The 55449-nt window shown below is 71.4% G+C and carries 58 protein-coding genes (2 of these 58 cut by a window edge); 25 read left to right on the plus strand and 33 right to left on the minus strand.

The window, feature by feature from the left end:
* Positions 1-531, minus strand: partial view of a pyruvate, phosphate dikinase gene (gene ppdK, locus HJC40_RS25155; RefSeq protein WP_250004096.1) — the beginning only. The gene continues 2151 nt to the left of window position 1, outside the view; 531 of the gene's 2682 nt are visible here — the first part of the coding sequence; it begins with the start codon at positions 529-531; its stop codon lies off the left edge, out of view.
* Positions 532-722: 191 nt separating this feature from the next.
* Here ppdK and HJC40_RS25160 point away from each other — a divergent pair, with 191 nt between their 5' ends.
* Together HJC40_RS25160 and HJC40_RS25165 are read left to right on the plus strand one after the other, a co-directional pair.
* Positions 723-1190, plus strand: coding sequence for a hypothetical protein (locus HJC40_RS25160; protein ID WP_250004098.1), 468 nt, complete (start codon positions 723-725; stop codon positions 1188-1190).
* A complete protein-coding gene (locus HJC40_RS25165; RefSeq protein WP_250004100.1) occupies positions 1187-2260 on the plus strand; it encodes an MAB_1171c family putative transporter in 1074 nt (357 codons plus the stop codon). The genes HJC40_RS25160 and HJC40_RS25165 overlap by 4 nt, the downstream gene beginning before the upstream one ends.
* Here the strand turns inward: HJC40_RS25165 and HJC40_RS25170 are convergent.
* Entirely contained in the window at positions 2202-2603 is a 402-nt protein-coding gene (locus HJC40_RS25170) for a helix-turn-helix domain-containing protein (RefSeq protein ID WP_250004102.1), read from the minus strand. The genes HJC40_RS25165 and HJC40_RS25170 overlap by 59 nt on opposite strands.
* Before the next feature lie 205 nt (positions 2604-2808).
* On the opposite strand from HJC40_RS25170, the gene HJC40_RS25175 reads away from it, so the two are divergent.
* Positions 2809-4020 (plus strand): cytochrome P450, encoded by a 1212-nt coding sequence (locus tag HJC40_RS25175; protein WP_250004104.1) that lies wholly within the window; start codon positions 2809-2811, stop codon positions 4018-4020.
* Positions 4021-4176: 156 nt separating this feature from the next.
* Here the strand turns inward: HJC40_RS25175 and HJC40_RS25180 are convergent, their stop codons facing one another.
* The gene (locus HJC40_RS25180; RefSeq protein WP_250004106.1) at positions 4177-4872 is read right to left on the minus strand and encodes a hypothetical protein; all 696 of its coding nucleotides are present in this window, start codon (positions 4870-4872) and stop codon (positions 4177-4179) included.
* Between the two features lie 142 nt (positions 4873-5014).
* Here HJC40_RS25180 and HJC40_RS25185 point away from each other — a divergent pair, with 142 nt between their 5' ends.
* From HJC40_RS25185 to HJC40_RS25195, 3 genes are read left to right on the plus strand one after another with little or no spacing between them, the layout of a single operon-like run.
* Positions 5015-6463, plus strand: a complete 1449-nt coding sequence (locus HJC40_RS25185) for an FAD-linked oxidase C-terminal domain-containing protein (RefSeq protein WP_250004108.1) — start codon at positions 5015-5017, stop codon at positions 6461-6463.
* Positions 6463-7581 carry an FAD-binding oxidoreductase gene (locus HJC40_RS25190; RefSeq protein WP_250004110.1) on the plus strand — a complete coding sequence of 373 codons (1119 nt, stop codon included), beginning with the start codon at positions 6463-6465 and terminating at the stop codon, positions 7579-7581. The genes HJC40_RS25185 and HJC40_RS25190 overlap by 1 nt, the downstream gene beginning before the upstream one ends.
* Positions 7581-8942, plus strand: a complete 1362-nt coding sequence (locus HJC40_RS25195; RefSeq protein ID WP_250004112.1) for a (Fe-S)-binding protein — start codon at positions 7581-7583, stop codon at positions 8940-8942. Before HJC40_RS25190 ends, HJC40_RS25195 begins: the two co-directional genes overlap by 1 nt.
* Here HJC40_RS25195 and HJC40_RS25200 read toward each other — a convergent pair.
* Both HJC40_RS25200 and HJC40_RS25205 read right to left on the minus strand, forming a co-directional pair.
* Entirely contained in the window at positions 8939-9505 is a 567-nt protein-coding gene (locus HJC40_RS25200; protein WP_250004114.1) for a hypothetical protein, read from the minus strand. The genes HJC40_RS25195 and HJC40_RS25200 overlap by 4 nt on opposite strands.
* 85 nt (positions 9506-9590) lie before the next feature.
* Positions 9591-10247, minus strand: a complete 657-nt coding sequence (locus HJC40_RS25205; protein ID WP_250004116.1) for a lytic polysaccharide monooxygenase — start codon at positions 10245-10247, stop codon at positions 9591-9593.
* Between the two features lie 166 nt (positions 10248-10413).
* Between HJC40_RS25205 and HJC40_RS25210 the strand changes: the two genes are divergently transcribed.
* Positions 10414-11184: an SIMPL domain-containing protein gene (locus HJC40_RS25210; RefSeq protein ID WP_250004118.1), complete on the plus strand. Its 771-nt coding sequence runs from the start codon at positions 10414-10416 to the stop codon at positions 11182-11184.
* Between the two features lie 14 nt (positions 11185-11198).
* Here the strand turns inward: HJC40_RS25210 and HJC40_RS25215 are convergent, their stop codons facing one another.
* Positions 11199-11777 carry a GNAT family N-acetyltransferase gene (locus tag HJC40_RS25215; RefSeq protein ID WP_250004120.1) on the minus strand — a complete coding sequence of 193 codons (579 nt, stop codon included), beginning with the start codon at positions 11775-11777 and terminating at the stop codon, positions 11199-11201.
* Positions 11778-11803: 26 nt separating this feature from the next.
* Complete coding sequence (locus HJC40_RS25220; protein ID WP_250004122.1) at positions 11804-12409, minus strand: TetR/AcrR family transcriptional regulator; 606 nt, start codon at positions 12407-12409, stop codon at positions 11804-11806.
* Positions 12410-12502: 93 nt separating this feature from the next.
* Here HJC40_RS25220 and HJC40_RS25225 point away from each other — a divergent pair, with 93 nt between their 5' ends.
* Positions 12503-12922, plus strand: a complete 420-nt coding sequence (locus HJC40_RS25225; protein WP_250004124.1) for a hypothetical protein — start codon at positions 12503-12505, stop codon at positions 12920-12922.
* 10 nt (positions 12923-12932) lie between these two features.
* On the opposite strand, the gene HJC40_RS25230 is transcribed toward HJC40_RS25225, so the two are convergent.
* The 3 genes from HJC40_RS25230 to HJC40_RS25240 form a co-directional block, all read right to left on the minus strand.
* Positions 12933-13262 carry a glyoxalase superfamily protein gene (locus tag HJC40_RS25230; protein WP_250004125.1) on the minus strand — a complete coding sequence of 110 codons (330 nt, stop codon included), beginning with the start codon at positions 13260-13262 and terminating at the stop codon, positions 12933-12935.
* A 52-nt stretch (positions 13263-13314) separates the two neighbouring features.
* On the minus strand, positions 13315-13689 hold the full coding sequence (locus HJC40_RS25235) for a VOC family protein (RefSeq protein WP_250004126.1): 375 nt from the start codon (positions 13687-13689) through the stop codon (positions 13315-13317).
* 158 nt (positions 13690-13847) lie between these two features.
* The gene (locus HJC40_RS25240; RefSeq protein ID WP_250004127.1) at positions 13848-14369 is read right to left on the minus strand and encodes a hypothetical protein; all 522 of its coding nucleotides are present in this window, start codon (positions 14367-14369) and stop codon (positions 13848-13850) included.
* Positions 14370-14494: 125 nt separating this feature from the next.
* Between HJC40_RS25240 and HJC40_RS46210 the strand changes: the two genes are divergently transcribed.
* Complete coding sequence (locus tag HJC40_RS46210; protein WP_250004128.1) at positions 14495-15271, plus strand: LuxR C-terminal-related transcriptional regulator; 777 nt, start codon at positions 14495-14497, stop codon at positions 15269-15271.
* A gap of 85 nt (positions 15272-15356) precedes the next feature.
* Here HJC40_RS46210 and HJC40_RS25250 read toward each other — a convergent pair whose 3' ends face one another.
* The gene (locus HJC40_RS25250) at positions 15357-17558 is read right to left on the minus strand and encodes a cellulose binding domain-containing protein (protein ID WP_250004129.1); all 2202 of its coding nucleotides are present in this window, start codon (positions 17556-17558) and stop codon (positions 15357-15359) included.
* Between the two features lie 139 nt (positions 17559-17697).
* Between HJC40_RS25250 and HJC40_RS25255 the strand changes: the two genes are divergently transcribed.
* Positions 17698-18843, plus strand: coding sequence for a cellulose binding domain-containing protein (locus HJC40_RS25255; RefSeq protein WP_250004130.1), 1146 nt, complete (start codon positions 17698-17700; stop codon positions 18841-18843).
* A gap of 74 nt (positions 18844-18917) precedes the next feature.
* Here the strand turns inward: HJC40_RS25255 and HJC40_RS25260 are convergent, their stop codons facing one another.
* On the minus strand, positions 18918-19649 hold the full coding sequence (locus HJC40_RS25260) for an alanyl-tRNA editing protein (protein ID WP_250004131.1): 732 nt from the start codon (positions 19647-19649) through the stop codon (positions 18918-18920).
* Positions 19650-19799: 150 nt separating this feature from the next.
* Here HJC40_RS25260 and HJC40_RS25265 point away from each other — a divergent pair, with 150 nt between their 5' ends.
* Positions 19800-20129 (plus strand): hypothetical protein, encoded by a 330-nt coding sequence (locus HJC40_RS25265; RefSeq protein ID WP_250004133.1) that lies wholly within the window; start codon positions 19800-19802, stop codon positions 20127-20129.
* Positions 20130-20312: 183 nt separating this feature from the next.
* On the plus strand, positions 20313-20990 hold the full coding sequence (locus HJC40_RS25270) for a helix-turn-helix domain-containing protein (RefSeq protein WP_250004134.1): 678 nt from the start codon (positions 20313-20315) through the stop codon (positions 20988-20990).
* A 108-nt stretch (positions 20991-21098) separates the two neighbouring features.
* Here the strand turns inward: HJC40_RS25270 and HJC40_RS25275 are convergent, their stop codons facing one another.
* Together HJC40_RS25275 and HJC40_RS25280 are read right to left on the minus strand one after the other, a co-directional pair.
* Complete coding sequence (locus HJC40_RS25275; protein WP_250004137.1) at positions 21099-23300, minus strand: hypothetical protein; 2202 nt, start codon at positions 23298-23300, stop codon at positions 21099-21101.
* Positions 23301-23435: 135 nt separating this feature from the next.
* Positions 23436-25571, minus strand: a complete 2136-nt coding sequence (locus HJC40_RS25280; protein WP_250004139.1) for an MMPL family transporter — start codon at positions 25569-25571, stop codon at positions 23436-23438.
* A gap of 220 nt (positions 25572-25791) precedes the next feature.
* Here HJC40_RS25280 and HJC40_RS25285 point away from each other — a divergent pair, with 220 nt between their 5' ends.
* Genes HJC40_RS25285 through HJC40_RS46215 form a run of 4 tightly spaced genes read left to right on the plus strand, consistent with a single transcriptional unit; the run spans position 25792 to position 27590 of the window.
* On the plus strand, positions 25792-26055 hold the full coding sequence (locus tag HJC40_RS25285; RefSeq protein ID WP_250004140.1) for a hypothetical protein: 264 nt from the start codon (positions 25792-25794) through the stop codon (positions 26053-26055).
* A 15-nt stretch (positions 26056-26070) separates the two neighbouring features.
* Positions 26071-26553: an SsrA-binding protein SmpB gene (gene smpB / locus HJC40_RS25290; protein WP_250004142.1), complete on the plus strand. Its 483-nt coding sequence runs from the start codon at positions 26071-26073 to the stop codon at positions 26551-26553.
* Between the two features lie 15 nt (positions 26554-26568).
* Complete coding sequence (locus HJC40_RS25295) at positions 26569-27369, plus strand: LLM class flavin-dependent oxidoreductase (protein WP_308200944.1); 801 nt, start codon at positions 26569-26571, stop codon at positions 27367-27369.
* The gene (locus HJC40_RS46215; RefSeq protein ID WP_308200945.1) at positions 27327-27590 is read left to right on the plus strand and encodes a hypothetical protein; all 264 of its coding nucleotides are present in this window, start codon (positions 27327-27329) and stop codon (positions 27588-27590) included. The genes HJC40_RS25295 and HJC40_RS46215 overlap by 43 nt, the downstream gene beginning before the upstream one ends.
* Before the next feature lie 57 nt (positions 27591-27647).
* On the opposite strand, the gene HJC40_RS25300 is transcribed toward HJC40_RS46215, so the two are convergent.
* From HJC40_RS25300 to HJC40_RS25330, 7 genes are all read right to left on the minus strand, one after another.
* Positions 27648-28802, minus strand: a complete 1155-nt coding sequence (locus HJC40_RS25300; RefSeq protein ID WP_250004144.1) for a sugar ABC transporter substrate-binding protein — start codon at positions 28800-28802, stop codon at positions 27648-27650.
* A 199-nt stretch (positions 28803-29001) separates the two neighbouring features.
* Positions 29002-29871 (minus strand): carbohydrate ABC transporter permease, encoded by an 870-nt coding sequence (locus HJC40_RS25305; RefSeq protein ID WP_250004146.1) that lies wholly within the window; start codon positions 29869-29871, stop codon positions 29002-29004.
* Positions 29868-30863: a carbohydrate ABC transporter permease gene (locus tag HJC40_RS25310; RefSeq protein WP_250004148.1), complete on the minus strand. Its 996-nt coding sequence runs from the start codon at positions 30861-30863 to the stop codon at positions 29868-29870. Before HJC40_RS25310 ends, HJC40_RS25305 begins: the two co-directional genes overlap by 4 nt.
* Entirely contained in the window at positions 30863-32254 is a 1392-nt protein-coding gene (locus tag HJC40_RS25315; RefSeq protein WP_250004150.1) for an ABC transporter substrate-binding protein, read from the minus strand. The genes HJC40_RS25310 and HJC40_RS25315 overlap by 1 nt, the downstream gene beginning before the upstream one ends.
* Before the next feature lie 44 nt (positions 32255-32298).
* Positions 32299-33306, minus strand: coding sequence for an ABC transporter permease (locus tag HJC40_RS25320; RefSeq protein WP_250004152.1), 1008 nt, complete (start codon positions 33304-33306; stop codon positions 32299-32301).
* Positions 33303-34181: an ABC transporter ATP-binding protein gene (locus HJC40_RS25325; RefSeq protein WP_250004154.1), complete on the minus strand. Its 879-nt coding sequence runs from the start codon at positions 34179-34181 to the stop codon at positions 33303-33305. Before HJC40_RS25325 ends, HJC40_RS25320 begins: the two co-directional genes overlap by 4 nt.
* Positions 34178-34585, minus strand: a complete 408-nt coding sequence (locus tag HJC40_RS25330; RefSeq protein WP_250004156.1) for a GntR family transcriptional regulator — start codon at positions 34583-34585, stop codon at positions 34178-34180. Before HJC40_RS25330 ends, HJC40_RS25325 begins: the two co-directional genes overlap by 4 nt.
* 120 nt (positions 34586-34705) lie before the next feature.
* Between HJC40_RS25330 and HJC40_RS25335 the strand changes: the two genes are divergently transcribed.
* Positions 34706-35812: a serine hydrolase domain-containing protein gene (locus tag HJC40_RS25335; protein WP_250004158.1), complete on the plus strand. Its 1107-nt coding sequence runs from the start codon at positions 34706-34708 to the stop codon at positions 35810-35812.
* A 9-nt stretch (positions 35813-35821) separates the two neighbouring features.
* Here HJC40_RS25335 and HJC40_RS25340 read toward each other — a convergent pair whose 3' ends face one another.
* A complete protein-coding gene (locus tag HJC40_RS25340; protein WP_250004159.1) occupies positions 35822-36544 on the minus strand; it encodes a class I SAM-dependent methyltransferase in 723 nt (240 codons plus the stop codon).
* Between the two features lie 172 nt (positions 36545-36716).
* Here HJC40_RS25340 and HJC40_RS25345 point away from each other — a divergent pair, with 172 nt between their 5' ends.
* The gene (locus tag HJC40_RS25345; protein ID WP_250004160.1) at positions 36717-36944 is read left to right on the plus strand and encodes a GNAT family N-acetyltransferase; all 228 of its coding nucleotides are present in this window, start codon (positions 36717-36719) and stop codon (positions 36942-36944) included.
* Here the strand turns inward: HJC40_RS25345 and HJC40_RS25350 are convergent.
* The gene (locus HJC40_RS25350) at positions 36934-38361 is read right to left on the minus strand and encodes an NAD-dependent succinate-semialdehyde dehydrogenase (protein WP_250004161.1); all 1428 of its coding nucleotides are present in this window, start codon (positions 38359-38361) and stop codon (positions 36934-36936) included. The two genes, HJC40_RS25345 and HJC40_RS25350, sit on opposite strands and share 11 nt — an antisense overlap.
* Positions 38362-38419: 58 nt before the next feature.
* Here HJC40_RS25350 and HJC40_RS25355 point away from each other — a divergent pair, with 58 nt between their 5' ends.
* Together HJC40_RS25355 and HJC40_RS25360 are read left to right on the plus strand one after the other, a co-directional pair.
* Positions 38420-39841 (plus strand): peptide MFS transporter, encoded by a 1422-nt coding sequence (locus tag HJC40_RS25355; protein WP_250004162.1) that lies wholly within the window; start codon positions 38420-38422, stop codon positions 39839-39841.
* Between the two features lie 27 nt (positions 39842-39868).
* Positions 39869-40576 (plus strand): helix-turn-helix domain-containing protein, encoded by a 708-nt coding sequence (locus HJC40_RS25360; RefSeq protein WP_250004163.1) that lies wholly within the window; start codon positions 39869-39871, stop codon positions 40574-40576.
* On the opposite strand, the gene HJC40_RS25365 is transcribed toward HJC40_RS25360, so the two are convergent.
* Positions 40561-41133, minus strand: a complete 573-nt coding sequence (locus HJC40_RS25365; protein WP_250004164.1) for a dihydrofolate reductase family protein — start codon at positions 41131-41133, stop codon at positions 40561-40563. The genes HJC40_RS25360 and HJC40_RS25365 overlap by 16 nt on opposite strands.
* A 27-nt stretch (positions 41134-41160) precedes the next feature.
* On the opposite strand from HJC40_RS25365, the gene HJC40_RS25370 reads away from it, so the two are divergent.
* On the plus strand, positions 41161-42120 hold the full coding sequence (locus HJC40_RS25370; RefSeq protein WP_308200946.1) for an NAD(P)-dependent oxidoreductase: 960 nt from the start codon (positions 41161-41163) through the stop codon (positions 42118-42120).
* Between the two features lie 70 nt (positions 42121-42190).
* A complete protein-coding gene (locus HJC40_RS25375; protein ID WP_250004166.1) occupies positions 42191-42811 on the plus strand; it encodes an L-threonylcarbamoyladenylate synthase in 621 nt (206 codons plus the stop codon).
* 3 nt (positions 42812-42814) lie between these two features.
* Here the strand turns inward: HJC40_RS25375 and HJC40_RS25380 are convergent, their stop codons facing one another.
* The 3 genes from HJC40_RS25380 to HJC40_RS25390 form a co-directional block, all read right to left on the minus strand.
* Positions 42815-44203 (minus strand): WD40 repeat domain-containing protein, encoded by a 1389-nt coding sequence (locus HJC40_RS25380; protein ID WP_250004168.1) that lies wholly within the window; start codon positions 44201-44203, stop codon positions 42815-42817.
* Positions 44204-44265: 62 nt separating this feature from the next.
* On the minus strand, positions 44266-48894 hold the full coding sequence (locus HJC40_RS25385; protein WP_250004170.1) for a DUF4011 domain-containing protein: 4629 nt from the start codon (positions 48892-48894) through the stop codon (positions 44266-44268).
* A gap of 41 nt (positions 48895-48935) precedes the next feature.
* On the minus strand, positions 48936-49931 hold the full coding sequence (locus HJC40_RS25390) for a 12-oxophytodienoate reductase (RefSeq protein WP_250004172.1): 996 nt from the start codon (positions 49929-49931) through the stop codon (positions 48936-48938).
* A gap of 62 nt (positions 49932-49993) precedes the next feature.
* Between HJC40_RS25390 and HJC40_RS25395 the strand changes: the two genes are divergently transcribed.
* A complete protein-coding gene (locus HJC40_RS25395; protein ID WP_250004174.1) occupies positions 49994-50338 on the plus strand; it encodes a MerR family transcriptional regulator in 345 nt (114 codons plus the stop codon).
* A gap of 85 nt (positions 50339-50423) precedes the next feature.
* Positions 50424-50747: a hypothetical protein gene (locus tag HJC40_RS25400; protein WP_250004176.1), complete on the plus strand. Its 324-nt coding sequence runs from the start codon at positions 50424-50426 to the stop codon at positions 50745-50747.
* 134 nt (positions 50748-50881) lie between these two features.
* Here the strand turns inward: HJC40_RS25400 and HJC40_RS25405 are convergent, their stop codons facing one another.
* Positions 50882-51184: a DUF1905 domain-containing protein gene (locus HJC40_RS25405; protein WP_250004178.1), complete on the minus strand. Its 303-nt coding sequence runs from the start codon at positions 51182-51184 to the stop codon at positions 50882-50884.
* Between the two features lie 90 nt (positions 51185-51274).
* On the opposite strand from HJC40_RS25405, the gene HJC40_RS25410 reads away from it, so the two are divergent.
* Positions 51275-51652 (plus strand): DUF2255 family protein, encoded by a 378-nt coding sequence (locus HJC40_RS25410; RefSeq protein WP_250004180.1) that lies wholly within the window; start codon positions 51275-51277, stop codon positions 51650-51652.
* Positions 51653-51663: 11 nt separating this feature from the next.
* Here HJC40_RS25410 and HJC40_RS25415 read toward each other — a convergent pair whose 3' ends face one another.
* The 5 genes from HJC40_RS25415 to HJC40_RS25435 form a co-directional block, all read right to left on the minus strand.
* On the minus strand, positions 51664-52113 hold the full coding sequence (locus HJC40_RS25415; protein ID WP_250004182.1) for an HNH endonuclease: 450 nt from the start codon (positions 52111-52113) through the stop codon (positions 51664-51666).
* Between the two features lie 184 nt (positions 52114-52297).
* On the minus strand, positions 52298-53269 hold the full coding sequence (locus HJC40_RS25420; RefSeq protein ID WP_250004184.1) for a zinc-binding dehydrogenase: 972 nt from the start codon (positions 53267-53269) through the stop codon (positions 52298-52300).
* Positions 53270-53332: 63 nt separating this feature from the next.
* Positions 53333-54184, minus strand: coding sequence for a carbohydrate ABC transporter permease (locus HJC40_RS25425; protein WP_250004186.1), 852 nt, complete (start codon positions 54182-54184; stop codon positions 53333-53335).
* Positions 54181-55107: a carbohydrate ABC transporter permease gene (locus HJC40_RS25430; protein ID WP_250004188.1), complete on the minus strand. Its 927-nt coding sequence runs from the start codon at positions 55105-55107 to the stop codon at positions 54181-54183. Before HJC40_RS25430 ends, HJC40_RS25425 begins: the two co-directional genes overlap by 4 nt.
* A 5-nt stretch (positions 55108-55112) precedes the next feature.
* On the minus strand, positions 55113-55449 hold the end of the coding sequence (locus HJC40_RS25435) for an ABC transporter substrate-binding protein (protein ID WP_250004190.1). Its footprint extends 974 nt past the window's final position; only the last 337 of its 1311 coding nucleotides appear in the window; its start codon lies off the right edge, out of view — the gene reads right to left on this strand; the stop codon is at positions 55113-55115.

Here is a 55449-nt window from a genome sequence, read left to right on the forward strand (position 1 = left end):
TTTCAAATCGTCGGCGTCCAATTGCACGTCGTCCTCGACGCCCTTGGCCACCTTCGCGTTGTGCAGCGCGTCCTCGAACTCGTCGCCGGGCACATCGCACACGGTCTTGCCGAACATCTGGATGAGCCGGCGGTAGGAATCCCACGCGAAGCGGTCGTTGCCGCCGGCCTGCCGCGACAGCCCGGCCACCGAGTCGTCGTTGAGCCCGACGTTGAGAACGGTCTCCATCATGCCGGGCATCGAGAATTTGGCCCCCGACCGCACGCTGACCAGCAGCGGGTCGGCCGGGTCACCGAGCCGGCGGCCCATCGCGGCCTCGAGCCCGGCGAGATGGCGGTCGATCTCGTCGCCGAGCCCGCCGATCTGCGCGCCGTCGGTCAGGAACCGGCGGCAGGCCTCGGTGGTGATCGTGAAGCCGGCCGGGACCGGCAGGCCGAGATTGGTCATCTCCGCGAGGTTGGCGCCCTTGCCCCCGAGAAGGTCTTTGAGATCCCTGTTTCCCTCGGCGAAGTCGTAGACGTACTTTGCCACCGCCAGCCACCTCCGGTTTTGATTCCTCGGCCGAACTGGTTCCTGCCCCCAAGGTTCGTAAGGCTATGCAGACTTCGGCCTAATAGTTAACAGTGCGGTGGGGTATTCCACAGGTGCCCGACACCCGCTGTTCGGTAAGCGCTTTCTCCGCGCAGTTCCGCGCAGCGGAGCGGTCGAGTAGCGTGGCCGCGGTGGAGGGACTGCGACGACGTTGCGAGAAGAAGCTGCGTGGCCTGCGTGTGCCCGACCCGTTCGACCTCGACGAGTTCTGTGACGAGATCGCCGGCCGCCGCGGCCGCCCGCTGATCCGCCAGCCGGTTCCGGGGCTCAGCGCCGAGGCGCCCTGCGGACTCTGGATCGGCACCGAGACGGCCGACCACGTCTTCTACGACCCCGGCACCTCGCCGCTGCACGCCGAGCACATCGTGCTGCACGAGCTCTCGCACATCCTCTGCGGACATTCCGGGGCCGACGCGGCGATCGAACGGCTCTTCCCCGACCTCGAGCCGGGCGCCGTCCGGCGCATGCTCGGCCGGGTCGGCTACTCCGACGGGCAGGAGCGCGAGGCCGAGATGATGGCTTCGCTCATCCGCGGCCGCTCCTCCCGCGGTCCGCGCACCACGCTCGGACGGGTCGCCGACGCGCTGGGCTTCGAATGATCCTCGACGTCGCGCTGCTGGTGCTGCTGTGGGGCGCGACGCTGGTACGGGTCCCGACCCTCTGGCGTGACCAGCGGCAGCGCGCGCTGTGGGCCGCGGTGTGCGCGATCGCGCTGGCCAAGACGGTGTCGTTCGGACCGGTCGCCGCGCAGGTCGACCTGCCGATCGTGCCGCACCTGCTGGGGGTCACCTCGGCGTTCTTCCTGCAGCGCTTCATCGCCCTGGTCACCCACACCGGTGTCCGGTCGCGGCAGCTGGCACTGCTGCTGACGGTGCTCGTGGTCCTGTGCGTCCTCGACGTGATCGCCGGGGGCATCGACACCGAGGCCGAGCTGCTGGCCGGCGACCAGGGCTGGTCGGTCGCCGGGTACTGGGTGGTGCTCGAGGCCTACCTGGGCACGGTGCTGGTGAGCACGTCCCTGCTCTTCTGGCGGATCGGCGGCGAGGCGCGGGCCCGGCTGGCCCGGGCCGGGCTGCGCGTGACGGCGGCCGGGACAGCCCTGGTGGCCTGCTATGCCGCGGTCAAGGGGAGCCTGATCCTGGCGCACAACCTCGGCACGACCGTCGCGTTCTCGACCGTCGAGCCGGTCGGCCGCACGGTGCAGACCAGTGGGCTCATCCTGACGATCGCGGGTCTGCTGGTGCCAGCGACCCGGCGGGCCCGGGCGGCGTACGCGGCCTATCGCTCCCTGCTCGTGCTGCGCCCGCTCTGGAAGGCGATGCGGGACGCGTTCCCCGAGGTGATCCTTTTCACGCCGCGGCGCGCGGTGATCGAGCTGGCCGGCGTCGACGACGTGCACCTGCGGCTCTACCGCCGGGTCATCGAGATCCGCGACGGCATGCTGGCGTTACGCCCGTACGCGTCGCCGCACGGCCCGTCGCCGGACGAGGAGGCAGCCGCCATCGCGGCCGCCCTGCACCGCCGGGCGGCCGGGAGCCCGCTGGAGACCCCGGGCTCGTGGGCGCCGGTCGGCCCGACGATGGCCGACGAGGTCGCCTGGCTCAGCCGGGTCAGCCGTGGCCTCGCAGGCCCTTCTCGGACTCCCACACCCTCTGGATCAGCTCGCTGATCGTGTCGCGGCCGCGCGGCGACACGTCGGCGGCCCGCAGGGCGAGCTCGGTGACGCCGGCGTCGCGGATCGTCCGCAGCAGGTCGAGCTGGGAATCGATGCGGGTCGTCTGCTCGTCGTCGATGAAATACGACACCGGCACCCCGAAGTAGGTCGCGAGCGCGGTCAGATGCTGAATGGTCGGGTTGTCACGCCGGCCGGTGCGCAGCTGCCAGATGTACGTATGGGAGATCGACACTCCCTGGCCGGACCGGACAGCCTCAGCCACGGCCATGTAACTCGGCTCGGGCCGCAGCTGTTTGAAAAGCCTGTCCAGTCTCCCGGCGATGGAGAAGGCGCCCACCCACGCCTCCCTCCCGTTTGGTCATCACGCAGCCTACGACGCCATGAGCAGGGACGCGAGCCTCACGTCCATGCACATCCCCCGATGCAGGCGCCATAAACTGACGTTGACGGACCCGATGCAGCCTAGAACACCTCATCGCGCTGCTCAAGGGCCTGAAGAGCTGTCTTGTTACCGGGACGCGCGGAACTTGTATGGTCAGGTTGTGGCGAGCATTGTGGAAGGTCGCGAAGTTTCGGCACTGCTGGACGAGCTCAGCACCATGGTGGGACGAGAGGATCCCTACGGCCACTACGCGAGGCTGCGGGAGCTGGGGCCGGTGCTGCGCGAGCCCGACGGCACCCTGATCGTCACCCGGTTCGCCGACTGCCAGGCGGTCTCCCGCGACCACCGGCTGGGCAAGATGCCGATCGAGATGCTCCCGCTGGCCGGCCTGGCCGACTGGGCCGAGCACCCGGCGCTGCACGGCTACTTCACGAGCCTGCTGGGCATCAACCCGCCCGATCACACCCGGTTGCGACGGCTGGTCAGCTCGAGCTTCACCGCGCGCCGGGTGCGGGAGCTGGGGCCGGCGACCACCCGGATGATCGACGACCTGATCGACGACCTGTCCGCCGCGGGCACCGCCGACTTCGTCGCGGCGTTCGCGTTCCCCCTGCCCTGCAACGTGATCAGCGAGCTGCTGGGGGTTCCCGAGGCCGACCGCGCGCCCTTCCAGCATCTGGTGCAGGACTGGTCGGCGGTGCTCGACGAGATCACGCCCGAGGTGCTGCTCAAGGCCGACCCGGCTGCCCAGGCGGTGCGCGACTATCTGGGCGGGCTGGCCGCCGAGCGACGGCAACGGCCCCGGGGCGACCTGATGAGCGCGATGGTGGAGCACGAGGAGGCGGGCGACCGGCTCACCGGCGACGAGTTGCTGACCATGGCCGGTCTGCTGTTCGCGGCCGGCTTCGAGACCACGACCAACCTGCTCTCCAACGGCCTGGCCGCGCTGCTCGACCATCCGGAGCAGCTGCCCCGGCTGCACGCCGACCCGGCCGCGGCGGTCGAGGAGCTGCTGCGCTTCGACTCCCCGGTGCAGAACATCGACCGTACGGTGATCGAGCCGGCGTCGGTGGCCGGGGTGGCGCTCGAGCCGGGCCAGCGGATCGTGGCCTACACCGGGGCGGCCAACCGGGACCCGCGGCGTTTCACCGACCCGGACCGCCTCGACCTGCTGCGGGCCGACACCGCGTCGCTGTCGTTCGGCGGGGGCATCCACTACTGCCTGGGCGCGCCGATGGCCCGGCTCGAGGCGCAGATCGCCTTTCCGCGGCTCTTCGAGCGGCTGCCGGGGTTGCGGCGGGCGGACGGCGCCGAGCGGCGCAACAGCCTCACGATCCGCGGCTTCGACAGCCTGCCGGTGACGACTGCGTGAGAGCTGGCCGCCTCAAAGAACCGGTCGCAGAAGCAGGCACAAATAAGACGCCGCTGCGAATTCCACGGGGGAAGAACTCGCAACGGCGCACTCGGAACATTAGACGACAGCGGGCTGTCGTGTCTATCCCGCCGGCTGAGCCGACCGTTGGACCAGCTAACCAACCCGCTGGACCACGGTGCCGACGAGCTTCTGCCAGTCGGCGTCGAAGTTCGACGCGGCGCTCGACGTGCCCAGCCGGTAGAGCGCGTACTGATCGACGAGGACGACGTTCCGGCTGTTCAGGATGGCCACCGCGGTGTCGGCCGCACCCGGGTGGGCCTTCTCGTACGTCTTGTGCCGGATCACCACGAAGCCCTTCCAACCGGCCTCGTCCAACGTTTTGATCTCGATCTTCTCGGTGTAGCCCGGTTCGGACTTGTCGTCGTTGACCGTGGCCGGCACCGACACCGACGGCGGGCAGCTGTCGGCGATCGCCCGCAGAGCCGTGTGGGCGGCCGTGGCCAGCGTGACGTCGCCGTAGACGAGCGCCGTCTGGTCGAGCGTCTGCGCGCCGTTCTTTCCCTCGTCCACAAAGGACGACGCCACGACCTCCCCGCCGGGTGGCACGGTGGGCGCGGCCGACGTGCCGCCGCAGAGGCTCACCAGCTTGCCCGGGTCGGCGCTCTGCGCGGGTGGCTGCCACGTCGGGCCGATCTCGGCCGCCTGCAGCAGCGCGCCGCGCATCGTGGTGACGTCGACGAGCCCGGTCGGCTCGGGCGCCGGCTCGTCGTCCGACGAGCAGCCGGCCACCGCGAGCAGGGCCAACGCCGTCGTCGCGGCGAGTCGGGAGGCTCTTGCGGTCACGAACATCGGGCCATCCTCCCAGACCGGCGGGCGGCCCCGACGACGATGCCGCGACTACTACCGACCGGCATCCGGGCTCGACTCTCGGTGACGAAACGGGAGGCGACGGGATAGGTTGTCCCCGAGACCCTTCAGGTGAGGAGGTCGCATGGCGGACATCGACGCGCTTGCTCTGCGGCTGCGCGCCGAGCTGGGCCCCGAGCAGGTCGTCACCGACCGGCAGGAGCTCCGGACGTACGAGTGCGACGGCCTCGCCCACTACAAGGTCATTCCGGCCCTGGTCGTGCTGCCGCACACCGCGAGCCAGGTCGCCACCGTGGTCCGGGCCTGCGTCGCGGCCGGCGTGCCGTTCGTGGCCCGCGGCTCCGGCACCGGGCTCTCCGGCGGGGCGCTCCCGCACGCCGAGGGCGTCCTGATCGTCACCGCCCAGATGCGCCGCATCCTCGACATCGCGCCGGCCGACGAGCGGGCCGTGGTCGAGCCCGGGGTGATCAACCTGCAGGTCACCAAGGCCGCCGCACCGCACGGCTACTACTACGCGCCCGACCCGTCCAGCCAGCAGATCTGCTCGATCGGCGGGAACGTCGCCGAGAACTCGGGCGGCGCCCACTGCCTCAAGTACGGCTTCACCACCAACCACGTCACCGGCCTGCAGATCGTGGCCCCCGACGGCGAGCTGCTGCGGCTCGGCGGCCGCGCGCTCGACCCGCCGGGGTACGACCTGATCGGCGCGTTCGTCGGCTCGGAGGGCACGCTGGGCGTCGCCACCGAGGTGACCGTGCGGCTCACCCGGCTGCCCGAGGCGGTGCGCACGCTGCTGGCCGCCTTTCCCAGCATCGACGCCGCCGGCGCGGCCACCTCGGCGATCATCGCGGCCGGGGTGGTGCCGGCCGCGATCGAGATAATGGACGCGCTGGCCATCGAGGCGGCCGAGGCCGCCGTCGCCTGCGGCTACCCGCCCGGCGCGGCGGCCGTGCTGATCGTCGAGCTGGACGGGCCGGCGGCCGAGGTCGAGGCCCAGTTCGACCAGGTCACCGCGCTGTGCGACCGGGCCGGCGCGTTCGAGTTACGGACGGCGGCCGACGACATCGAGCGGGCGCTGTTCTGGAAGGGCCGCAAGTCCGCCTTCGCCGCGGTGGGCCGGATCAGCCCCGACTACATCGTGCAGGACGGCGTGATCCCGCGGACCGCGCTGCCCGAGGTGCTGCGCCGCATCGGCGAGGTGGCCGGGCGGCACGGCGTACGGGTGGCCAACGTCTTCCACGCCGGCGACGGCAACCTGCACCCGCTGGTGCTGTTCGACGCCCGCGTCGAGGGTGAGGCCGAGCGGGCCGAGACGGTGTCCGGCGCGATCATCGATCTCTGCATCGAGTACGGCGGCTCGATCACCGGTGAGCACGGCGTCGGCATGGACAAGGCGAAGTACATGCCCCGCATGTTCAGCGACGACGACCTCGACACCATGCAGCTGGTGCGGTGCGCGTTCGACCCCGGCCGGCTGGCCAACCCCGGCAAGGTGTTCCCGACCCCGCGGCTGTGCGGCGAACGGCCCGGTGGCGGCCTGGCCGAACGTTTCCCCGGCGTGGACGTGTTCTGATGGGGGCGCTCGACGAGCTGACCCGCCCGGCCGGCGACGACGACCACGTCGGCGGCGTGCCGGCCCGGCTGGTCGCCGCGCCGGCCTCGACCGGGGAGGCGGCCGCGCTGGTCGCCGCCGCGCGCGACCTGACCGTCGTCGTCCGGGGCGGCGGAACGAAACTGCACTGGGGCCCGCCCCCACGCTCGCTCGATCTGATCATCGACACGGGCCGGCTGGCCGGGGTGGTCGAGCACGCGGCCGGCGACCTGATCACCGTGCTGCGGGCCGGGACGCCGCTGGGCGACCTCGAGCTGGGCGATCAGCAGCTGGCCCTCGACGCCCCCGCGGCGGCCACGGTGGGCGGCGTGGTCGCGACCGGGACGAGCGGCCCGCGGCGGCTGCACTACGGCACCGCGCGCGACTTGCTGATCGGCATCACCATCGTGCGGCCCGACGGCGTCGTCGCGCGGTCCGGCGGCAAGGTGGTCAAGAACGTCGCCGGCTACGACCTCGGCAAGCTCTACACCGGGTCGTACGGGACACTCGGGCTGATCACCGAGTGCGTGTTCCGGCTGCATCCCCGGCCGGCGGCGGCCGCGTACGTCCGCTCGACCGCCCCGGCCCAGGCCGTGCCGGCGATCCTGGCCGCCCAGGTCGCGCCGGCCGCGATCGAGATCGACACGGCCACGGGCGAGCTCGCCGTGCTCCTCGAGGGCACGCCGGCGGGCGTCCGGGAAAGGTCCGCCCTGGTCGAGAAGCTGCTGGCCGGGGAGCTGAGCGAGACCGCGCCCGGGTGGTGGGGCCGCGACCCGTGGGCGCCCGACGAGATCGGGATGAAGCTGTCGGTGCCGCTGTCGAAGGTGCCCTCGCTGATCGACTCGGGGGCGGCGCTGCGAGGCTCGGCCGGCACGGGGGTCCTCTACGCCGCCGCGCGGGACATCACCGAGGTCGAGCGGCTACGGGCGTTGTGCGTGCGCGGCGGCGGGCACGCGGTGGTGCTGACCGCACCGGCCGAGGTGCGCGACATCCTCGACATGTGGGGGCCGGTGCCGGGACTGGCGCTGATGCGGCGGATCAAGGATCAGTTCGACCCCGGTCACCGTTTCGCGCCGGGGCGTTTCGTGGGAGGCATCTGATGGTCGACGCCACCTGGGGCACCGGCGAGCCGCCGCGCGACGTGCTCGGGCCGGTCGACGACGGCCGGGCGTTCGACCACGACCACCCGCCGCGCGCCGACCTGCTGGCCGACTGCGTGCACTGCGGCTTCTGCCTGCCCAGCTGCCCGACGTACGTGCTGTGGGGCGCCGAGGCCGACTCGCCGCGCGGCCGCATCTACCTGATGAACGAGGGCGTCGACGGCGAACCGCTCAGCCCGTCGATGGTCTCCCACTTCGACAAGTGCCTGGGCTGCATGGCCTGCGTGACCGCGTGCCCGTCCGGCGTGCAGTACGACCGCCTGATCGAGGACACCCGGGCCCAGGTCGAACGCCGGTTCACCCGCGACCGCGGCGACGCCCTGCTGAGGCGGGCCATCTTCGCGCTCTTCCCTTATCCGCGCCGGCTCCGCCTGCTGCGGGGGCCGCTCCGGGCGTACCAGAGCTCGGGTCTGCAGAGACTGGTGGCCCGCAGCGGCCTGCTCGACCGTCTGGGTCCCACCCTGGCGACGCTCGAGTCGCTGGCGCCGCGGCTGCGCAAGGTCCCCCCGCCGCCGAGCCGGGTCGCGGCCCGGGGCGCCCGCCGGGCCGTCGTGGGCATGCTGACCGGCTGCGTCCAGGGCGCGTTCTTCCCCGAGGTGAATTCGGCCACCGTACGCGTTCTGGCCGCCGAGGGCTGCGACGTGGTGATCCCCCCGGGCCAGGGTTGCTGCGGCGCCCTCAGCGTCCACAACGGACGGCGCGACGAGGCGCTGCGTTTCGCCCGCCGGCTGATCGACACGTTCGAGCACACCGGCATGGACTACTTCGTGGTCAACGCGGCCGGTTGCGGTTCCAGCCTCAAGGAGTACGGCGACCTGCTCGCGGACGACCCGGCGTACGCGCGAAGGGCGGCGGCGTTCGCCGCGAAGGTCCGCGATCTGGCCGAGCTGCTCGAAGAGCTGGGCCCGGTAGCGCCCCGCCATCCCCTGCCGCTGACGGTGGCCTATCACGACGCCTGCCATCTGGCTCACGCCCAGGGCGTCCGGGCCCAGCCGCGCGCGTTGCTGCGCGGCATCCCCGGGCTGACCGTGCGCGAGATCGCCGACCCCGAGCTGTGCTGCGGCTCGGCCGGCATCTGGAACGTCCTGAACCCGGTGCCCGCGGCCGAGCTGGGCGACCGCAAGGCGGCCAACGTGCTCGCCACCGGCGCCGAGCTGCTGGTCACCGCCAACCCGGGGTGCATGATGCAGGTGGCCGCCGCCCTGCGCCGTCAAGGTGCGGAGCTGGCCATGGCCCACACCGCCCAGGTTCTCGACGCTTCCCTGCGCGGCCTGGGAGCCGACGCCCTGCGTACGCCCTAGAGTCCGGCCGCGTCGTCGTAGCGGCTGCGCAGGCCGGCCATCTCGGCTTCGGCCAGCGCCTCCTTCTGCGCCAGGTCCGCGTACCGGGCCGGGAACATCTCGCGGAGCCGGTCGGCGAACGTGACGTCGGCGGTGGCCTCGACGACCTGGATGCCCGGTAGCTGGGTGGACATGTCGACGATGACCGGGCCGGCCAGCTTGACCGCCACGTCCCACGGGCGCTTCGGCTCGGCGACCCCGCAGAGGTGGAAGCCGTAGACCTTGCGGACGTCCGCGAGGGCCACCGCCTGAGCCGGCTCGTAGCCGTAGACGCGGACCCCGCAGATCGGCTTGACATCCGCGCCGGCCGCCGTCGCGACGTCGTGACCGGCGTGGTTGTGCCGGCCCGGGTCCGACTGTTCGAGCGTGTCGCGCATCCGGGTCTCGATCTGGGTCCGCAGATCGGCCGGCTCGTCCTCCGGAGTGGCCAGGATGAGGGCACCGGCCGACACCGTCAGCAGGATCGCCGCCGCACCCACATAGCGGTGCCGGAGCCCCGCCGCGAGGTCCTTCCAGGACTTCATGTTCGCTCTCACCTCGTCGCCGGCCGCGTGGTCACTTCGGGAGCGGGCGGCCCGGGGCATCGACCGATGCCCCGGGCCCCGCTGATCAGGTGAAGTTCACGTCGCTGCACCACATGTAGGCCTGGTCGAGGTGCGAGGCCTGCCAGATGACGAAGACGATGTGATGTCCGGTGTATCCGGAGGTCGAGACGTTGAACGAGATGTTCTGAGCCGGCGCGTACCGGCCGGTCTGCGTGATGAAGTCGAGGTTCCCCCAGCCGAGGCGCTGGGTGGCCGGGTTGAACCCCTGCTTGCTGACGTAGACCCGGAAGTGGTCGGCACCGTGGCTGGCCTGGTCGTAGAGCTGGACCGTGAAGTTGCGGCCGATGTTCGAGGTCCGCCAGGCGCCCGGCTCGTTGAGGCTGTTGTTGCGGGTCAGGCCGTTGCTGCAGAGCTGCCCGTCCGGGGTACGGGCCTGGTACTGACCGCCGAGGCCGTCGCGCAGGGCACTCATCCAGTTCCACATGGTGTCGGGGTTGGACTGGAAGGCCTTGTAGCACATGGGGTCCTGCTGCTGCATGGCCGGATTGGTGTGCTGACTGCCCCAGGACTGCCAGCACTGGTAGGCGCGGGTCGCCGGGCTCACGACGGTGCCGTGGGCCTGAGCCGCGCTGCTCCACGGCAGCAGCGCAGCCAGCATGGCGAGCAGCACGACGACGGCACGGACGGGGCTCCGGCCGGATCGGAACTCGTGTGGACGCACGATCTGTCCTCCATTCTTCGGCGTTCATACGATCATGGGAGCGCTCCCAGAAATACTCTCACCCATGTGTCCGGATATCAACCTACGTCTATGGATATTGGCACAGCTCGCCACGATCCCGGCCACGGTCACGCACATTTCGGGATGCGACATATAGCCTGAAGCTATGAGAAAACAGTCATCACGCCTGGCCGCTCCGGCGGTCGCCGTCCTGGCCACGCTGGTTGCCGTTCCCGCCCTCGACGCCGGCCGCCCAGCGCCGGCCTCGGCCACCGCCGCGGCGAAGTCCACGTCCGCCGATCAGACCCCGGAGAGTGTGCTGGTCACCGGCGAGGGGGAAGTGTTCGGCAAGCCGGACACGCTGGACGCCACCTTCGCCGTGGAGACGACCGCGTCCACGGTCGCCGAAGCCCTCAAACGCGCCAACACGGCGGCTGCTCGCATGCGCGACACGCTCGTCCGGCGCGGGGTGGCCAAGGCAGACCTGCAGACGTCGAACGTCAGCCTCACCTCGACCCGCAAGGACGACGGGACCGTCATCGGTTACACCGCGAACCAGGGGCTCACCGCGAGGATCCGCAACCTGCCGCAGGGCGGCGCGCTGATGTCCGCCGCCGTCGCGGCCGGCGGCGACGCGGCACGGGTGCTCGGCGCGTCCTTCTCGATCGAGGACGACGCCGCGCTGCTGGCCGAGGCACGCAAGAAGGCGTTCGCCGACGCCCGCCAGCGGGCCGCACTGTACGCCCGCGAGGCCGGCCGGCCGCTCGGCCGGGTGCTCAAGGTGAGCGAGGCGAGTCCCGCTCAGTGGAAGGGTGGAGACCGGTTCGCCGCGTCGGACTCGTCCGTCCCCCTCGAGCCGGGCCGCCAGGCGCTGACGGTCACCATCACGGTGGAGTGGGCCCTCGACGCGCCGGCACCCCGCAGCCGCCGATCCTGACCGGCTGACCCCTTCTACTTTCGCGCCCACTCGTCGGCGAGCATGGCGAACTGAAGCTCGGTGCTCCACTCCCCCTTGAAGATCTCGTTGTCGACGAGGCGGGCCTCCTGGCGCAGGCCGAGCCGGCGGGCCACCCGGGCCGAGGCTTCGTTGCGCTCGTCGAGGCGCGCGACGATCCGGTGCAGACCCAGGTCCTCGAAACCGAGCCGCAGGACGGCGGACGCCGCCTCGGTGGCGTAGCCGCGCCCGGCGAAGTCCGGGTTGAAGACGTACCCGATCTCGCCGCCGCGGTGGTGGCTGCTGTGCCAGAACAGGACCACGTCACCGATCAGCCGGCCGGTGTCGGCCAGGACGGCCCCCAACGTCAGGGACTGACCCTCCTCGGTCAGCTCGGTCCGCGCCCACGGCCCGGCCAGCCGGTCGGCGATCAGGTCGCGGTCCATCGGCTCGAACGGAACGTAGCGGCAGACCTCGGGACGGCTGCGATAGGCGAGCAGGGCGTCCACGTCGTCCGTCGCCAGCGGACGAAGCAGGAGGCGCTCGGTCCGAACGGGGTAGTCGGGACGCAGTTCGTTCACATGACGGCTTCGCACGCCACCATGATGCCCACTCCCGACGATCAACGGCTCGCCTGGTGGCTGCCCGGCCGGCCGGCCTTCGGCGTACGGGAAAGGATCAGATCGCCGGCGCGGGCCAGCACCTGGGCCCGGGTGCGGTCGCCGTGCTCGGCGGCCAGGAAATGCTCGCCGATGAGCAGGCAGAAGGCGAGGACGCTGCGTGCCTCGACCTCGTCGGGGTCGGAGCAGAAGGTGCCGATCATCTCGCGCAGCAGGGCCATCCGCCGGTTGTCGACCCGGCGCAGGCGCTCGGCGACCTCGTCGTCGCGGCGGGCCCAGTCACGGATCGCCAGGTCGATCGGGAGCAGCCGATCGCTGGAGAAGGTCAGCAGCCCGGCCCGTTCGATCTTTTTCTTCGGGTCGCCGCCCTCGCGTTCGATGCGTTCGTGGACCTCGTCGGTGCTCTCCCGCTCCCAGGTGTCGAGCATCGCGGTCAGGAGGGCATCGCGGTCGGCGAAGGACCCGTAGAAGCCGCCTTTGGTCACCCCGAGCTGCTTCGCCAGCGTCTCCACCCGTACGGCGTCGGGCCCACCCGCGGCCAGCGCCCGCAGACCCTCCTCGATCCACCGCTCGCGCGGCGTCCGGGTCGCGAAGCCATTGTGCGCCACGTCACTCCTCCCGTGTACGCCACCGTATATACGGCTGCGTATAACAGCTCTAGCCTGGGCTTATACGGTACCGTACAGGGGAAGGGAACGACGATGACCGTGCTCCGGCCGCTCTCCGCGATCCACTACACCGACCGCTTCACCGTTCGCACCGACGCCCGGCGACCACCGGAGGAGTGGGCCCGCTCGATCTTCGGCGACGTCCCCGATCCCGGGGAGTTCTTCATCTGGCGGATCGTCCTGGGCCTGCGGCTGAGCAGCGGGCGCTCCCCCGAAACCATCGCGGGCTGGCGCATCGCCGGCCGCGGCGACGAGGCGATCCGCATGGAGGCGGCCTCTCCGGCCATGACGGCCAACCTGGTGGTACGAGCGGCCGACGGCGAGGTCTCCCTGTCGACCTACATCCGCTACGACCGTCCGTCCGCGCGCCTGCTCTGGACGCCGCTGTCCGCCGTACACCGGCGGCTGGCTCCCCGAGCCCTCCGCAACGGCGTCGCCCGGCTGAGCCGGTGAACCAGACGGATCACCGAGCGCCACCGATCCGGAGACGGTTCCCGTCCGGATCCCGCAGGTGGACCTCGCGTCCCCACGGCGCGTTCTCGACGGCAACCCCGAACTCGGCCGCCACCGCGTCGACGTCACCGACGTGGAGATACAGGAGCGTGTCGGGCCGGGCATCGTCGCGGTGCTCGGACAAGTAGAGCTGCATCGGCCCGCGGGAAACACACACGAACAGCGGGAACCCCGGCTCGAAGCGGTGCTCCCACTGCTGGGCGAACCCGAGCCGCGAATACCAGGCGGCCGAGGCTTCAGCGTCTCCCACATGCAGGATGGGCGTGATCTTCTCGTCCATGCGGGCATCCTGACAGACGGCGGGCGTCCGGCACCGACCGAACGGCGCCGGGTCAGAGGCCGCGTTCGAGGGTGCTGCGCTCGACGCAGAACTCGTTGCCCTCGGGGTCCTGCATGGTCACCCAGCCGAGGCCGTCCGGGGTGCGGTGGTCCTCGTAGAGCTTGGCGCCCAGAGCGGTCAGCCGTTCGACCTCCTCGTCGCGGGTGCGCTCGTCGGGCATCCAGTCGACGTGGAGGCGGTTCTTGATCGTCTTGGCCTCCGGTACGCGGATGAACAGCAGCCCCGGCACCGGCGACGGCGCCTCGACCAGCACCTCGTCGTCACCCGGGTTGTCGTCGTCGCCCAGCGGCCAGCCGGTGACCTCGCTCCAGAAGCGGGCCAGTTCGAACGGCTCCGAGCTGTCGACCGTCACGTGTCGCAAAATCATGCTGAGACCCTAAGGGAGAGACCCCGGCTTCCTCAGCCGGTGCCGCGACTCCACTCCACAGGCCGGCGCGGGAGCGGGCGCACGGCGGGCCGGAAGTACCGGGCGAACGGCACTTCCGGCGCTGTTGCAGACCTCATCGGAACTGATCTCGAAAGAGGTCAGCTCACGTTGGAGAAACGAACGCGGACGTGGTGGATACGGTTGAGGCGCGCATCCGGCATGACCTTGTTGTCGATCCAGGTATACGCCTTGTTGTTGCCACGCGGATCAAACCACGCGCCGGCGAAGGCCTCGTGATAGAAGGTGGCCAACGTGACTCCGTTGTTGTCGATCACGTCGACCGAGACTCCGAGCGTGACCCCGACGAACACATACGGATTATGAATGTCGGCGTTCGTCTGCACCATCAGGCTGCGAACGAACGTGCCGTCGGAGCCCTCCACCGATTGCACAAACGCCGCAGCAGAGGCATTGATGGTGCAGGTTGTCGCGGGCGGCACAGAACTCGATGACGCGTACCAACCATCGCCATCTTCGTTCAGCTGACCGAGCGGGGCCAGAGTCGCGGTCGACGGCGAGGAGGACCGCGACGAACCCGCCGTCACCTTGCCGATCAAGGGCAGCAATGCGCCACCGAGTGCAAGGCCACCGGCCAAACGTCGCTGGGTCGTGTTGGACATGATCTTCTCCCTCTTTTTGTCCGGCGCCTCCGGCCGGTGTGAATCCACGTTCGCAGCGAGCCGGCCCTGGCGAAATTCGGAGAACTACGTAGAGGAATGCGGCGTGGGCGAGGATCGTCGATGTGGTGGCAGCTCAGTTGGAGTACGCGCGCTTCCTCGACATGACTGTGGCGCTCCTCGATGACGAGTCAGAGGAGCCGCCGTGGCCCCTGATGGCGTTGGAGTTGCAGGCCGCGATGCGGGCCAATGCCGCCCTGTTCCAGGACGATCGGCCGCCGCCGACCAGTACGGGTCCAGTGCTGGCATGGACGCGCTCGCCATCGGTCGCCCGGGCGAACAAATATGTTCTTGCGTTACGCCGGGCGCATCCGCTGGGCGAGCTGTATGTGGCCGGCGAAAAATCGGTGCTCCGAGTCAGCGATGTCACGGATGACCGGTCGTGGCGGCGAAACCCGGTGTACAACCTCTGCCGGCGTGATGTGGACGGCGCGATCCGGCATCTAGGTGTCCCGATACCAGGTGCGGCGGGCGCGGCGAGGCTGTTCCTGATCTGTCGGCCTGGGCTCGACTACACCGACCATGAGGTGAGCCTCATGCGAAGGGTGCAGCCGTTGCTCTTTCGCTTGGACCGGCATCTGGCCGAGCTGTCACGCCTGCGGACGCGCGCGGAGGCGCCGGCAGAGCTCGGCCGTCGGGCCAACGCGCTGGGGCTTACTCCTCGCCAGCTCACCGTACTGGCGCTGCTTGCCGAGGGCCTGACCGCGCGGGCGATCGCGCGGCGCCTGGGTATCACCGAGGCGACCGTCTCCAAGCATCAAGAAAACCTGTACCGCAAACTGGGCTGTAAGGACCGGCTCGGCGCTGTCCTGACTGCCCAGCGCGGAGGACTCTTCGCTCGATGAGCGATGCCGGCCCCTCCGGGAGCGAAGCGACAAGACGCGGACGGCCGGCGATGACGACCCGGGACAGACCCAGACCATGGTTGATCTACAGAACACCAGGTCCCGGATGCGGTGGTTGGTTGTAGGCGGTGTTCTGCCAGGCCAGGGCCTCGCGGTACTGGATGTCGTGGAGCAGGGTGACCACCCGGCGGTCGGTCGGGACGGGGGTCGAATAGATGCGCAGGGCGGTGTTGTCCGTGGTGGGCCAGATGACTTCCTCGCGCCAGTCGCCGAGCAGGTCGCCGCTGAGGGAGGGGGTCGCTTTGGTGCCGTTGTTGGAGTGCACGCCCGAGGCGGTCAGCAGGCGCGTGTCCGCCGACGTGCCGTACTTGTCGATGCGGGTCTGGTCGAGCAGCTCTCGTTGCGGGTCGCCGTCCCACCAGATCACGAAGTTCGCTGAGCTCGGCTTGCGGCTCGCCACCACGGTTCCCGACGGGCTGCGAACGCCGTCGACCGCGGAGGACCACGACTCGGCGCCGGGGCTGCCGGCCCAGACGTCGGCCGAGACTCCGCGGCCGTTGTCGCCGCTCGCCGGCGTGCTCCACAGGATCTGACCCGTGCGGGCGTCGGCGAACCAGGACGACGGCTTGCTGGCGTCCTCGTCGACCTTGAAGACCTCCAAGCCCGTACGGGAGGGGTCGAGATCACCGACGTGCAGGGCGTCGCCGTGGCCGAAGCCGGTGTTCCAGAGCTTGGCGCCGTTGTCGTCGATCGCCAGGGAGCCGTAGACGATCTCGTCCCGGCCGTCGCGGTCGACGTCGGCCACCGAGAGCTGGTGGTTGCCCTGGCCGGCGGTGCCGCTGTTGGTCGAGCTGTTGCTGTCGAAGGTCCACCGCCGGGTCAGGGCGCCGTTGCGGAAGTCCCAGGCCACGATCACGCTGCGGGTGTAGTAGCCGCGGGCCATGATGAGGCTGGGCCGGCTGCCGTCGAGGTAGGCGGTGCCCGCGAGGAAGCGGTCGACCCGGTTGCCGTACGAGTCTCCCCAGCTGCTGACCGTGCCGCGCGGGGGTTCGTAGTTGACGGTGGACAATGCGGCGCCGGTGCGGCCGTCGAACATCGTCAGATACTCCGGGCCGGTGAGCACGTAGCCGGACGAGTTGCGGTGGTCGGCGCCCGCGCTGCCGATGATCTGCCCGGTGCCCGAGACGGTGGCGTCGGCCGTCTTCATGGCCACCTCGGCCCGGCCGTCGCCGTCGTAGTCGTACACCTGGAACTGGGTGTAATGCGCGCCGGCCCTGATGTTCCGCCCGAGGTTGACGCGCCAGAGCCGGGTGCCGTCGAGCTTGTAGGCGTCCACGTAGACCGGGTCGGTGACGCCGGACTGCGAGTTGTCCTTGGCGTTGAGCGGCTCCCACTTGAGGACCAGGTCGAGCCGGCCGTCGCCGTCGAGGTCGCCGGTGCTCGCGTCGTTCGCGGCGTACAGGGAGCTGTTGGGGTTCTGGATGGGCACGTCGAGATATCCGTTGCCGAACGTCAGCGACGGGCCCTCGGCGGCCTGTTCGACCCCGCCCAGGACGGGACGTACGGTGTACGCGCTGTTCGCGGCCGCGCCGGCGTCGAGATAGGTGGTCGAGCCGGTCAGCGGGGACGCGTTGAGCCGGGTCGCGCCGCGGTAGACGTTGAAGGCGATGCCGGCCGGGTCGGTGGCCAGCCAGCGCCAGCTGACCAGGTTGCCCGAGCCGGAGCGGACGCTGATCACGCCGCGGTCGAGTCGTTCCCGCTGCTTGCCGTCCGTCGGCGCGGTCGTCGTGGGCTGCGGGTTAGGGGTGGTCGGAACCGTGGGCTGCGGTGACGGCGTGGTGGGCTGCGCGGTCGTCGGTCGCGAAGTGGTGGGCTGCGGTGTCGTCGGCTGGGTCGCGCCCGTGCAGGCGACGCCGTTGAGCGTGAACGACGCGGGCGTCCCGGAGGCGCCGTCGGCGTTGAAGCCGAAGCTCGTCGAGCCGTTGGTCGCCAGGGTGGCGTTCCAGCCGGCGTCGCGTACGGTGACCGCCGGCCCGGACTGGCTGACCGACCCGTTCCACAACTGCGTGATCGTCTGGCCGCCGGGCAGCGCGAAGGCCAGCGTCCAGCCGTTGACCGGGTCCCCGAGATTGGTGATGTCGACGGTGCCGCCGAAGCCGCCGGGCCAGGTGCTCGCGATGGCGTAGCGCACCTGGCAACCGGCGGCGGCGTCGGCCCGGGCCGCGACCAGGATGCCCGCGCCGGCGGTGGCGACGGCGAGGGCGGTCGCGATTCCTCTTCTGGCCACGGGCGGTCCTTAGATCGAGAGACGTGAATGGGAGCGTTCCCAGGGTCGCGCATGGCGACGCTGCGGTCAAGGTTGGACTGGGAGCGCTCCCATGACATAGTGCATGTATCCGCCATCGTCGATACGCACCGGAGTCCCGATGCCCAGACCTCGCTGGACCGCCCTCGTCGCCGCGACCACCGTGCTGACCGGCTCGTTCGCCGTGGCCGCCGCCGGGCCGGCCGTGGCCGCCGCCGGTTGCGACGTTCGCTACTCCGTCACCAGCTCGTGGCCGGGTGGCTTCGGTGCGGCCGTCGACATCGTCAACCTCGGAGACCCGGTCCCTTCCTGGACGCTGACGTTCACCTTCACCGGCGGGCAGGCGATCACCCAGCTGTGGAATGGTTCGGTCACCCAGGCCGGGTCGGCGGTCACCGTACGCAATGCCGGCTGGAACGGTTCACTCGCCACCAACGGGAGGGCGGCTGTCGGCTTCACCGGCTCGTGGACCGGCAGCAACCCGGCGCCCACGTCGTTCGCCCTCAACGGCACCGCCTGCACCGGCTCGCCGTCTCCTACGACGCCGCCATCCACTACGCCACCACCGACCACCGCGCCGCCACCCACGGCCGCGCCACCCACCACGCCGCCGCTCACCACGCCGCCGCTCACCACGCCGCCGTCGACGCCCCCGCCCGGCTCGCCGGTGAAGATCATGGCGCTGGGTGACTCGATCACCGGCTCGCCCGGCTGCTGGCGGGCCCTGCTGTGGCAGAAGCTGCCCGCCTCCCGCGTCGACTTCGTCGGCACCCTCCCGGGCCAGGGCTGCGGTTTCCCGTACGACGGTGAGAACGAAGGCCACGGCGGTTTCCTGGCCACGACCGTCGCCGACCAGGATCAGCTCGTCGGCTGGCTCGCCGCCTCCGACCCGGACGTCGTGCTCATGCACTTCGGCACCAACGACGTCTGGAGCAACCGCCCGGCGGCGACGATCCTGGCCGCGTTCACCCGCCTGGTCGCGCAGATGCGGGCGGCCAACCCGGCCATGAGGATCCTGGTCGCCCAGATCATCCCCATGAACGCCTCGAACTGCGCCGACTGCGCCCAGCGGGTCGTCGCCCTCAACGCCGCCATCCCGTCCTGGGCCGCGGGCCTGTCGACGGCCGCCTCCCCCATCACGGTCGTCGACCAGTGGACCGGATTCGCCCCCGCCACCGACACCTACGACGGCGTCCACCCCAACGACGCCGGCAACGCGAAGATCGCCGACCGCTGGTATCCGGCGCTCTCTGCCGCGCTCTCCTGAACCGCTTCCGATCACTCAGGGCCGGCATCACGCCGGGTCGAGTCAGGCCGAACAGGCTTCAGAGCAGGCGGGTGTCAGGCCGGTGCGAGGCGGATGCGCACGCGGCGGTTCTGCCGGCCCTTGCTCTCGACCTTGACCACTTCGACCCGGCCCACCTGGGCCGTCGAGGCGACGTGCGTGCCACCGTCGGCCTGCACGTCGAGCCCGACGATGTCGATCACCCGGATCTCGGGCTCGTGCAGCGGCGGCAGCGCGTCCTGCGTCCGTACGAGGGTGGGGATCCGCAAAGCCTCCTCGCGCGGCAGCACCCGCGCCACGATCTTGCGGTCGGCGGAGATCTCGGCGTTGACCGCCTCCTCGAGCGACTGCTTGAAGCCGGCCGGCACCTCGGGCAGGTTGAAATCCATGCGGGCCTCGCCGGGCTGCATGTTGCCGCCCGTGACGAGCGCCCCGAAGTCCCGGAACACCGTGCCACACAGGATGTGCAGGCCGGAATGCGTCCGCATGAGCGTGGTGCGCCGCTCGTCGTCGATCGCGCCCCGCACCGTCGCGCCGACCGGCGGCACCGGTTCGCCCGGGGCGGGGATCAGGCGCGGCCCGTCATCGCTCTTGCGGGCGTCCACGACGCGGGTGCGCACGCCCTGCCACAGCAGCACACCGTGATCCGGCGGCTGACCTCCCCCGCCGGGATAGAACGCCGACCGGTCGAGCACGATGCCCGCCTCGGGGTCGGCCGGGTCGGACCACAGCACCGTGCAGTCCCACTCCCGCAGCGTCGGATCACTCCAGTCGAGACGTTCAGTCATGCCTCGACCCTATGGCCCGCTGGACGTTCTCCGTCGATCAACGCCACTCGCACCGGCCCGCAGAATCCGGGCTGAAGCACGACTCGAAACCTGGACCGGCGCGCGCGAAAGGGATCGCCGATGTGAGGCGGCTGATCCAGGGTGTGAGCTGTGATCAGGGTTCGAAGGTTCACGGACATCGACGCGCCGACGTCGTGGGCGCTCAGCGATCTGCCGAACATCGGAGCGACAGCCGATTCGACTGTTCCGCTGCCGCTGCCGCCGGCGACGAGCCCGCCCGTCGACTTCCCGGACCTGGCCGACATCACCGGTCGCTTCGTTCGCAGCGGTGGCGCCTTCCTGGTCGCCGAGCTGAACGGCCATCTTGTCGGTATGGGCCGATTCGGGCCGTCGGGACAGCAGCGGGCCGAAGTGTTGCGGGTGCGGGTGCATCGGCCCGGCTGGGCGTGGACCCTGGTCTATTACGCCAAGAAACTCTGAACCACCCCAAGTCTCCCTTCGCCGGAACCGAATCGGGCGTTCAAGCGAGCACCGGGATCACCTGCGCCCCGAAGGCCGAGCGCGGCGGTCCGCGTCCACGGCGGATGGCCGACGGTGCGTCCGGTTGTCGACAGAGGACGAAAAGGGGCGGCGGGAATCGCCAGGTGAGCGCATGGTGAGCAGGTGCGGGGTTACGGACAGTACTGCCCGATCGCGCTCGCCGCGGAAGTGTACGCGGAGCGGTGGACGCCGATCATCATCAGGAATCTGGATCTCGGTTGTGAGCGGTACACCGAGATCCTCGACGGCGCGCCCGGGTTGCCGCGCAGCGTGCTGTCGCAGCGGCTGCGGGTACTGGAACGGACCGGGGTCGTGGAGCGGGAGCGGGCGGGCCGGGGCACCTTCTACCGGCTCACCGAGAGCGGACGGGAGCTGGCCCGGGTCGGTGATGTTCTCGGCGAGTGGGGCGCGCGCTGGCGGGACGTTGATCCCGCGGGCCAGGACCCCCGCCTCGCGCTCTGGACCGTGGCTCGCCGGGTCGGTCCGGCCACACTGCCGCGGCCCCGGATCGTGGTGGAGTTCCGGATCGGTGACCGGCGGCCACCGGACCATTTCTGGCTGGTGCTGAGCGCCACCGGCAACGAGGTTCTGGCGCAGCCGCCCGGGTTCGCCGCAGACGGCTCGGTCACCGCGGACGTGGCCACGGTCGTGCGGTGGCACGCGGGCCAGAGCGACCTGGCCGTCGCCGGTCCCTCGTGGCTCGGCCGCCTGGTCGCCTCGTGGGGCCGGCTCGGCTCGTACGCGGAGCCGGGGCGCACAGGGCCCGCCGAACCGCGAAGCAGCACCCGGGCGAAACGGTAGCCGGGACAAGAAGCGGGTCCGGACGGAAGCCGTGGAAGCTGGATCTGAAGCACGGCCGCGACGAAGCCGGAAGCGCATGGACCTGCGGCAAGCGAGCCCGTACCCCGATCAGCGCCAGGAGCAGGTGACGTCCCGGTACGGCGGCGCGGCGGCGTCGCCGGCCTCGATGCCGGTCAGCTCCCGCACGATCGTCTCGCCGCGGGACAGCGCCTTGCCCGACCAGTTCCAGCGGGTCTCCGTCGTGCGCGCGGCCACGATCGCCCCGGTGGCCGGGTCGCGTTCGAAGGTCGCGGCCGCCTCGAGCAGCTCCGGGCGGCCGTCGTGGTCGAGGTCGGCGCAGCCCAGGCCGGCCGTCCGCGACAGCGTCGACACGGTCGTGAACGGCGAGCCGATCAGCGTCGGGCCCTCCGGCGCCCAGGACAGCAGGCGCAGCGCCGGCCCGGTGCCGAGCACCACCTCCTCGCCGGGCTCGCCGTCCAGATCGAGGTCGGCCACCGGGGCCGGCTGCCGGTCCTGCTCGTACGGCAGGGTCAGGTCGGAGACGCGGCCGGCGGCCAGGATCGCGCGGGCGGTCCAGGTGCCGGCTCGCTCGTAGAGCAGCAGCGTGTCGGTGCCGCCGTCGCCGTCGAGATCGGTGCGGACGGACCGGCGGCATCCCGCGTCAGGGGGCAGGAACGGGCCGCCGAGGGTCAGCCGGCAGTCGCCCGGGCCGGCCGCGCCGAGCCGGGCCGCCTCGTCGGCCGGGAAGCCACCGGCCGGCATGTTGTAGGTCAGGGACGTCCAGGTGCCGTCGAGCGCGACGCACAACCGGTAGTTCTTGCCGTTCCCGGCCGTCTGCCGCACGATGCCCACGTCCTCGGCCGGCATCCCCAGGTCGATCAGGCGGGCCGGGTAGGTGAGCAGATTGTGGTCGGCCAGACCGTAGACGTAGCCGTCGCGGGAGGTCTCGTCGCACGGCCAGCGCAGCGGCGGCGTGGTGACCAGCGCGGCCACGGCGTCGGTGACCCGGGGGCCGGTGAGGCCGGTGTTCGACCAGATCAGGCCGGGCGGCGGCAGCACCTCCGGGAGCGCGTCGCGGACGGCCGCCCCGTACAGCCGTTCCTGGGTGGCCAGCACGGCGGCCGGGATCGTCCCGCCCGGCTCGTTGAGCGCCTTCCGGGGGATGACGGGGCTGCGCTGGGCGACCACCGCGGACGAGGAGGCGGGCGGGGTGCGAGCGGTGACGACGGCGGGCAGGCCGCGCATCGCCGTGCGGACGGCGCGGGCGGCTTTCTCCCGGTGCTGTCGCGCCCGCTTCTCGTCGGTCGCGGAGGCCGTCCCGGGCAGGATCCGCTCGGTGGCGAGCGCCTGGTGCACGCACGCGGCCACCTGGTCGGGACGGGGCTGGGCCAGGGCGCACCGGACGGCTCTCACCGTGGCCCGGGGTGGCACGAACGCCGCGCTCATGACCTCGACAACGTACTCGGCCACGGTCACCTCGGGGCCGGTCCGCAGGACGAACTCGATCGTCCGGTAGTTGCCGGGCAGCGCCAGGTCCAGGGTGCCCCGGCCGGGCAGGTAGGTGTGGGCGGGGTCGGCCGCGGCGAGTTCCCGCCAGACCGTGGCGGCGGCGTCGGGCCGGTGCGGCGGGGGGATCACCATCTGCGGGTACGCGCCGAGTTCGGCGAACTGCCCGTACGCCCGGTTGCCGGCCACCCGCAGCAGGGCCGAGCGGTCGGCCGCGCCGGCGGCCACGCAGGTCTTCACGGCGGCGCCCTCGGCCCGGGCGGTCCACCGGCCGGAGCGGGTGGTGCCGCACTCGGGCTCGGGAGCGTCGTAGGCGCCCGTTCCCGGCGCGAGGCCGGGGGCGGTGACGGTCGCGCGGCCGGCGGACACGATCGAGAGGTGACCGACGACCGTCGTGATCGTCCCGGCGCCCGGGTCGACCGTGCCGCCCTGGCTGCTCCACACCCCCTCGTCGTCGCGCGACACCACGGTGGTCAGTCCGTCGCCGGTGGGGTCGCGCAGGGGCAGGGTCACGGTCGCGAAGGTACGCAGCCGGGCGCCGCCGAGCGCGATGTCGACCGGCTCGGCCAGCCAGGTGAGCCCGTCCGGCGCCGCGATGCTGGGCCGCGGCGCGATGCGCACCCGGGTGTCCTGGGTCAGCGCGCCCGGCCCGAACCGGACCGACACCCCGTCGCCGGTGGTGACCGTGCCACCGTGGACAGCCGTGATCAGCGCGACCGTCGCCGGGGACCGCAACGACCAGGCGATCACGCCGGCGACCGCCAGCAGCACGGCCGCCACAACCGCGGCCAGGGCCACGCGCACGAGTCTCCTCCTGGTTCCCGGGGAACCCACGGTAGGAAGGGCGCTCAAGTGCGGTGAACCCCCGGTCGGGCAGACCGTACGGCTGTTCGACCGATCAGCGGTCGGGCCGGAGCACGATCGGGGTTCCGGCCCGGCTCATCGGACCGGTTCCGGTTCCGGTTCGGGCTCGGTCGTGGCCGGTGGCACGGCGGCGTTCGGGCCGTCGCCGTCGGGCACGCGGCTGAGCTTGCTCGGCCACCACATCCAGCGCCCGATGTCGAGGTTGAGCGCGGTGACCAGCACCGACCGGACGATCAGCGTGTCGAGCAGGACGCCGAAGGCCACCGTGAAGCCGATCTCGACGAACGCCACCAGCGGCAGGCTGGCCAGCGCGGCGAAGGTGCCGGCCAGCACGATGCCGGCCGAGGTGATCACGCCACCGGTGGCCGCCAGGCCGATCAGGGCGCCCCGGCGGGTGCCGTGCTGCAGCGCCTCCTCGCGGACGCGGGTCATCAGGAAGATGTTGTAGTCGATCCCCAGGGCGACCAGGAAGACGAAGACGAACAGCGGGAAGGACGTGTCCTCGGCCGGGAAGCCGAACACGTGCCGGAACACGAGCGCGCTCACGCCCAGCGCCGCCGCGAACGACAGCACGACGGTCCCGATGAGGATCAGGGGCGCCACGATCGCCCGCAGCAGCAACGCGAGGATGACCAGGACGACCAGCAGCACCAGCGGGATGATCAGCCGGTTGTCGTGGTCGTTGGCCGCGTTGATGTCGACCAGGATGGCGGTGCCGCCACCGACCTTGGCGTCCGCCCCCGGAACGGCGTGCAGGACGTCGCGCGCCTGTTCCACCGTGGCTTGGGCCGCCTTGCTGTCGGGGGCGCTGGCCAGCGTGCCGTCGATGAGGACCAGGTCGCCGCGCGCCACCGGGTCGGTGACCTCGCTGATGCCGGGCACCGACGCGAACGCCTGGCGCACCTGATCGGCGCTCGACGCGTTCGCGATCACCGTGACCGGCTGGCCCCCACCGGCCGGGAAGTGCCGGGCCAGGGCCTGCTCGGCGACCGTCGAGGGTTGCTCGGTGGTGAACTGGTCGGCCGAGCTGAGCCCGGTGGCGTTGAGCTGCAGCAGGCCGAGCGCCATGGCCCCGAGCACGACGGCCGTGCTGATCCAGACGCGGCGCGGGTGATGGGCGATGCGACCGCCGAGCCGGGCCCAGAGGCCGGTCGCGGTGGGCTCGGGCGTGCCGAACCGGGGACGCGCCGGCCAGAACAGCCAGCGTCCGAAGATGACCAGCAGCGCCGGCAGCAGCGTGACCATCGCGGCCAGCCCGACGACGACGCCGAGCGCGGCGACCGGGCCCAGACCGGCGGTCGAGTTGAGCTCGGCCAGGGTCAGGCAGGACATGCCGACCGCCACGGTGGCCGCGCTGGCGATGATCGCCGGGCCGGCCCGGTGCAGGGCGAACTGCATCGCCTCGTGCCTGTCCTCGTGCCGGCGCAGCTCCTCGCGGTAGCGGGCGACCAGCAGCAGGGCGTAGTCGGTGCCGGCGCCGAACACGAGCACCGTGAGGATGCCCGCGCTCTGCGCGTTGACCGTCAGGTCCGCGTGCTTGGCCAGCAGATAGATCACCGCCTGCGAGCCGGCCAGCGCCGCGCCCGCGGTCAGGATGGGCAACAGCCAGAGCACCGGGCTGCGGTAGGTGATGAGCAGGATGACCGCGACGACGGCGAGCGTGGTGTAGAGCAGGGTGCCGTCGATGCCCGCGAAGGCGCCGGCCGAGTCGGCCGCGGCGGCCACCGGGCCGGCCAGATAGACCTCGAGCCCACCGGGGGCGCCCTGTTCGGCCGTGGCCTTGAGGCCGTCGGCGATGTCGGGCAGCGCGTCCCAGCCGTCCTCGTCGATCCGGATCGGGGCGATCACCTCGATGGCCGCCTTGTCGGGCGACTCGATCGGGCCGACGATCGGGCCGGCAACACCCTCACCGCCGGCCAGGGCCCGGGCGTCGTCGGCCGCGGCGGCCCGGTCGGCGTCGGTCAGCCCGCCCGGCCGCTCGTAGACGATGATCGCGGGCGCGATGTCATCGGGCTGGAACTGCCGCTGCAGGTCGACCACCTGGGTCGACTCGGCGTTACCCGGCAGCCAGGCCGAGTTGTCGTTCTTCTCGACCTCGGTCAGCTTGCCCGCCAGGGGCCCGGCCAGACCGAGAATGACGATCCACAAGGCAAGCACGATCCACTTCGACCAGCGGCCGCAGACCAGTCTTGCCACTCCACCCGTTGCCATCTCGATCCCCCTCGAGATTCGCCGGCCCCCCGTGACGTGTTGCCGGACCTGCGGAGCGTAATCCCGTGCGCGTGACCATCTGAACCCCCCGGAGAGGCACTCAGGGTTATCTAGGGGTGATCCCCCACACGTCCGATCCACATTGGCGGGAGATGTGGGGGAACGTCCGGCCGACGGTTCAGGTCGCGGCGGCCAAGGTCAGGTCGGCATAATTCCTCGCGTGACCAATTGGGAATACGCGCGGCTCGAGTACCGGGCCGCCGGCACGCTGGGTGCCGACCGGTTCATGGACTGGACCGCGACCTTCCACCACCCCGGCGGCCTGTTGCGCTGGGGCACCGACGAGCGCTTCGACGATCTGCGCCACCTCAACCGGGCCGGGGCGGCCGGTTGGCAGGCGTACGACCGGGCGGCGATGCACGTGCACAACGAGCCCCACCGGCTGAGCAGCGTCACATATTCGATGCGGCGTGCCGTGCCGTAGAGCTAGATTCTCTGCGTGAGCAGGGAGACCGGGCGCAAGGTGATCGCCTCGAACAAGAAGGCGCGGCACGACTACGCCGTTCTGCGGACCTACGAGGCGGGCCTCGTGCTGGCCGGCACCGAGGTGAAATCGCTCCGGGAGGGCCGCGCGTCGCTGGTCGACGCGTTCGCCGGCGAGCACAACGGCGAGCTCCTGCTCTACGGCCTGCACATCGCGGAGTACGGCTACGGCAGCTGGACCAACCACGCGCCCCGGCGGACCCGCAAGTTGCTCCTGCACAAGTCCGAGATCGCCAAGATCCTGGCCCAGCTGCGCGACGGCAACGGGCTCACCCTGGTGCCGCTGTCGATGTACTTCAACGAGGGCTGGGCCAAGGTCGAGCTCGCGATGGCGCGCGGTCTCCGGTCGTACGACAAGAGGCAGGTCCTGGCCGAGCGGGACGCCCAGCGGGAGATCGCCCGCGAGATGGGCCGCCGCCTGAAGGGCCGCACCGGATAGGCCTAGCATGATCGGGTGGAATTCGGACTGGACACCTTCGGCGACGTCACCGTCGACGAGCAGGGCAAGAAGCTTCCGTACGCGGAAGTGATCCGCAACGTCGTCGAGCAGGCTGTGCTGGCCGAACGGGTCGGCGTCGACGGCTTCGGGCTCGGTGAGCACCATCGCGACGACTTCGCGGTCTCGTCGCCCGAGATCGTGCTCGCGGCCATCGCGGCGCGGACCGAGCGCATCAAGCTGGGCACCGCGGTCACCGTGCTGAGCTCGGACGATCCCGTCCGCGTCTTCGAGCGGTTCGCGACCCTCGACGCCGTCTCGCACGGCCGGGCCGAGATCATCCTGGGCCGCGGCTCGTTCACCGAGTCGTTCCCGCTGTTCGGCTATGACCTGCACGACTACGAGCGGCTCTTCGAGGAGAAGGCCGACCTCATGGTCAAGCTGCTCGGCGAGGGTCCGGTGAGCTGGGAGGGCACCGTCCGCCCGGCGCTGAAGGAGCAGCAGGTGTACCCCAAGACCGAGTCGGGGCACATCCGCACCTGGATCGGCGTCGGCGGCAGCCCCGAGTCGGTGGTGCGGGCGGCGCGGCACGGGCTGCCGCTGGTCTGGCCATCATCGGCGGCGAGCCGGCCCGCTTCGCGCCCTATGTCGACCTCTATCACCGCGCTCTCGAGGAGTTCGAGCAGCCCACGCAGCCGGTCGCCGTGCACTGCCCCGGCTTCGTGGCCGAGACCGACGAGGAGGCGGTCGAGACGTTGTGGCCGCACGCGCGGAACATGCTCAACCGGATCGGGCGCGAGCGGGGCTGGCCGCCGCTGAGCCGGGACCGTTTCGAGAACGACATCCGCGACGGCGCCTGGCACGCCGGTTCGCCCGAGACCGTCGCCCAGAAGGTCGCGTCGACGATCCGGCACCTCGGCGTCCAGCGGTTCGACCTCAAGTACTCGGCCGGGACGCTGCCGCACGACAAGATGATGACCGCGATCGAGCTGTACGGCACCCGGGTCATCCCCCGGGTCAAGGAACTGCTCGCTTCCTGACCCCAGGACAGCGGCAGGCCGGGCGGTGATCCGCCCGGCCTGCCGTGTCGTACGCCTCTAGCGGTTCTCGTCCTCGTCCGCGTCGGTCTTCACGAAGGTGCCGACACCGTGCTCCCTGCACAGGGCCAGGTACTTGCCCTTGCAGAGATCGGCCTGCGGAACGTACTTGTCCTCGGCCACCACCTTGTTGATGTTCTTCAGGGTGATGGCCAGCGGCGGCAGGCTCACGAACGGCACGTAGCCGCCCGACTCCGGGTCCTTGATGGTGTTCGTGACGGCCGGCTTCTCGTTCTTGTAGAGCTTGACCGCGAGGTTCGCCGCGTTGACCGCCTCGAGCTCCACCGCCTTGTAGACCGTCATGCACTGCTCGCCGGTCAGCAGGTTCTGCAGGCCCTCGAGCGTGGCGTCCTGGCCGGTCACCGGGACGACGCCGTTGAGCTTCTTCTTGCGCAGCACCTTGATCACGGCGTCCCCGATGCCGTCGTTGGCGGCGAGCACCCCGCGGATCTTCGGCGCCTGCTCCAGCATCTGCTCGAAGATCCGGGTGGCTTCCTTCGGGTCCCAGTCCGGCACCCACTGGTCGGGGCCCTTGGTGAACTCGGCGCTGTCGTACTTGTCGTTCAGCGGGACCTCGTACCCCTCCTTGAAGAGGTGCGCGTTGTTGTCCGACGGCGAGCCGTTGAGCTGCGCGATGACCGGGTTCTGGACGCCCTTGGTCTCGAGGCATTTGATCAGGCCGTACGCCTGAAGGTTGCCGACCTTGTTGTTGTCGAAGCTGACGTAATAGTTGGCGCCGCCGTTGAGGGTGAGCCGGTCGTAGTCGATCGTCGGGATCTTCTTGGCCCGGGCCTTGTCGAGGACCGCCTTGCCGCTGATCGAGTCGAGGTTGGCGATGATCAGCACCTTGACGCCGCTGTTGATCATCGACTCGCCGATCTGCTGGAACTTGGCCCGATCGCCCTGGGCGTTCTGGATCTCGACCGGAACGTCGGCCGCGTCGAAAGCCGCCTTGAGGTACTTGGGGTCGTCGTTGCCCCAGCGCTTCGAGCTCTGGGTGTCGGGCAGGATCACGCCGACGCGCGCCTTGCCGCCGCCGGAGGTGGAACCGCTGTCACTACTCGCGTCACCCGTGTCACCGGAGTCGTCACACGCAGTCATGGTGGCCGATGCCATCAGGCCGACGGCGGCGATAGCCAACAGTTTCTTGCGCATTTGGTGGGTCGTCCTCTCCGATGAAACTCGACCTGTCCATGCCTGGCGCTGGGCTGCCCCTGACTGGCCAAGCGACCAAGTATCAGGCAGACCCGGGTGCGCCCGACAGGGGGTACGGCACCGGGAAGAAAAATAGTTCATTTCCCGTCCGTGAGCACACTCGCATCACAGACTGTACGGAACCTGGTGATCTTGCAGCTCAGCCCTTGTCGGCGCCGGCGGTCAGCCCCTCGGTGAGCAACCGCTCGGCGGCGAAGAAGATGATCACAATCGGTACGGTCAGCACCACCGACCCGGCCATCAGGACAGTCTTGCTCACCTCAATGCCGCCCGAGAGCTGCGCGAGACCCAGCGAAACGGTCCAATCGGCGCGATCCTCGACGAGGAACAGCAGCGCGAACAGGAACTCGTTCCAGGCGATCATGAACACGTAGAGCGCGTTGGCCATCACGGCCGGTGCGGCCAGCGGCAGGACGACCTTGCGGAGGGTCTGCAGCCGCGTGTAGCCGTCGACGGCCGCCGCCTCCTCCAGGCTTTCCGGAATCGTGGTCAGATAGTTACGCAGCATGTAGATGGAGACCGGCACGGTCTGGGCCACGTAGACGATCGTCAGCCCCAGCAGCGAGCCGCGCAGGCCGAGCCGGGTGAACAACACGAACAGCGGGATGGCCAGCAGGATCGACGGGAACAGGTACACGGCCAGGAACAGGAAGTGCACCTGCCGCCGCCCGGTGAACCGCAGCCGGCTCACCGCGTACGCCCCGGGGATCGAGGCCAGCAAGGTGACCATGGTCGCCGCCACCGACACGATCGCCGAGTTGAGCAGCAACCGCATGAACCCCTGCCCGCCGTCGTCGACCGAGGACAGCACCTCGCGATAGGTGCTCACCGTCCACTCGGCCGGCCCGGCCCAGATGCGCCCGGGGTTCTGCAGCACCTCCTCGATGGGCCGCAGCGACAGCAGGGCCATGTAGTAGAACGGGAACAGCGTCACCAGGACGAGCCCGATGATCACCACCCAGCGCAGCACCCGCAGCACCCGGGTCTCGACGGCGGCCCGGTCGGTCATCGCTCCTCCCCCTCCACGCGCGGCGCCAGATAGCGCAGATAGACCACCAGCAGCACGACCAGGCCGAGGGCCAGGATCAGCGCCTGGGCCGAGGCCGCGCCGATGTCGAAACGCGCGGTGAGGAAGTTGTAGACCCGGACGCTGACCACCTCGGTGCCGGCGCCGCCACCGGTCAGCAGATAGACGTCGTCGAACTTGTTGAACGTCATGATGAAGCGCAGAACCGTCAACAGGGCGATCACCGGACCCAGCTGCGGCAGCAGGATGTGCCGGAAGATCTGGGTCGGGGCGGCGCCGTCGACCCGGGCCGCCTCCTCCAGCTCGGCCGGCACGGCCTGCAGTCGGGCCAGCAGGAACAGGAACGCGAACGGGAAGTACCGCCAGGCCTCGAAGACGATGACCGTGAGCAGGGCCAGCGGGACGTCGAAGTGCCAGCCGAGCAGCGACACCTCGTACTGCCGCTGGCTGAGGAAGGCGATCGGCTGATCCCAGCCCAGGAACCGGGTGCCCCAGTTGTTGGCCAGACCGAACTGCGGGCTGAGCAGGATCTCCCAGACGAAGGTCACGGCGACCACCGGAGCCACGTACGGCAGCAGGACCGAAGCCCGTACGAAAGTGCGCCCGAAGAACCGCCCGCGCAGCGCGAGCGCGGCGATCAGGCCGATCACGATCGAGCCGAGGGTCGCGCCGACGGTGTAGACGATCGTCGTCCACAACGAGGACCAGAAGCCGGGCGAGGTGAGCACCAGCTCAAGATTCGCCAGCGTGTAGTCCCCGAAGACACCGGCCCGGCGCAGGTTGATCAGCCGGATCCGCTGGAAGGCCAGCATCACCGTCCAGAGGACCGGCAGCACCACGACCACCACGACCACGATCAGCGTGGGCGACAGATAGGCCAGGCCGGCCCGGTTCTCTCGTTGCCGGCGGGTGAGCACCCGCCGGGCCCGGGCGGGCGGCTCCGGCGGCGCCTGCCGCGGCTCGGTCGCGACCATTATTCGAGGGACTTCTGAATGCTACGGACGTCCTCGGCGGCCTGTTCGGCTGCGCCCGCCGCGTCCTTCTCCCCGCCCGACAGCGCGTTGATCGCCTTGGGCACCGGCAGCTCCGAGAGGGTGGCGCCGACCAGCGCGCCCTGCTTCTGCGGGAAGCCCCAGCGCTGGAACGTGTCCGGGCTCTTGGCCAGCGCGTCGATCACCTCGGCCGGGTAGACGTCGCCGAGCGGCTGCTTGGTGTCGACGCCGGCGGGCAGGTCGTTCCAGGCCTTGGTGAACTTCGCCGGATCGGTCGCGTCGCCCTTGCGGACGGGGAACTTGCCCTCGGGGGCGATGCCCAGCCAATCGGTGTAGCCCTCGTTCATCAGGTAGTTCACGAAGCGCTTGGCCGCGTCGGTGCGCTCGCCGCCGTTGGTGATCGTCCAGCTGGTGATCTCGCCGAACTGCGCGGGCTTGCCGTCGGGGCCGGCGATGGCGGTGACCACGCCGGTGTTCTTGGCCAGGAACTTCTTGTCGGCCTTGCACTGCGGGCAGGTCGGCAGCGCGTCGTTGCGGGTCCCGGCGAGCTCGTCGAGCAGGAACGACGACCACACCACCATGGCCGACTTGCCGGAGAAGTACGTGGCCCGGGTGGTGTCGACGTCCTGCGCCCCGGGCACCGAGTACTTGGTGGTCAGGTCGCCGTAGAGCTGGAAGGTCCGCACGCACTGCGGCGAGTCCAGCGTGATCGTCTTGTTCGCGTCGACCAGCTCGCAGCCGTTGCCGAGCGCGAGGTTCTCGAACGACTGCTCGGTGAACGCGTCGTTGGACACTGTGGCCAGCGAGATGCCCGCGGTGCCGCCGGTGTTCAGCTTGGCCGCCGCGTCGAGGATCTTGTCGTACGTGTCGGGGGTGGGCAGACCAGCCTTGGAGAACAGGTCGGTGCGGTAGAAGAGCAGCTGGGCCCAGCCGTCGGACGGCACCGCGAGCTGCTTGCCGTCCTGCGAGGTGAGCTCGAGGGCCCGGGGCGAGAAGGTGCCGGTGCCGAGCCCGTCGACGACGGCCTTGGTGGCCTCCGCGTCGACCAGGTCGTTGGTGGCCATCTGGGCGACCGCGGCCAGCGGCAGCGCGCCGACCACGTCGGGCAGGGTGCCGGCGGCCGCGGCCGACGTGATCAGGCTGGAGAACTGGTTCTCGTCGGTCGCCACGATCTTCACCTTGATGCCGCTGGCGGCGGTGAACTTGTCGGCGATCGCCTGGGTCGCTTGCACACGCTCGGTCTGGTTCTCGAGGCTCCAGACGGTGAGCGTCTCCCCGCTCCCGCCGCTGCCCTCGTCGTCGCCGCAGGCCGAGAGGGCGGCGGCGGCCAGTCCGGCCACCGCCGCCAGGGCGATGCTCCGTGAGATCTTCATCCGTTTCCTGCCCGTTACACATCGATGACGGAGAAGATCTCACGCTATGACACTCGGCGGCGTATCCACCAGAGGCAAAATGCGGACAGTAGCCCTGCCGTGACGAGCAGCAAGCCGAACTCGCGCCACTGCAGGGCCCAGAAACGATCGGACGGGATGTATTCGATCTCCGAGACCAGACCCTGCTGAGCGAGCCAGGCGTGACACTCGTCCGGGCCGCCCGCACGGCCGCAGGCGGTGGGATCGACCGGACCCGAGTACTCCCGGCCGTCCGGGCCGACGGTGACGTTGCTCAGCACCCAGGCGCTCCGCTCGGGCGCTGTCAGCTCGATGTGGACCTGGTTGGCTTGGTTGATCCAGAGCGACGCGATGCGTTCGGCGTCGAACCCCGTGCTGCTGGTGGCCGGCGCGACCAGGTGCTCGCGGTACCCGTACGGGGCGGCGAGCTGGGACAGCACGACGAAGACCAGCGTCAGCGCCATCGCCACCAGCAACCGGCGCGTCAGCATGCCGATCGCCAGGCCGCCCACGAAGGCCAGCAACGCGTACCCCATCGGGACGACGCCGCGCGCCGAGAAGAGCAGCGGCGTGACGCGGCCGAAGTCGCCGGCCCGGTCGATCGGACCCGCGAACCAGGTCACCACCAGGCTGAGCAGTCCGGCCGCCAGGATCGCCACCGCGCCGATCCCGGCCAGCTTGACGGCCAGCCACCGGCCCCGCGAGACGGTCTGGTTCCACACCAGCCGGTGCGTGCCCGACTCGAACTCGCGGGACACCAGCGGCGCCCCCCAGAAGACCCCGATCAGCGCGGGCAGCAGCAGCACAGCAGCCGACCCGACCAGATAGACCGCGAAGTAGGCGCTGTTGCCGACCTCGGACTTGAAGGCATCCAGGGCCGTCTCACAGGCGCCGGTGCACGCGGCCATACCCGTGTCGCGATAGACGTCGAAAAGGCCCGGTGCCGAGACGAGCAGGGCCACCGCGATCGCGGCGACGAGGGCGGCGATCACCCAGGCCTGAAGCCTGAACTGCCGCCAGGTCAGCCAGATCATCGCTTCTCCAGTACGCGGTCACGGCCGGACGAGCCGGCCTCGGACATGTAGGCGAGCACCAGGTCTTCCAGGTCCAGACCGTCGACCGACCACGACGGGTCCTCGATCGGCGCGCTGCTCCGCACGACCAGCGTGGACTGCACGTCGGTGTGGCTGGCCGCGACCACGTGCCGGCCGGGCCCGATCGTGTCCGGGTCGCGGCGGGCGCCACTGAGCCGGTGATGGGTGCCGAGCAACTCCTCGACCTCGCCGGTGACCCGGACCCGCGAGGCGACCAGGACGATCAGGTAGTCGCAGACGCGTTCGAGGTCGGCGACCAGATGCGAGGACATGACCACACTGGTCCCGTTCTCGGCCGCGTACGCCATCAGGCCCTGCAGGAACTCGCGGCGCGCCAGCGGGTCGAGGGCGGCCACCGGCTCGTCGAGCAGCAGCAGCTCGGGTCGCTTGGCGATGGCCAGCGTCAGGGCGAGCTGGGCCCGCTGGCCGCCGGAGAGCTTGCCGGCCCGCTGCCGCGGGTCGAGTCCCAGCTCGGCGATGCGCCCGTCGGCCAGCGACGCGTCCCAGCGGGGGTTGAGGTGGGCGCCGAGCCGCAGATGCTCGGCGACCGTCAGGCCGGCGTAGACGGGCGTGTCCTGCGCGACGAAGCCGACGCGCGGCGACCCGCTCTGCGGCGGCGCCCCGAGCACCGAGATGTGGCCGGCGGTCGGGCTGAGCAGGCCGCAGATCAGCTGCAGCAACGTGGACTTGCCGGCCCCGTTCGGGCCGACCAGGCCGACGACGTGGCCGGCCGGGATGTCGAGGGTGCAGTCGGTCAGCGCGGTGCGCCGGCCGTAGTTCTTGGTGAGGCCTTCGATGGTGACGACGTCACTCATCCCCTTCGCCCCGCTCTCTCTTCCGAAAAATCGCGAAACGTGCTGAGAAGAAGGGCCTCGACATCCTCGTCGTCGAGGCCGGCCTTGCGGGCCCGCTCGAACCACTCGGTGAGCTCCTGGCGCAGCGGCTCGTGCGCGGCGCGGCTGTCGTCGTCGCCACCCAGGGTGCTGGTGACGAAGGTGCCGATCCCGGGGCGGGGCTGCACGAGCCCCTCGTACTCCAGCTCGCGGTAGGCCTTCAGAACCGTGTTCGGGTTGATCGCCACCTTGGCGACCACGTCCTTGACCGTGGGCAGCCGGTCGCCCTCCTTGAGCAGCCCCAGCCGCATGGCGTGCCGCACCTGCTGCACCAGCTGCAGGTAAGGCGACACCCCCGACCGGGAGTCCAGATGGAACTCGATCATGCGCGTACCGCCATTCAACTAGTGTCCTAGCACAATAGCGTTGCACCACTCCGGACAGTCAACCCCTCGACCGGTCGAATATGGATCGACGGCGAGCGCGGGAGCGGTCATCATCGGCCGGTGACCGAACGATTTCCGGAAGTGCGGGCCGCCTTCGACACGAACCTGGCGAGCGGCGAGGACCTGGGCGCGTCTTTCTGCGTGACCGTGGAGGGCGAGACGGTCGTGGACCTCTGGGGCGGATTCGCCGACGAAGCCCGGACCCGGCCCTGGCGCCAGGACACGGTGGTCGGGGTGTACTCGACCACCAAGACCATGACCGCCCTGACCGCGTTGCTGGTCGCCGACCGCGGTGACCTCGACTTCCAGGCGCCGGTCGCCCGCTACTGGCCGGAATTCGCCGCCGCCGGCAAGGCGGACGTCACGGTCGCGCACCTGATGAGTCACTCGGCCGGGCTGTGCGGCTGGCGCGAGCCGATCACCCGGCACGACCTGTACGACTGGGAGAAGGCGACCGCGCTCCTGGCCGCCCAGGAACCGTTCTGGAAACCCGGGACGGCGTCCGGCTATCACGCGATGACCCAGGGATACCTCGTCGGCGAGGTGATCCGGCGGATCACCGGGCGGTCGATCGGCACGGTGTTCCGCGAGGAGATCGCCGTACCGCTGGGCGCGGACTTCCACATCGGCCTCCCCGCGTCCGAGGATCACCGGGTCGCCGACCTCGTCGCCCCGGCCGGTGAGGCGCCGATGGGCGGCGCCGGCAGCAGCGAGCTGCAGATCAACGTGGCGACCAACCCCGCTCTGGACGTTCAGGTCACCGGGACCAGGCAGTGGCGGGGCGCGGAGATCCCGGCGGCCGGTGGCATCGGCAACGCGCGGGCCGTGGCCGGCGTCCACGCCGTCCTGGCCAACGAAGGCACGGTGGGCGGACGGCGGTTCCTGTCCGCGGCGGGCTGCCGGAAAGCGCTGGAACCGCAGGTCGAGGGGGTCGATCTGATCCTGGGGGTGCCGATGCGGTTCGGGCTGGGCTTCGCGTTGAACACCGGCTTCCTGCCCCACCCGAACACGCTGTTCTGGGGCGGCTACGGCGGCTCGCTGGCCGTCATCGACCTGGACGCGCGTACCTCCATCGCCTACGCGATGAACAAGATGTCCGGTACGACGACGGGTGACTTCCGGGCGTTCGGTCTGGCCACGGCGTTCTGGGAGGCCTCGCCGGGCTGACGTGGTGTGTCAGGGCGCCGCGGCCGGCTTGCGGGCGAGGAGGAGCTCGAAGCGGGGGCCGCCGTCGAGGACGCGGGCGGCGACGGGCAGCGGGGCCGAGCGTACGGTGAAGCCGGCCGCGGTCAGGTCGGCCCGCAGCGCCGGGATCGGGCTGGTCCGGTAGTACATGACGAACGGCGGGCGCCACACCGCGTTGCGGACCCGCATGACCACGTCGAAGCCCAGCGTCACCCAGTGCGCCGGCGAGGTCAGCGGCGGCGGCACGCCGACGACCAGCGCGAAGAGCCCGCCGGGACGCAGCGCCCGGCGGATGCCGTCGAAGAGCGCGGGCCGCTCGGCCGGCAGGAAGTGCCCGAGCGCGCCGAAGGACACCGCGAGGTCGAACCCGTCGGCGAAGGGCAGCGCCCGGGCGTCGGCCCGCACCAGCGTGGCGCCCGGGTGGGCCGCCCGGGCCTGCGCGAGCATGCCGGCGCTGAAGTCCACGCCCGTGCGGCGGCCCTCGCACAACGGCTCGAGCACCGTCAGACCGGCGCCGGTGCCGCAGCAGACGTCGAGGCCGGCCTCGAACGGGCCGAGCCCGGACAACGCCTCGACGGTGGCGTCGAGCACGCTCGCCGGCGTCCGGAAGGGGGTGTGGTCGAACTTGGGGGCCAGCAGGTCGTAGCCGCGCTCGACCGACGACAGCGCCTGCACGGTCAGCTCACGCAGCGACGGACCCCGGGGCGAGAACACCGGCCGAGCGTACCGGCCGGGCGCGGTCCGGGCGACAATGCCGGGATGTCACTGAGCAGCAGGCCGGCCACGCGCGACGACGTGGAAGTGTTGCGGGACCTGATCGACCGGGCGATCGCCGAGTTGTCGAAGGAGTTCCTGACCGACGAGCAGATCCGCAGCAGCGCGCGCCATGTACACCCATCCGGCCTTCGTGCGGCGCGGGGTGGGCCGGATGATCCTCGGGCTGTGCGAGCGCGCGGCCGCGGCCGCCGGGTACACGCGGCTGGAGCTGATGGCGACCCTGGCGGGCGAGCCGCTGTACCGCAGTTACGGCTTCGTCGAAGTGGAACGGATCGAGGACGCCCGTGGGGGCGCCCCCGTCCCGATCGTGCGGATGGGCAAGAGCCTCACCAGTTGACGGCGATGTACTTCGACTCGAGGTACTCGAGCAGGCCCTCGTGGCCGCCCTCGCGTCCGATGCCGCTCTGCTTGACCCCGCCGAAGGGCGCCGCCGGGTCGCTGACCAGGCCACGGTTGAGGCCGACCATGCCGGCCTCGATCGCCTCGCTGACCCGCAGGCCGCGGGACAGGTCGCTCGTGTAGACGTACGCCACCAGGCCGTACTCGGTGTCGTTGGCCAGCCGCACGGCCTCGTCCTCGCCGGTGAACGTGACGATCGGCGCGACCGGGCCGAAGATCTCCTCGCGCAGGATGGCCGCGTCGGACGCGACACCGGTGAGCACGGTCGGCGGGTAGTAGAAGCCGGCACCGGCGGGGCGGGCGCCACCGGTCTCGGCCTTGGCCCCGTCCTCCAGCGCCGCCCGGACCAGGGAGTCGACCTTGGCCACGGTGTCCTCGTTGACCAGCGGGCCGACCTGCGTCGACTCCTCGGTGCCGGGACCCACCCGCAGCTGCGACATGCGCGCGGCCAGCCGCTGGGAGAAGTCGGCGGCGATCGACGACTCGACGTAGAACCGGTTGGCCGCGGTGCAGGCCTCGCCGCCGTTGCGCATCTTGGCGATCATCGCGCCCTCGATGGCCGCGTCGAGGTCGGCGTCGGCGAAGACCAGGAACGGCGCGTTGCCGCCCAGCTCCATCGACGTGTTCACCACGCCCTCGGCCGCCTGCGCGAGCAGCAGGCGGCCGACCTCGGTCGACCCGGTGAAGGACAGCTTGCGGACGCGGGCGTCCCGGAGCATCCGGCCGACGACCTTGCCCGAGCTGCGCGACGGCAGCACGTTGACCACGCCGGCGGGTACGCCCGCCTCGGCCAGGATCGCGGCCATGGCCAGCGCCGTGAGCGGGGTGTCGCTGGCCGGCTTGAGCACGACCGTGCAGCCGGCCGCGAGCGCCGGACCGATCTTGCGGGTGGCCATCGCGGCCGGGAAGTTCCACGGCGTGACCAGCACGCAGACGCCGACCGGCTGGCGGGTGACCAGGATGCGGTTGGCCCCGGACGGGGCGGTCGCGAACTCGCCCGCCCCGCGGACGGCCTCCTCGGCGAACCAGCGGAAGAACTCGGCCGCGTACGTCACCTCGCCCTTGGCGTCGACCAGGGCCTTGCCGTTCTCCAGGCTGATCAGCTTGGCGAGCTCGTCGGCCCGCTCGGTCATCAGCTCCCAGGCCCGGCGCAGGGCCTCACCACGCACCCGCGGCGGGGTGGCCGCCCAGGCCGGCCCGGCCGCCGCGGCCGCGTCGACCGCGGCGATCGCGTCGCTCTCGCCGCCGTCGGCCACCGAGGCGAGCACGTCGCCGGTGGCCGGGTCCAGAACGTCGAAACGGTTCCCGGACGATGCGGGGACCCACTTGCCGCCGATGAAGAGTTCAGTTTCCACGTCCCCAGCATGGTCCACGTCGCTTTTCACCGCCATGGTTGTGGGTACGCCGGGCCGCATGACGTTCTTCGGGCAGCCCCGGCCTCTCGCCAACCTCTTCGGCGTGGAGCTGTGGGAACGGTTCTCGTTCTACGGCATGCAGGGCATTCTGCTGATCTACCTGTACTACGAGGCGTCCCGCGGCGGCCTGGGCATCGACGAGGGCACCGCCACCAGCATCGTCGGGGCGTACGGGGGCTCGGTCTATCTCGCCACGGTGATCGGCGCGTGGCTGTCCGACCGGCTCTACGGGCCCGAGAGGGTGCTGTTCGGCAGCGCTGTCCTGGTGATGGCCGGGCACATCGCGCTGGCCGTCCTCCCCGGCATCCCCGGTGTGGCGGCCGGTCTGGTGCTGGTCGCGCTGGGCAGCGGCGGTGTGAAGGCGACCGCGACCACCCTCGTCGGCCTGCTCTACGAGCCGGGCGACGAGCGCCGCGACGCCGGTTTCTCGATCTTCTACCTCGGCATCAACCTCGGCGCGTTCGCCGGGCCGCTGCTCACCGGCCTGCTGCAGTCGGAGGCCGGCTTCCACTGGGGCTTCGGCCTGGCCGCGGTGGGCATGGCCATCGGCCTGATCCAGTACGCCGTCGGCCGCAAGGGCCTGCCCCCGGAGGCGCACGAGATCGCCAACCCCCTGCCCGCCTCGCGCCGCCCGCTGGTGTTCGGCGTGGCCGCCCTCGTGGTCGTGGTCGTGGCGCTGCTCGCGCTGACCGGGGTGGTCCGGGCCGATTGGCTGTCGAACATCGTCGTGGCGCTCAGCATCCTGGCCGCGATCGCCTACTTCGTGGTGATCCTCTCCAGCCACCGGATCAGCGACGTCGAGCGGCGGCGGGTGCTGGCCTTCATCCCGATGTTCATCGCCAGCGCCGCGTTCTGGTCGCTCTACCAGCAGCAGTTCACGGTGGTCACGATCTATTCGGACAAGCGGCTCGACCGGAATCTGTTCGGCTGGGAGATGCCGGTCTCCTGGGTCCAGTCGATCAACCCGGTCTTCATCATCATCCTGTCCGGGGTCTTCGCGGCGATCTGGACCCGCCTCGGGGACCGCCAGCCGTCCACCCCGGTGAAGTTCGCCGCCGGCACCGCCATCATGGGTCTGGCCTTCCTGCTGTTCCTGCCGTTCGCGGGCACGGCGAGCGTGCCGCTGCTCGGGCTGACCGGCATCCTGCTGGTCTTCACGATCGCCGAGCTGCTGCTCTCCCCCGTCGGCCTGTCGCTGACGACCAAGCTGGCTCCCGAGGCCTTCCGGACGCAGATGGTCGCGCTCTTCTTCCTCTCGGTAGCCCTGGGCACGGCCCTGTCGGGCACGCTGGCCGGCTACTACAGCGAGGACCACGAGGTCCCGTACTTCGGCATCCTGGGCGCGATCGCCATCGTGCTGGGCGGCGCGCTGCTGGCTCTGGCGCCCCGGCTGCGCCGCCTGATGGGCGGGGTGAGGTGACGCGCGGCGGCGGGTAATCTCGGCCGGATGGAACTGCGGTTCTCCACGCGCCGGTCGGATTCGCCGTGGGTCGAGACGGTCTGGACCTGCACCAGTGAGCGGGTCGCCGAGATGACCTCCGTCGCCACCGCGTGCTGGGGTCTGGTGTTCTGGCGCTGGGACGGCCGGGCGTACGCCAGTGTCACCGGACCGGAGACCGCGACCGGCGTGGCGCCGGTCCCGGAGGGCGCCGCCTTCGTCGGCATCGACTTCGCCGTGGGGACGTCGCTGCGGGTGCTGCCGGCGTCGTCCCTGGTCGACGGCGGGCTGGAACTGCCCGACACCACCCGGACGTCGTTCCGGCTGGACGGCGCCCGCTGGGATACCCCCGGCCCGGACGACGCCGAGGCTCTGGTCGCCCGGCTCGTCCGCGCCGGCGCCGTGGTCCGCGACCCGCTCGTCACCGGGGTGCGCCGGGGCCAGAGTCCCGATGTCTCGGCCCGCACGGTCGAGCGCCGCTTCCGCGCGGCGACCGGGCTGGCCCAGGGCACCGTCCGGCAGATCGAGCGCGCCCGCCGGGCGTCGACGCTGCTGGCCCGGGGCGACCAGGTCGCCGATGTGGTCACCGGGCTCGACTACTTCGACGAACCGCATCTGGCCCGCGCGCTGCGCCGGTACGTCGGGCGGACGGCGGCGCAGCTGCGCGGGGGCGCCGCCGGTCCGATCGCCCTCGACCTGGATCAGCCGACGTCGTAGATCACCTTCAGGACACCGTTCTTGTACGCCTCGGACGACCGCAGCGTCAGCCGCCGCTTGTCGTTGTCGGCCCGGCTGAACAGGCTCTTGCCCGCGCCCAGCAGCACCGGGAAGACCAGCAGGTGGTAGCGGTCGATCAGACCGGCCTCGGACAGCCGGCGGGCCAGCTCGGCGCTGCCGTGGATGAAGATCGCGCCGCCCTCGCCCTTCTTCAGCTCGGCGACCTCGTCGGTGGAGCGCAGGATCGTCGTCGCGCCCCACCCCTCGACGACGGCGTCCTCGGGCAGCGTGGTCGAGACGACGTACTTGGGCAGGTCCTTGTAGGCGACGTGGTCCTCCGAATCGCGCCAGAAGGGCGCGAACGCCTCGTAACTCGTCCGGCCGAACATGAGCGCCGAGGTCTCCTCGAGCTCCTCCGACTTGAGCGAATACACCTCCGGCAGGAACTCGATGTCCTTGAAGACCCAGCCGCCGCTGCGGTGGCCCTCGACCGGGCCGCCGGGCGAATCCACGACGCCGTCGAGCGACGTGAAAGCGGTGTAGACAAGCTCGCGCATCTTGCAACTCCTCCAGTGCGGGGTGACGTGACCAGACTAAGAAACGAGCCTGCGGCCGTCTTGGACGAAAACGACATCGGCGGCCTGGGGCCACGAGCCGCGGATTGGCCCCTCGGCGGTGCGGGCGCCGGCTTTACGGTGAGCGGCATGACCGTGGGTTTCATCGGGCTCGGCGTGATGGGACGGCCGATGGCGGCCAACCTCGCGGCGGCCGGCACCGACCTGATCGTCTGGAGTCGTACGGATCGCGGGGACACGCCGGCGGGCGCCACCCGGGCCGCCGGGCCGGATGAGGTGTTCGACCGGGCCGGCACCGTGTTCCTCATGCTGGCGACCGAGCAGGCCGTCGACGCCGTGCTCCCGGCTGCCCTCCCCGGCAAGCTGGTCGTCCACATGGGCACGACCAGCCCCGAGTACTCGGCCGGGCTGGGTGCCCGGGTGGAGGCCGCGGGCGGGCGCTACGTCGAGGCTCCGGTCTCCGGCTCCCGCGGGCCGGCCCGGGCGGGCGAGCTCATCGCCATGATCGCCGGAGACCCGGAGGACCTGTCCCGCGTACGGCCGCTGCTCGCGCCGATGTGCCGGCAGGTGGTCGACTGCGGGGCCGTTCCCGGCGCGCTGCTCATGAAGCTGGCGGTCAACACCTTCCTGATCAGTATGGTCACCGGGCTGGCCGAGGCCTTCCATTTCGCCGAGGGGCACGGGCTGGACGCCGGGCTGCTGCGGCAGGTGCTCGACGCGGGGCCGATGGCCAGCGCCGTCTCGCGGGGCAAGGCCGGCAAGCTGGTCGACGCCGACTTCGAGGTGCAGGCGGCGATCCACGACGTGCTCAAGAACAACGAGCTCATCGTCGCGGCCGCGCGCCGCCGGGGCATCGCGTCGCCGCTGCTCGACACCTGCCGCGACCTGTACGCGTCGGCCGCCGCCCGCGGTCACGCCGAGGCGGACATGGCGGCGGTGGTCCACGCCTTCCGGGAGCCGGCGAAATAGGACGTATCTGGTGGGTCACGCCGGGCTGCGGCGCCCACGCGATCCACCCGGCACGCCCTAAGCTGCGCTGGTGGCGAAGTACTTTGATGTGCACCCGGACAATCCGCAGGCCCGTTCGATCCGGCAGGTGGCCGACATCGTCCGGGCGGACGGGCTGATCGCCTATCCGACCGACTCGTGCTTCGCGCTCGGCTGCCGGATGGGCAACAAGGACGGGCTGGACCGCATCCGCGAGATCCGGCACCTCGACGACCGGCACCACTTCACGCTGATGTGCCGCGACTTCGCGCAGCTGGGCCAGTTCGTGCAGATCAACAACGCGGCTTTCCGGCTGGTCAAGTCGGCGACCCCGGGTCCGTACACGTTCATTCTGCCCGCCACCAAGGAGGTGCCGCGGCGGTTGCTGCACCCGAAGAAGAAGACGGTCGGCGCGCGCATCCCCGACCACGTCGTGGCCCAGGCCCTGCTGGCCGAGATGGGCGAGCCGCTGGTGTCGAGCACCCTGTTGCTGCCCGGCCAGGACGAGCCGATGACGATGGGCTGGGAGATCAAGGAGGCCCTCGACCACGCGGTCGACGCGGTGGTCGACTCGGGCGAGGGCGGCGTCGAGCCCACGACCGTCGTCGACCTTTCCGGCGGTGAGCCCGAGATCCTGCGGGTGGGGGCCGGCGACCCGTCCCGCTTCGCCTGAGCCTCAGGAAGACAGCGCGCCGTCGGCGCCCAGGGCGAGGATGGCCAGCTGACCGCGGTGGTCGGTGGCGGTGAGGCGCTGCTCGTCGAGGCGTTGCAGGGCGGCGATGCCCGCGCCGAACTCGCCGGCCGTCGTCGGCCCCACCGGCGGGCCGGTCCAGTCGACCGTCCAGGAGTAGAGGCGGAACTCGTACGACGCGGCGACCACCACGGTCGTCTCGGCCGTGCCGAGCAGGGCCACCGTGCGCACCGGTTCGGGCGCGCGCAGCGTGATGCCCCGCTCCACCTCGTAGGTCGCCGGGTCGAGCCGGGCCACCCGGACGGCCTGGTGGGCAGCCGAGACGACGACCCGGTCGGCCAGCGCGTCGATCGCGCCGACCCGCAGGTCGTGCTCGACGACGACCCGGCGGTCGCCCGGCGGGCCGGCGGTGACGACGCGGCCCTCGGCGGCCAGCACGCCGTCGCGGAACGGCCGGGTCGGGGCGGGCAGCGCGGGCAGCGACAGGCCGGGCGTGAGCGAGGTGCCCGAGGTGGCGTCGAGCAGGTAGGGCCGCCCGGCGAACGTGGCGGTGGCCAGCACCGGGCCCCCGACGGCCAGCGAGCGGGTGCGGATCGTCGGGTCGGTGAGCCGCCACACCGGACGGCTCGACGGGTCGATGGCGAACACGGCGCCGTCGTACGCGCCCGCGAGCACGTGCCGGCCGTCGGTCGACCAGGTGATCGAGCGCAGCGGGGCGTCCCCGGCGCGGATCGTCCGGATCGGGTCGAGGTGGGCGTTGCGCAGCTCGATGGCGCCGTCGCGGCGGGCCAGGGCCAGCGTCGAGGCGTCCGGCGACCACGCGCACGCCTCGACGGCGGGCGCCGCGCGACCGGCCAGCGGGACCCGGTCCTGGGCGAGGTCGCGGACGGCCACGAAGCCGCTGCGGCCCACGGTCGCCACCAGGCCGGCGCTGCTCACGTCGAGGCCGACGCAGTCCTCGATCTCGCCCAGGTAGGTCGGGCCGAAAGCGTGCCACACGGCCGCGCGGCCGTCGGCCAGCCGGCAGAGCAGATGCTGACCGTCGGGCATCCAGGAGACACCGGTGACCGCGGCGGGGTGACCGCCGAGAACGTTCATGAGGTACGGCGGACGGTCGTCGACGACCCGCCAGACCGCGGCCGCGCCGTCGGCCGAGCCGATGGCCAGCAGATCGGAGGCGCCCGGATTCCAGGCCGCGGCCAGCACCGCCGACTCATGGGCAAATTCGGTCACGGTCTGGGGCCGCGAGGGGTCGCTGGTTTCCACGACGGTCACCGCGCCCGCCTGGGTGCCACTGGCCAGCCGCCGGCCGTCGGCCCGGAACGCAACGCAGTTGACCGGCGCGGCCGGCGCCGGAGCGCTCCCTGTTGTCACGCGACATATGCTGGACACCAACGCGCAACGAGTCAATACCGTAATCGGTCCTGAGCGTTCGGTCAGGAGACGGGCAGCAGCCGCAGCAGCCCCGGTCGCCGGGCGGGCAGCGGGCCGACCGCCTGATCGATCGCCTCACGCAACCGCTTCTCCTCCCCGGCCCGGTCGCGGTGCCACGCCGTGCCCCACACGCGGTGCAGCCGCCAGCCCAGTCCGGTGAGGATCTCGGCGCTGAGCCGGTCGCGGTCGCGGGCCGCGCCCAGCGAGCCGTAGAGCGGTCCGTCGCACTCGATGCCGAGCAGGTAGCCACGGCCGGGCGTGGGGTGGCGCACGCCGACGTCGATGCGGTAGCCGTCGCCGCCCACGCCGGCCTGCGCGTCGTACCCCCACGACCGCACGGTCGCCAGCACCGCCGCCGCGAGCGGGCCGGGGGCGACGGGCCGGGGCTGCACGGCGGTGAGGCCGCGCTCGGCGAAATCGAGGTACGCGGCCAGGAGGCGTACACCGGGATTGGGCGACTCCGGGATGTCCCGCGAGCGGACCGACGAGATGATCTCGACGCGGCGCCGGGCCCGGGTGATCGCGACATTGAGCCGGCGCCAGCCGTTGGGCTGGTTGAGCGCGCCGAAGTTGCTGCTGATCCGGCCGTGCTCGTCGCGGCCGTACCCGACCGAGAAGATCATCACGTCGCGCTCGTCGCCCTGCACCGACTCGAGGCTCTTGACGAAGAACCCGGTGAGCCGGTCGCCGCCCAGCAGCCGCTCGAGGCCCGGGTGACGGGTGGCGGCCCGCTCGACAGCCGACTCGATCGCCTCGGCCTGGGCCACCGAGAACGTCACCACCCCCAGCGACAGCTCGGGCCGGGTGGTCAGGCAGGTGACGATGCGCTGGGCCACCTTCTCGGCCTCCTCCGGGTTGTCCCGCGCGCCGCCGCGGCGATAGACCCCCGCGGCCGGGACGAACTCGACGCCGTTCTCCGGGTCGGCGTCCGCTCCCGGGAACGTGAGCAGGCGACCCTGATAGAAGCGGTGGTTGGCGAACGCGATCAGCGCCTCGTGGCGGCTGCGGTAGTGCCGGCCGAGGCGGAGGACGGGGAAGGCGCCGCAGCCCTCGGCCAGTTCGAGCACGGACTGGAAGTCGTTGACGTCGGTGCCGTCGTCCGCCTCGGCCCGCGTCGAGAAGAACGAGGTCGGCGGCAGCTGACGGTCGTCGCCCGCGGCGATCAGCGACGTCGCGCGGTAGACGCAGTTGACCGCGTCGGCCGGGGCGATCTGCGACGCCTCGTCGAAGATCACCACGTCGAAGGTCAGGTCGGGCGGCAGATACTGGCTGACGGCGAGCGGGGACATCAGGAAACACGGCTTGGCCGACTGCACCGTCGTGCGGGCGCGGTCGATCAGCTCCCGGACCGGCAGGTGCCGGGACTGTTTCATGCCCTCGCGCCGCAGCAGCGCGACCTCGTCGGGCACCGGCGACCGGCGGGCCTCGATCGCCGCGCCGATGGCGGCGGGCGCCTCCCGCGTCAGGGCGGCGTCGAGACGGCGGAACTCCTCGACGAGGCGGTCGTGCTCGGGGCCGCCGACGGGACGCAACCGCTCGTCGTCGCGGATGACGGCGTCGCCCCAGGCGGTGAGCAGCGCCCGCTCGACGGCCGGGCCGATCTGCCCGGCCGGCAGCTCGAGGCCGGACGCGACGGCGGCGTCGCCGAGGATGTCCCGGGCGTGCTGGTAACCGAGCCACTCGTCCTGGCCGGTCTCGTCGTCGAGCAACCGCGTCAGCAGGTCCCCGTCGTAGTCGTCGAGCTCGGCGGCCAGCTCGGCCCTGCGGCCCGGGGCGAAGGCCGCGACGACGGCTTCCCGGGCGTCGACCCATTCCCGTACGCGTCCGGCCAGCTCACCGGCGCCGTCGACGCGCAGGCCGGCCTGCGCACCGGTCAGCGGCGCGTCCGCTCCGGAGCCCAGCCGGCGGGCCACCTTGGCCCAGGCCACCGCGTCGACCAGGTCGCCGGCGTCCACGGCGGCGGGCCCCAGGGCGGCTGCGGTCGCGCCGGCGTCGGCGGTGAGGGCGGCCTCGCGGTCGGCGGCGGCGCGGCGCAGACCGGCCAGGCGCCGCGCCTCGGCCAGATCGATCGGCCGTCCGGTGGCCCGGCCGAACTCCGGCAGCACCGCGGCCGCCTCGGCGAAGGGTCCGGCCTGGGCCCGCCGCTCGGCCGCGGCGCCGAGCAGCGTGGCGGCCGGCGGCCCCCAGGCGGCGAGCGTGCGGGCCCGGGCGCCCAGCCGGACCAGGGCGGGGTCGGGCGCGGGCCGGCAGATCTGGTCGGCCACGGCCGGCCGGGCCTCGGGCGGGCTCAGCCTCAGCAGGTCGCCGGCGGTCCGCAGCGCCTCGTCGATCGCGGCCTCGCCCCGCCGGTAGCGGCCGAGCAGCGGCGCGTACCGGCGCTCGGCCGCGGCCCGCTCCCGCAGCGCCCGTTGCCAGGCCACGGCCGCGCCGAGGTGGGCGACGGCCTCGGCCGGCGGCACCGTCGGCAACGCGTGAGCGGCCACGGCGTCCCAGTCCCGGCGGTACGCGGGAAGCAGCTTGCGCAGCCCGCGGTGCTCGTGGGTGAGCCGGTCGGCGAGCTGCTCCACCGGCTCGTCCACGATCGCGTCGAAGAACCAGCGCCGGCACTCCGCCCCGGACACGGCCACGTCGGCGGCGCACCGGTGCAGCACCGCGGCCGCGTCGGCGACCCCGGCGAGCACCCCCGGCCCGAACCAGTACGGCTCGGGCCGGTTGCCGCGCCCGGCCAGCTCGGCCAGCGCCGCGAAGCGGGCCAGATCGGCGAAGGTGACCGGGGCGGGCAGGCCGAGGCGGGCGGCGACCGGACCGGCCGCCACGCGCAGCTCGTCGAGGGCGTCGGCCTCCGCCGTGGCACGGCGGGCGGCCAGGTCGGCGGCGGCCGCGGTGAGCGTGCCCTGGTCGAGGGCGGGCAGGTCCCGGTCGGGCAGTTCGTGCCACTCGACGCCGGCGGCGACGCGCACGGCCGCGCGGGCCTTGTCGGCGTCGGCCAGCAGGCGGCCCCGGCGTTCGGCGGCGCGCTCGATCGGCTCCAGGCCGGGCGCGGTCAGCCAGGCGTCGTCCACCGCGGGCGGCCGGTGGGCCAGGTGGGTGACCAGCGCGGCGAGGGCCACGGCGTCGGCCGGGCGACTTAGGGCGTACGCCTCGGCCACGTGCGCGTACGCCTCGGTCTCGTCCCGCAAGGCGCGAAGGGCGGCGGTGGCCCGGTGCAGCGTGTCCCGGAGAGGTCGCGGCTCGGTCACCTCACGCCAGACGGGGCGGTCGGTGACCGCCGCGCGACGGCACCGGCCGAGCTCCTCGGCGGCCTCGAGCGTGCGCCGCAGGCTGTCCGGGGTGAGGGCGTGCGCGTCGGCCGGGAGGAGCAGTTCCGGCTGATCACCGAGACGCGCGCAGTCCCCCAGCACCTCGTGGAGGGAGCGGCCGAGAGGTTCCCGGCGCTCGTTCATGGCGATGGCGTAGGCGTCCAGCCGGTCCCGCACCTCCCTCAGCCGGTTGCGGTCGACCACACCGTCCGGCTCGGCCTGTTCCGGCGCGGCGGGCGTGCTCGGTGCCGGAGCGGCCAGGGCGTCGGTGAGGGCGCGGGCCACCTCTTTGCGGGTCGCCTTGTGGCTGTGCAGTTCCAGCAGGTAGGGCTCCAGGCCCGCGGCGGCCAGCCGGTTGCGCACGACGTCGAGGGCGGCGGCCTTCTCGGAGACGAACAGGACGCGCTTGCCGGCGTGCAGCAGGCAGCCGATCAGGTTGGCGATCGTCTGGGACTTGCCGGTGCCGGGCGGCCCGTCGAGCACGAAGCTCTGCCCGGACAGCGCCGCTTCCACGCAGGCCCGCTGGGTGGCATCCGCGTCGAGCACCAGCGGCAACTCGTCGCCGTCCACCGCGACCGTGCCATTCTCGGCGACACGCCGCTCGACACGCCCTCCAGTCAGGACGCCAGGCTCGCCGGCGAGGGCCCGCACCAGCGGGTGGGCCACGATGCGCGACTCGTTGTCGAGCAGATCGCGGTACATGGCCTCCTTGTGGAAGCTGAAGCAGGCCAGCAGCACGCCCTCGTCGACCGGCCAGCCCCGATTGCTCACCGCCGCGCTCAACGCCTCCAGATAGCCCCGTGCGTCGAGCTCGGCCACCCCGTCCAGCCGGGGCATCGTGATGCCCATCCGGCGCAGCCGCAGGGCCAGCGCCGGGTTCACCACCGGGTCGTCGTCGCGCCCCAGCAACCGGGGCTGATCACCCGGGCCGCGCGTGGTCAGCTCGACCGGCACCAGCAGGACCGGGCTGGTGAACGCCGCGCCCTCCTCGTCGCGCCACCGCAGCGAACCGATCGCCAGGTGCAGGGTGGCCACGCCGCGGTCGAGGAGTTCCTGACGGGACCGGCGGAGCAGGCGCCGCAGTGTCGTGCCCAGCACGACCGGGGTCAGGCCGGTGCGGAACAGGCAGCCGGGCGCGGGCTTGGCCCCGCCGGGGAGGAACCCGAACGGCCGTCCGCCCCGGAGCGCGGCGAGGATGTCGGGGGCGGCCGGTCCGGCGATCTCCAGGCTTCCGGCGCCGGGGCGCAGGTTGAGCAGGCGGTTGCCGGCGTCGAGGTTGACCAGGCCGTCACGCCAGGCGCGGACGGCGGCTCTCGGCGTTTCGGCACCCATAGCCCCAATTGCACCAAGCCGAGCAGCGGTCCCGCTGGGATTCAGGCGTAATGCTCTTCATCGGCCTTGCGGTAGTCGCGGATCTCGTCGAAGCGGCCCGCCTCGGCCAGTCGCACCCACGCCGGGTTGCCGAGCAGCACCCGGCCGAGCGCCATCAGGTCGTACTCGCCGCGGGCCCGCCGGTCGAGGAGCTCGCGCATCCGGTCGGAGCCGGCGAAGTCGCGGGTCAGCCCGATCGAGCCGACGGTGATCGACGGCAGGCCGGTGAGGTGCCGGGCCCAGCCGGCCAGGTTCCGGTCGCTGCCCTCGAACGCCGGCTCCCAGAAGCGGCGCTGGGAAGCGTGCAGGACATCGGCGCCGGCCACCCGGAAGCCGTCCAGGATCACGCCCAGCTCGGCCGGCGTCGCGGCGATGCGGGCGCCGAAGTCGCGCTCCTTGAACTGGGAGAACCGGACGATCAGCGGCATGCACGCGGGGATCTCGGCGCGGACGGCCCGGACCACCTCGGCCGGGAAGTCGCGGTGGTGGCCGCCCGGGTTGGTGACCGGCCACAGGAACTCGTCGAGCAGGTAGCCGTGCGCGGCGTGCACCTCGATCGCGTCGAAGCCGGCCCGGACGGCTACCCGGGCCGCGTCGGCGTACGCCCGCAGGAGGGTCTCGAAGTCACCGCCGGACATGGTCCCCGGCGTCCACAGGGCCGGTTCCCGCTGGCTGCCCAGGTGCCACAGCTGAGCGGCGATCCGTCCGCCGGCCGCGTGCACCTCGGCGGTGACGAGGCGCCAGCCGGCCTCGGCCGCGCCCTCGGTGAGCCGCGGCACGTCGCGCTGGTGACCGGCGCTCGGGTGGTCGACGAGCACGCCCTCGGTGATGATCAGGCCCACCCCGTTCTCGGCCCGGCGGCGGTAGTAGGCCGCGACCTCGGGCGTCGGCACGCCGTGGGGCGAACGCTCGCGCGTCATCGGGGCCATGACGAAGGGGCTGGTCAACGACAAGCCGGCGACGGTGACCGGCTCGACGAGAGCGGTTGTGGTGGTCATGCGGTCAGGCTAAAACTTGACATCAGTGTGAGGGTCAAGTCCCGGTGAGGAAGGATGCTCCGATGAGGATCGGCGACCTGTCCGCGGTGACCGGCGCGAGCGCCCGGTCGCTGCGCTACTACGAGGAGCAGGGGCTGCTGTCCAGCACCCGCAGCGGTGGCGGTCAGCGCCACTACCCGGAGTCGGCGGTCGAGCGGGTGTCGCTGATCCAGGCGCTGCTGGCGGCCGGGCTCACCAGCACGACCATCACCGATGTGCTGCCCTGCATCAGCAACGAGGCGATCCGGACGCCGTGGCTGGCCGACCGGCTGACCTCGGAACTCGATCGGGTGAACCGGCAGATCGAGGACCTGCACCGTACGCGTGACATCCTGGCCGATCTGGTCGAGCGCTACCGCGTGTCGTAGCCGGTCTCAGGAAATCGCCAGTCGCGTCACAGCCTGCACTGGACTTGGCGACCTACCGTGGTAGGTACCAGCCGAGGAGGTCACATTGAGCGGTTCCGTCAAGAGGTTCCTGCTGTCGATGCTCGCGTCGAAGTTGCAGAAGCGGGCTCACCATGGCGGACACAACGCTGTCGCCAACGGGCTCCTGCGCGAGGTGAACAACCGGATCGCCCGCTCGCAGGGCCACGGCCACCACCCCGGCGCGTACGGCCAGGGCGGCTACGGGCCGGGCTACGGCCAGGGCGGCTACGGGCCGGGCTACGGTCACGGCGCCTACGGGCCGCCGCCTGCGTACGGGCATCACGGTCATTACAAGCACCACGGTCACTACCGCCACCACGGCCACTACAAGAAGCGCCGTCCCTGGTAGGACCCCCAGCTAGGGCCGTCCGTCCGTTGTCCCCCGGCTTCGGACGGGCGCGCCCTGGAAGCGGCCCCGGCGCGCCGCGCCAGCGCGCGCCGGGGCACAAAGCGGCGAGCGTGCCGGCGCCCGGAGCGGCCCGGCTACAGATCGATCAGCTCGACCGAGACGGTGGCCACGTCGCCGACCTCGAGCTTCTGCGCCTGACGGACGGCCCGCTTGATCGGCAGGACGTAGGCCCCGTCACCGCCGCCCGGAAAGATCGACGTCTGCCAGTGACTGGTGCCCACCGAGGCCTTCACGCGCACCGACCCGAAGCCGCGCCGCAACCCCTCGGTCCGGTCGCGGATCTCGTCGGACGCCTCGACCGGCAGACTGACGAACGTCCAGCTTTCCGTCTTGCGCGCTGCCCACAGCCACAATTCGCTATCGAAGTCGACGACCATGGCCCGAGCATGGCACGAGGGTCTGACACTTGGCCGCCGCGAGCCGCGAGCCGCGAAGTAGCGTGGGGACGACACTCCTGAGGAGGCCTCATGGCTTGGAACTCCGATGAGCTGGCGAGGATCGGCGGGGCCGACGAGCTGGAGATCGCGTCGCGGCGGGACGACGGGACGCTGCGGCCCTACGTGACGATCTGGGTCGTCCGGGCCGGCGATCAGCTCTATGTGCGCTCGGCCTACGGCACGGAGAACGGCTGGTTCCGCCGTGCCCGCGCCGCGGGCGCCGGCCGCATCCGCGCCGGCGGCGTCGAGCGCGACGTCACCTTCGCCGATGCGAGCGCGGCCGACCCCGGACCGATCGACCGCGTGTACCACGAGAAGTACGACCACTATGGACCCAAGTACGTCGACCCGGTGGTCGGGGCCAAGGCCGCCGAGGCGACCCTGGCCCTGATACCTCAGGACAGCTGACCCGGGGACCCTCAGGACCGCTGGACGGCGAACGACGTCCAGGTCGGGGTGACCGGGACCGCGCGCAGGGGCATCCGGGCCTCGGCCGGGGTGCGGTTGCCCTTGCGCTGGTTGCACGGGTAGCAGGCGGCGACGGTGTTGAGCCAGCTGTTGGCGCCGCCTCGCGAGCGGGGCAGCACGTGGTCGATGGTCGAGGCCGCGCGCCCGCAGTAGGCGCAGCGCCGGCCGTCGCGGGCCAGCACACCGGCCCGCGACCAGGACGGGCCCCGGCTGTGCCGCCAGCGGGTGACGACGTACGAGACCAGGCGCACCACGGTGGGCACCGGCCAGACCCCGATCACGCCGTCGGGGCGGGACTCGTGCACCTCGGCGACCTGCCGCACCAGCATCCGTACGGCGTGCCGCAGGCTGACCCGGTGCAGCGGCCCCAGGTCGGCGTTGAGCACCAGCACATCACTCACCGGGTCACCTCCCTGTGGACATCAGCCCGGGAGGCGCTGCCGGTGAAGGGTCAGCGCCGCCCGGATATGCGGTCGGGGCGCACGGCGGCCGAGCCACCGTGCGACATGAGACAGAGCATCCGTTTCTCCCCCGACCTGTTGGTGATCTCTACGGTAGGGTCCGGCCCGCCACCGGGACAATGGATTAACCGTTGGGGTGGACGACCACCTTGAGACCGGTACGCGCGGCGGCCGTCCCGAGGGCGTCCGACACCGCCGACAGCGGGAACGTGTCGGACACGAGCGAGCCCAGGTCGACCAGCTTCTGCGAGGCCAGCGCGATCGCACGCGGGTAGACCTCACCCATCCGGCGGGCCAGCACCAGTGTCAGCCCCTTGCGGCGGGCGATCGACGCGCTGAACGTCGTGGTGTCGCCGTCGGGGATGCCGACGAGCACGACCCGGGCGCCGGGCTTGGCCGCCCGCAGCGCCGCCTCGACCGCCGCCGGGGAGCCGGAGACTTCGAAGACCACATCGGCGACGCCCTCGTCCGTGAGCGGGACCGCCCCGAGGCGCGCGGCGACCGCCATCCGGTGCGGCAGCGGCTCGGCGGCGACCACCCGGGTGGCCCCGCCGCGCAGCGCGAGCTGCACGAGCAGCAGGCCGATCGGCCCGCACCCGACGACCGCCACCGTGGAGGCCATCCGCACGTGCGCGAGGTCGTACGCGTGCACGGCCACCCCGAGCGGCTCGAGCAGGGCGCCGTCGTCATCGGTGACGGTGTCGGGCAGCCGGTGCAGACGGTTCGCCGGCCAGGCCATGAGCTGGCGCAGCCCGCCGTCGGTGGACCCGTGCCCGGCGAAGACGATGTTCAGGCACAGGTTGGGGTAGCCGTCGAGACAGGGCTCGCAGTGGTGGCACGGGACGGCCGGGTCGATCGCGACCCGTACGCCGTCGTCGGCCCCGCCGCGGATGACCCCGGCCATCTCGTGACCCAGCACCAGCGGCCGGCCCGGCACGGCATCGCCGATCCCGCCCTCGGTGAACCAGTGCAGATCGGACCCGCAGATCCCGACCGAGGTCACCTCGACGAGCCGCTCCTGCGGGCCGGCCGGTTGCGGCTGCTCCTCCTCGGACAGCCGTACGTCACCGGCGGCGTGAAGGCGGGACACGAGCATGCTGACCTCCGTGCGGTACGAGGGGGCCGCGCTGAGGCAACAGCGCGACCCCCAGTCTCTCCCCTATCCCTTGACGGCGCCCGCGGTCATGCCGGCCACGATGCGCTTGTTGAAGAACAGGAACATGATCAGCGGCGGGACGGTGATCAGCAGGATGTCCATGAAGAGCAGGTTGTACTGGGTCGAGTAGGCGCTGGAGAAGTTGTAGAGCGTCAGCTGGACCGTGGCGTTCTGGTCGCCGGGCAGGAAGTACAGCGGGTTGACGAAGTCGTTGAAGACGGTCACCGACTGCACGACGACGACCGTGATGATGACCGACCGGAGCAGCGGCAGGATCACCCGGAAGAACAGCCGCAGGGGCCCGGCGCCGTCGATGACCGCCGCCTCGTCGAGCTCGCGCGGGATCGTGGCGATGAACGCCCGGAAGAGCAGGATGCAGAACGACAGCCCGAACGCCACCTCGATCAGGATGAGCCCGGGCATCGTCCGGAACAGCCCCAGCCTCTGCAGCACCCAGATCGTCGGTACGACGGCCGGCGGGATGATCAGACCCGAGAGCACCAGGAAGTTGATCAGGCCGGTCCACCGGGTGCGGCGGCGCTGCAGCACGAAGGCCACCATCGCCGACAGCACCACGAGGATGGCCACCGAGGCCACCGTGAGGATCGTGCTGTTGATGAAGGCGATGATCAGCATGTAGTCGCGGGCCTGCACCACGTCGACGAAGTTCTGCACGAACTGGAACTGCGTGGGCCACGAGAAGTCGAGCCGCGACGCCTCCTGCCGGCTCTTCACCGCGGTGAGCAGGATGAAGGCGAACGGCACCAGGAACACCACGACGGACAAGAGGATCGCCACCACGCTCAGCGCGATGTTTCCGCGGGGCTTGCGGCGCGTGGTCACGGCGGCCGTCACAGGTCCACCTCCTTGGAGTTCAGGTAGCGCGACAACGGGAAGATGATCGCCGTGACCAGCAGGAACAGCACCACGTTGCCGGCGGTCGACAGGCCGTAGAAGCCGGCCTGGTACTGCTTGTAGATCACCGACGCGATCACGTCCGAGGTGAAGCCCGGCCCGCCGCGGGTCATCGCCCAGATCAGGTCGAACGAGCGCAGCCCGCCGATCAGCGACAGCAGGATGACCGTGAACGTCGCCGGACGGGCCAGCGGTAGCACGATCTTCACGAAGTTCTGCCAGGCCGTCGCGCCGTCGACGCGAGCCGCCTCGAAGTACTCCTGCGGGATCGACACGATGCCGGCGATGTAGATGAGCGTGGCCAGGCCGACGCCTTTCCACACGTCGACCAGGGCGACCGACATCAGCGCGTAGCTGGGGTCGGTGAGCCAGCCCGGCCCCTGGATGCCGATCAGGGCCAGCGACTCGTTGATCAGGCCCTCCTCGGGGTCCAGGAGGATCGTGAAGGTCAGGCCGACCCCGATCGTGCTGACCAGCACCGGGAAGAACACGACCGAGCGCAGGTAGCCGCGGCCGACGATCTGCGAGGTGAGCAGCACGGCCAGGCCGAGGCCGAGCACGACCTTGAGACCCGAGGTGACCACCGCGTAGACCACGGTGTGCCACAGGCCCGAGACCAGCGCCGGTTCCCGGAAGAACGTGACGTAGTTGTCGAACCCGATGAACTGCGAGTCGAAGATGCTCCAGCGCGTCAGGCTGAAATAGAACGACGTCACGGTGGGCACGAGGAACAGCACCGCGTACACGATGGCCGCCGGCAGGTAGAACCAGCTCGGGTACGGGCTGCGCTTGCGGCCGGCCGGGGCCGGCCCGGACGCGTTCGCACGCTCCCGGGCCGCCCGCCGGACAGTGTCGGTCGCCACCGGGCCTACCAGCCCTCGAGACCGAGCTGCTGGGCCTGCTTCTTGACGTCCTCGTCGTAGAGCTCGGCGGCGGCGTCCGCCTTGCGGATGCCGGAGCCGACCTCGACGCAGATCTGCTCGAGCGCCGGGCCCTTGACCGGGGAGAGGAACTCCAGCGCCAGGCTCGAGGCGCCCTGCTTGTCGATGTAGGTCTGCATGTCCTTGACCGCCTGCGGCACCGAGTCGGGCAGCTTGCAACCGGTGACCGCGTACGGCCCGGTCGGCTGAGTCGCCCGGCCGAGCGACTCGCAACCCTCGGGGCCGGCCACGAAGCCGAGGAACTTCTTGGCCGCGTCGAGCTTG

The organism is Actinoplanes sp. M2I2 (assembly GCF_023544445.1).
Taxonomy (GTDB): Bacteria; Actinomycetota; Actinomycetes; order Mycobacteriales; family Micromonosporaceae; genus Actinoplanes.

Bases quoted from the DNA above. Each gene is read 5' to 3' on its own strand.
- HJC40_RS25240 (WP_250004127.1), bottom strand. From the start codon at position 14,369: ATGTCCAACACGACCCAGCGACGTTTGGCCGGTGGCCTTGCACTCGGT.
- HJC40_RS25185 (WP_250004108.1), top strand. From the start codon at position 5,015: ATGGCGGACATCGACGCGCTTGCTCTGCGGCTGCGCGCCGAGCTGGGC.
- HJC40_RS25300 (WP_250004144.1), bottom strand. From the start codon at position 28,802: ATGCGCAAGAAACTGTTGGCTATCGCCGCCGTCGGCCTGATGGCATCG.
- HJC40_RS25410 (WP_250004180.1), top strand. From the start codon at position 51,275: ATGGCTTGGAACTCCGATGAGCTGGCGAGGATCGGCGGGGCCGACGAG.
- HJC40_RS25395 (WP_250004174.1), top strand. From the start codon at position 49,994: ATGAGGATCGGCGACCTGTCCGCGGTGACCGGCGCGAGCGCCCGGTCG.
- HJC40_RS25180 (WP_250004106.1), bottom strand. From the start codon at position 4,872: ATGTTCGTGACCGCAAGAGCCTCCCGACTCGCCGCGACGACGGCGTTG.
- HJC40_RS25225 (WP_250004124.1), top strand. From the start codon at position 12,503: ATGACCGTGCTCCGGCCGCTCTCCGCGATCCACTACACCGACCGCTTC.
- HJC40_RS25310 (WP_250004148.1), bottom strand. From the start codon at position 30,863: ATGGTCGCGACCGAGCCGCGGCAGGCGCCGCCGGAGCCGCCCGCCCGG.
- HJC40_RS25385 (WP_250004170.1), bottom strand. From the start codon at position 48,894: ATGGGTGCCGAAACGCCGAGAGCCGCCGTCCGCGCCTGGCGTGACGGC.
- HJC40_RS25360 (WP_250004163.1), top strand. From the start codon at position 39,869: ATGGAACTGCGGTTCTCCACGCGCCGGTCGGATTCGCCGTGGGTCGAG.
- HJC40_RS46215 (WP_308200945.1), top strand. From the start codon at position 27,327: ATGCTCAACCGGATCGGGCGCGAGCGGGGCTGGCCGCCGCTGAGCCGG.
- HJC40_RS25405 (WP_250004178.1), bottom strand. From the start codon at position 51,184: ATGGTCGTCGACTTCGATAGCGAATTGTGGCTGTGGGCAGCGCGCAAG.
- HJC40_RS25260 (WP_250004131.1), bottom strand. From the start codon at position 19,649: ATGACTGAACGTCTCGACTGGAGTGATCCGACGCTGCGGGAGTGGGAC.
- HJC40_RS25345 (WP_250004160.1), top strand. From the start codon at position 36,717: ATGTACACCCATCCGGCCTTCGTGCGGCGCGGGGTGGGCCGGATGATC.
- HJC40_RS25420 (WP_250004184.1), bottom strand. From the start codon at position 53,269: ATGCTCGTGTCCCGCCTTCACGCCGCCGGTGACGTACGGCTGTCCGAG.
- HJC40_RS25255 (WP_250004130.1), top strand. From the start codon at position 17,698: ATGCCCAGACCTCGCTGGACCGCCCTCGTCGCCGCGACCACCGTGCTG.
- HJC40_RS25315 (WP_250004150.1), bottom strand. From the start codon at position 32,254: ATGAAGATCTCACGGAGCATCGCCCTGGCGGCGGTGGCCGGACTGGCC.
- HJC40_RS25235 (WP_250004126.1), bottom strand. From the start codon at position 13,689: ATGATTTTGCGACACGTGACGGTCGACAGCTCGGAGCCGTTCGAACTG.
- HJC40_RS25305 (WP_250004146.1), bottom strand. From the start codon at position 29,871: ATGACCGACCGGGCCGCCGTCGAGACCCGGGTGCTGCGGGTGCTGCGC.
- HJC40_RS25195 (WP_250004112.1), top strand. From the start codon at position 7,581: ATGGTCGACGCCACCTGGGGCACCGGCGAGCCGCCGCGCGACGTGCTC.
- HJC40_RS25230 (WP_250004125.1), bottom strand. From the start codon at position 13,262: ATGGACGAGAAGATCACGCCCATCCTGCATGTGGGAGACGCTGAAGCC.
- HJC40_RS25365 (WP_250004164.1), bottom strand. From the start codon at position 41,133: ATGCGCGAGCTTGTCTACACCGCTTTCACGTCGCTCGACGGCGTCGTG.
- HJC40_RS25280 (WP_250004139.1), bottom strand. From the start codon at position 25,571: ATGGCAACGGGTGGAGTGGCAAGACTGGTCTGCGGCCGCTGGTCGAAG.
- HJC40_RS25190 (WP_250004110.1), top strand. From the start codon at position 6,463: ATGGGGGCGCTCGACGAGCTGACCCGCCCGGCCGGCGACGACGACCAC.
- HJC40_RS25210 (WP_250004118.1), top strand. From the start codon at position 10,414: ATGAGAAAACAGTCATCACGCCTGGCCGCTCCGGCGGTCGCCGTCCTG.
- HJC40_RS25325 (WP_250004154.1), bottom strand. From the start codon at position 34,181: ATGAGTGACGTCGTCACCATCGAAGGCCTCACCAAGAACTACGGCCGG.
- HJC40_RS25330 (WP_250004156.1), bottom strand. From the start codon at position 34,585: ATGATCGAGTTCCATCTGGACTCCCGGTCGGGGGTGTCGCCTTACCTG.
- HJC40_RS25320 (WP_250004152.1), bottom strand. From the start codon at position 33,306: ATGATCTGGCTGACCTGGCGGCAGTTCAGGCTTCAGGCCTGGGTGATC.
- HJC40_RS25200 (WP_250004114.1), bottom strand. From the start codon at position 9,505: ATGAAGTCCTGGAAGGACCTCGCGGCGGGGCTCCGGCACCGCTATGTG.
- HJC40_RS25165 (WP_250004100.1), top strand. From the start codon at position 1,187: ATGATCCTCGACGTCGCGCTGCTGGTGCTGCTGTGGGGCGCGACGCTG.
- HJC40_RS25390 (WP_250004172.1), bottom strand. From the start codon at position 49,931: ATGACCACCACAACCGCTCTCGTCGAGCCGGTCACCGTCGCCGGCTTG.
- HJC40_RS25355 (WP_250004162.1), top strand. From the start codon at position 38,420: ATGACGTTCTTCGGGCAGCCCCGGCCTCTCGCCAACCTCTTCGGCGTG.